The 56124-nt window shown below is 62.3% G+C and carries 55 protein-coding genes and 3 tRNA genes (1 of these 58 only partly in view); 26 read left to right on the plus strand and 32 right to left on the minus strand.

Features of this window, described 5'->3' with window-relative positions; all coding sequences use genetic code 11:
• Positions 1-100 precede the first annotated feature (100 nt).
• The 7 genes from GRI97_RS04300 to GRI97_RS04330 all read left to right on the plus strand — a co-directional run bounded on the left by GRI97_RS04300 (position 101) and on the right by GRI97_RS04330 (position 6423).
• Entirely contained in the window at positions 101-979 is an 879-nt protein-coding gene (locus GRI97_RS04300; RefSeq protein WP_161389869.1) for a hypothetical protein, read from the plus strand.
• 177 nt (positions 980-1156) lie between these two features.
• Positions 1157-1232 (plus strand) — tRNA-Ala (locus tag GRI97_RS04305).
• 75 nt (positions 1233-1307) lie between these two features.
• Positions 1308-2366 carry a GTPase ObgE gene (gene obgE, locus GRI97_RS04310; protein WP_161389870.1) on the plus strand — a complete coding sequence of 353 codons (1059 nt, stop codon included), beginning with the start codon at positions 1308-1310 and terminating at the stop codon, positions 2364-2366.
• 76 nt (positions 2367-2442) lie between these two features.
• A complete protein-coding gene (gene proB, locus GRI97_RS04315) occupies positions 2443-3576 on the plus strand; it encodes a glutamate 5-kinase (RefSeq protein WP_161389871.1) in 1134 nt (377 codons plus the stop codon).
• Entirely contained in the window at positions 3573-4493 is a 921-nt protein-coding gene (locus tag GRI97_RS04320) for an NAD-dependent epimerase/dehydratase family protein (protein WP_161389872.1), read from the plus strand. Before proB ends, GRI97_RS04320 begins: the two co-directional genes overlap by 4 nt.
• A gap of 470 nt (positions 4494-4963) precedes the next feature.
• The gene (locus GRI97_RS04325) at positions 4964-5167 is read left to right on the plus strand and encodes a helix-turn-helix transcriptional regulator (RefSeq protein WP_161389873.1); all 204 of its coding nucleotides are present in this window, start codon (positions 4964-4966) and stop codon (positions 5165-5167) included.
• Positions 5164-6423, plus strand: a complete 1260-nt coding sequence (locus GRI97_RS04330) for a type II toxin-antitoxin system HipA family toxin (protein WP_161389874.1) — start codon at positions 5164-5166, stop codon at positions 6421-6423. Before GRI97_RS04325 ends, GRI97_RS04330 begins: the two co-directional genes overlap by 4 nt.
• A gap of 23 nt (positions 6424-6446) precedes the next feature.
• Here the strand turns inward: GRI97_RS04330 and GRI97_RS04335 are convergent, their stop codons facing one another.
• From GRI97_RS04335 to GRI97_RS04395, 13 genes are all read right to left on the minus strand, one after another.
• On the minus strand, positions 6447-7493 hold the full coding sequence (locus GRI97_RS04335) for a bestrophin family protein (protein ID WP_161389875.1): 1047 nt from the start codon (positions 7491-7493) through the stop codon (positions 6447-6449).
• Between the two features lie 172 nt (positions 7494-7665).
• On the minus strand, positions 7666-8448 hold the full coding sequence (locus GRI97_RS04340; protein WP_161389876.1) for a phosphoadenylyl-sulfate reductase: 783 nt from the start codon (positions 8446-8448) through the stop codon (positions 7666-7668).
• Entirely contained in the window at positions 8441-8905 is a 465-nt protein-coding gene (locus GRI97_RS04345) for a DUF934 domain-containing protein (RefSeq protein ID WP_202392572.1), read from the minus strand. The genes GRI97_RS04340 and GRI97_RS04345 overlap by 8 nt, the downstream gene beginning before the upstream one ends.
• Positions 8898-10532 (minus strand): nitrite/sulfite reductase, encoded by a 1635-nt coding sequence (locus GRI97_RS04350; protein ID WP_161389877.1) that lies wholly within the window; start codon positions 10530-10532, stop codon positions 8898-8900. Before GRI97_RS04350 ends, GRI97_RS04345 begins: the two co-directional genes overlap by 8 nt.
• Entirely contained in the window at positions 10532-10831 is a 300-nt protein-coding gene (locus GRI97_RS04355; protein WP_161389878.1) for a DUF2849 domain-containing protein, read from the minus strand. Before GRI97_RS04355 ends, GRI97_RS04350 begins: the two co-directional genes overlap by 1 nt.
• Entirely contained in the window at positions 10828-11583 is a 756-nt protein-coding gene (gene cobA / locus GRI97_RS04360; protein WP_161389879.1) for a uroporphyrinogen-III C-methyltransferase, read from the minus strand. Before cobA ends, GRI97_RS04355 begins: the two co-directional genes overlap by 4 nt.
• A 716-nt stretch (positions 11584-12299) precedes the next feature.
• The gene (locus GRI97_RS04365; RefSeq protein WP_161389880.1) at positions 12300-12731 is read right to left on the minus strand and encodes a hypothetical protein; all 432 of its coding nucleotides are present in this window, start codon (positions 12729-12731) and stop codon (positions 12300-12302) included.
• Positions 12732-13189: 458 nt separating this feature from the next.
• Entirely contained in the window at positions 13190-13630 is a 441-nt protein-coding gene (locus GRI97_RS04370; RefSeq protein ID WP_161389881.1) for a hypothetical protein, read from the minus strand.
• A gap of 181 nt (positions 13631-13811) precedes the next feature.
• Positions 13812-14207 (minus strand): hypothetical protein, encoded by a 396-nt coding sequence (locus tag GRI97_RS04375; protein ID WP_161389882.1) that lies wholly within the window; start codon positions 14205-14207, stop codon positions 13812-13814.
• Between the two features lie 39 nt (positions 14208-14246).
• Positions 14247-15299 carry a mechanosensitive ion channel family protein gene (locus tag GRI97_RS04380; protein ID WP_161389883.1) on the minus strand — a complete coding sequence of 351 codons (1053 nt, stop codon included), beginning with the start codon at positions 15297-15299 and terminating at the stop codon, positions 14247-14249.
• Between the two features lie 7 nt (positions 15300-15306).
• Complete coding sequence (gene metC, locus GRI97_RS04385) at positions 15307-16566, minus strand: cystathionine beta-lyase (protein ID WP_161389884.1); 1260 nt, start codon at positions 16564-16566, stop codon at positions 15307-15309.
• Positions 16503-17372 (minus strand): sulfurtransferase, encoded by an 870-nt coding sequence (locus GRI97_RS04390; RefSeq protein WP_161389885.1) that lies wholly within the window; start codon positions 17370-17372, stop codon positions 16503-16505. Before GRI97_RS04390 ends, metC begins: the two co-directional genes overlap by 64 nt.
• 44 nt (positions 17373-17416) lie before the next feature.
• Positions 17417-18607, minus strand: a complete 1191-nt coding sequence (locus tag GRI97_RS04395; RefSeq protein ID WP_161389886.1) for a hypothetical protein — start codon at positions 18605-18607, stop codon at positions 17417-17419.
• Between the two features lie 101 nt (positions 18608-18708).
• Here GRI97_RS04395 and queF point away from each other — a divergent pair, with 101 nt between their 5' ends.
• Both queF and pobA read left to right on the plus strand, forming a co-directional pair.
• A complete protein-coding gene (gene queF, locus GRI97_RS04400) occupies positions 18709-19176 on the plus strand; it encodes a preQ(1) synthase (protein ID WP_161389887.1) in 468 nt (155 codons plus the stop codon).
• Between the two features lie 23 nt (positions 19177-19199).
• Positions 19200-20369, plus strand: a complete 1170-nt coding sequence (gene pobA, locus GRI97_RS04405; RefSeq protein ID WP_161389888.1) for a 4-hydroxybenzoate 3-monooxygenase — start codon at positions 19200-19202, stop codon at positions 20367-20369.
• Positions 20370-20383: 14 nt separating this feature from the next.
• Here the strand turns inward: pobA and GRI97_RS18770 are convergent, their stop codons facing one another.
• The 4 genes from GRI97_RS18770 to GRI97_RS04420 form a co-directional block, all read right to left on the minus strand.
• Positions 20384-20512 carry a hypothetical protein gene (locus GRI97_RS18770; protein ID WP_268891150.1) on the minus strand — a complete coding sequence of 43 codons (129 nt, stop codon included), beginning with the start codon at positions 20510-20512 and terminating at the stop codon, positions 20384-20386.
• 171 nt (positions 20513-20683) lie between these two features.
• A complete protein-coding gene (locus tag GRI97_RS04410) occupies positions 20684-21655 on the minus strand; it encodes an AraC family transcriptional regulator (RefSeq protein WP_161389889.1) in 972 nt (323 codons plus the stop codon).
• A 64-nt stretch (positions 21656-21719) separates the two neighbouring features.
• Positions 21720-23105 carry an MFS transporter gene (locus GRI97_RS04415; protein WP_161389890.1) on the minus strand — a complete coding sequence of 462 codons (1386 nt, stop codon included), beginning with the start codon at positions 23103-23105 and terminating at the stop codon, positions 21720-21722.
• A gap of 12 nt (positions 23106-23117) precedes the next feature.
• Positions 23118-25460, minus strand: a complete 2343-nt coding sequence (locus tag GRI97_RS04420; RefSeq protein WP_161389891.1) for a TonB-dependent receptor — start codon at positions 25458-25460, stop codon at positions 23118-23120.
• 249 nt (positions 25461-25709) lie between these two features.
• On the opposite strand from GRI97_RS04420, the gene GRI97_RS04425 reads away from it, so the two are divergent.
• Together GRI97_RS04425 and GRI97_RS04430 are read left to right on the plus strand one after the other, a co-directional pair.
• A complete protein-coding gene (locus GRI97_RS04425; RefSeq protein ID WP_161389892.1) occupies positions 25710-27083 on the plus strand; it encodes an aminomethyl transferase family protein in 1374 nt (457 codons plus the stop codon).
• 178 nt (positions 27084-27261) lie between these two features.
• Positions 27262-27684, plus strand: coding sequence for a GFA family protein (locus GRI97_RS04430; RefSeq protein WP_161389893.1), 423 nt, complete (start codon positions 27262-27264; stop codon positions 27682-27684).
• 97 nt (positions 27685-27781) lie between these two features.
• On the opposite strand, the gene GRI97_RS04435 is transcribed toward GRI97_RS04430, so the two are convergent.
• Positions 27782-28327, minus strand: coding sequence for a hemerythrin domain-containing protein (locus GRI97_RS04435; RefSeq protein WP_161389894.1), 546 nt, complete (start codon positions 28325-28327; stop codon positions 27782-27784).
• A gap of 363 nt (positions 28328-28690) precedes the next feature.
• On the opposite strand from GRI97_RS04435, the gene katE reads away from it, so the two are divergent.
• The 3 genes from katE to GRI97_RS04450 all read left to right on the plus strand — a co-directional run bounded on the left by katE (position 28691) and on the right by GRI97_RS04450 (position 31904).
• Positions 28691-30919, plus strand: a complete 2229-nt coding sequence (gene katE, locus GRI97_RS04440; RefSeq protein ID WP_161389895.1) for a catalase — start codon at positions 28691-28693, stop codon at positions 30917-30919.
• 97 nt (positions 30920-31016) lie between these two features.
• A complete protein-coding gene (locus tag GRI97_RS04445) occupies positions 31017-31238 on the plus strand; it encodes a hypothetical protein (protein ID WP_235917602.1) in 222 nt (73 codons plus the stop codon).
• Positions 31239-31319: 81 nt separating this feature from the next.
• Positions 31320-31904, plus strand: coding sequence for a DUF4142 domain-containing protein (locus tag GRI97_RS04450; protein ID WP_161389897.1), 585 nt, complete (start codon positions 31320-31322; stop codon positions 31902-31904).
• A 106-nt stretch (positions 31905-32010) separates the two neighbouring features.
• Here the strand turns inward: GRI97_RS04450 and GRI97_RS04455 are convergent, their stop codons facing one another.
• The gene (locus tag GRI97_RS04455; protein WP_161389898.1) at positions 32011-32187 is read right to left on the minus strand and encodes a DUF3606 domain-containing protein; all 177 of its coding nucleotides are present in this window, start codon (positions 32185-32187) and stop codon (positions 32011-32013) included.
• 136 nt (positions 32188-32323) lie between these two features.
• Here GRI97_RS04455 and ku point away from each other — a divergent pair, with 136 nt between their 5' ends.
• Entirely contained in the window at positions 32324-33226 is a 903-nt protein-coding gene (gene ku, locus GRI97_RS04460; RefSeq protein ID WP_161389899.1) for a non-homologous end joining protein Ku, read from the plus strand.
• A 37-nt stretch (positions 33227-33263) separates the two neighbouring features.
• Here the strand turns inward: ku and GRI97_RS04465 are convergent, their stop codons facing one another.
• Positions 33264-33506, minus strand: coding sequence for a KTSC domain-containing protein (locus GRI97_RS04465; protein ID WP_328598525.1), 243 nt, complete (start codon positions 33504-33506; stop codon positions 33264-33266).
• A gap of 95 nt (positions 33507-33601) precedes the next feature.
• Between GRI97_RS04465 and GRI97_RS04470 the strand changes: the two genes are divergently transcribed.
• Complete coding sequence (locus GRI97_RS04470; RefSeq protein ID WP_161389901.1) at positions 33602-34435, plus strand: GNAT family N-acetyltransferase; 834 nt, start codon at positions 33602-33604, stop codon at positions 34433-34435.
• A gap of 40 nt (positions 34436-34475) precedes the next feature.
• On the opposite strand, the gene GRI97_RS04475 is transcribed toward GRI97_RS04470, so the two are convergent.
• Positions 34476-34551 (minus strand) — tRNA-Thr (locus tag GRI97_RS04475).
• Positions 34552-34639: 88 nt separating this feature from the next.
• Entirely contained in the window at positions 34640-35965 is a 1326-nt protein-coding gene (locus tag GRI97_RS04480) for a replication-associated recombination protein A (protein ID WP_161389902.1), read from the minus strand.
• A gap of 160 nt (positions 35966-36125) precedes the next feature.
• On the opposite strand from GRI97_RS04480, the gene GRI97_RS04485 reads away from it, so the two are divergent.
• Complete coding sequence (locus GRI97_RS04485; RefSeq protein WP_235917603.1) at positions 36126-36695, plus strand: PadR family transcriptional regulator; 570 nt, start codon at positions 36126-36128, stop codon at positions 36693-36695.
• Positions 36692-37021, plus strand: a complete 330-nt coding sequence (locus GRI97_RS04490) for a DUF2218 domain-containing protein (protein WP_161389904.1) — start codon at positions 36692-36694, stop codon at positions 37019-37021. The genes GRI97_RS04485 and GRI97_RS04490 overlap by 4 nt, the downstream gene beginning before the upstream one ends.
• 16 nt (positions 37022-37037) lie before the next feature.
• On the opposite strand, the gene GRI97_RS04495 is transcribed toward GRI97_RS04490, so the two are convergent.
• Positions 37038-38198 carry a glycosyltransferase family 4 protein gene (locus tag GRI97_RS04495; RefSeq protein ID WP_161389905.1) on the minus strand — a complete coding sequence of 387 codons (1161 nt, stop codon included), beginning with the start codon at positions 38196-38198 and terminating at the stop codon, positions 37038-37040.
• A 201-nt stretch (positions 38199-38399) separates the two neighbouring features.
• Here GRI97_RS04495 and GRI97_RS04500 point away from each other — a divergent pair, with 201 nt between their 5' ends.
• The 3 genes from GRI97_RS04500 (at position 38400) to GRI97_RS04510 (ending at position 42202) form a co-directional block, all read left to right on the plus strand.
• Positions 38400-41090 (plus strand): TonB-dependent receptor, encoded by a 2691-nt coding sequence (locus GRI97_RS04500; protein ID WP_161389906.1) that lies wholly within the window; start codon positions 38400-38402, stop codon positions 41088-41090.
• A gap of 123 nt (positions 41091-41213) precedes the next feature.
• On the plus strand, positions 41214-41660 hold the full coding sequence (locus GRI97_RS04505; protein WP_161389907.1) for a DUF805 domain-containing protein: 447 nt from the start codon (positions 41214-41216) through the stop codon (positions 41658-41660).
• Positions 41661-41737: 77 nt separating this feature from the next.
• On the plus strand, positions 41738-42202 hold the full coding sequence (locus GRI97_RS04510) for a DUF805 domain-containing protein (protein ID WP_328598494.1): 465 nt from the start codon (positions 41738-41740) through the stop codon (positions 42200-42202).
• A gap of 42 nt (positions 42203-42244) precedes the next feature.
• Here the strand turns inward: GRI97_RS04510 and GRI97_RS04515 are convergent, their stop codons facing one another.
• Positions 42245-44788 carry an ABC transporter permease gene (locus GRI97_RS04515; RefSeq protein WP_202392574.1) on the minus strand — a complete coding sequence of 848 codons (2544 nt, stop codon included), beginning with the start codon at positions 44786-44788 and terminating at the stop codon, positions 42245-42247.
• Positions 44785-45549: an ABC transporter ATP-binding protein gene (locus tag GRI97_RS04520; RefSeq protein WP_161389908.1), complete on the minus strand. Its 765-nt coding sequence runs from the start codon at positions 45547-45549 to the stop codon at positions 44785-44787. Before GRI97_RS04520 ends, GRI97_RS04515 begins: the two co-directional genes overlap by 4 nt.
• A 20-nt stretch (positions 45550-45569) precedes the next feature.
• On the opposite strand from GRI97_RS04520, the gene GRI97_RS04525 reads away from it, so the two are divergent.
• Positions 45570-46286, plus strand: a complete 717-nt coding sequence (locus GRI97_RS04525; protein WP_235917604.1) for an arylesterase — start codon at positions 45570-45572, stop codon at positions 46284-46286.
• 4 nt (positions 46287-46290) lie between these two features.
• On the opposite strand, the gene recF is transcribed toward GRI97_RS04525, so the two are convergent.
• A complete protein-coding gene (gene recF, locus GRI97_RS04530; RefSeq protein ID WP_161389910.1) occupies positions 46291-47376 on the minus strand; it encodes a DNA replication/repair protein RecF in 1086 nt (361 codons plus the stop codon).
• A gap of 221 nt (positions 47377-47597) precedes the next feature.
• Here recF and GRI97_RS18775 point away from each other — a divergent pair, with 221 nt between their 5' ends.
• Both GRI97_RS18775 and GRI97_RS04535 read left to right on the plus strand, forming a co-directional pair.
• Positions 47598-47729 (plus strand): hypothetical protein, encoded by a 132-nt coding sequence (locus tag GRI97_RS18775; protein ID WP_268891151.1) that lies wholly within the window; start codon positions 47598-47600, stop codon positions 47727-47729.
• Complete coding sequence (locus GRI97_RS04535) at positions 47726-47929, plus strand: PspC domain-containing protein (RefSeq protein WP_161389911.1); 204 nt, start codon at positions 47726-47728, stop codon at positions 47927-47929. The genes GRI97_RS18775 and GRI97_RS04535 overlap by 4 nt, the downstream gene beginning before the upstream one ends.
• 18 nt (positions 47930-47947) lie before the next feature.
• On the opposite strand, the gene GRI97_RS04540 is transcribed toward GRI97_RS04535, so the two are convergent.
• Positions 47948-48676: a queuosine precursor transporter gene (locus GRI97_RS04540; protein WP_161389912.1), complete on the minus strand. Its 729-nt coding sequence runs from the start codon at positions 48674-48676 to the stop codon at positions 47948-47950.
• Positions 48677-48801: 125 nt separating this feature from the next.
• Here GRI97_RS04540 and GRI97_RS04545 point away from each other — a divergent pair.
• A tRNA-Arg gene (locus tag GRI97_RS04545) sits at positions 48802-48878 on the plus strand.
• A 15-nt stretch (positions 48879-48893) separates the two neighbouring features.
• Here the strand turns inward: GRI97_RS04545 and GRI97_RS04550 are convergent.
• Positions 48894-49592, minus strand: a complete 699-nt coding sequence (locus GRI97_RS04550) for a hypothetical protein (protein ID WP_161389913.1) — start codon at positions 49590-49592, stop codon at positions 48894-48896.
• 4 nt (positions 49593-49596) lie between these two features.
• Positions 49597-51387 carry a transferrin-binding protein-like solute binding protein gene (locus GRI97_RS18365; protein ID WP_202392575.1) on the minus strand — a complete coding sequence of 597 codons (1791 nt, stop codon included), beginning with the start codon at positions 51385-51387 and terminating at the stop codon, positions 49597-49599.
• A 423-nt stretch (positions 51388-51810) separates the two neighbouring features.
• On the opposite strand from GRI97_RS18365, the gene GRI97_RS04560 reads away from it, so the two are divergent.
• A complete protein-coding gene (locus tag GRI97_RS04560; RefSeq protein ID WP_161389914.1) occupies positions 51811-52530 on the plus strand; it encodes a DUF6683 family protein in 720 nt (239 codons plus the stop codon).
• On the opposite strand, the gene GRI97_RS04565 is transcribed toward GRI97_RS04560, so the two are convergent.
• From GRI97_RS04565 to GRI97_RS04575, 3 genes are all read right to left on the minus strand, one after another.
• A complete protein-coding gene (locus GRI97_RS04565; RefSeq protein ID WP_161389915.1) occupies positions 52520-53218 on the minus strand; it encodes a class I SAM-dependent methyltransferase in 699 nt (232 codons plus the stop codon). The two genes, GRI97_RS04560 and GRI97_RS04565, sit on opposite strands and share 11 nt — an antisense overlap.
• Positions 53219-53386: 168 nt before the next feature.
• Positions 53387-54784, minus strand: a complete 1398-nt coding sequence (locus tag GRI97_RS04570; RefSeq protein WP_161389916.1) for an alpha,alpha-trehalose-phosphate synthase (UDP-forming) — start codon at positions 54782-54784, stop codon at positions 53387-53389.
• Positions 54781-56124, minus strand: the 3' portion of a protein-coding gene (locus tag GRI97_RS04575) for a glycoside hydrolase family 15 protein (protein WP_161389917.1). It continues 438 nt past the right edge of the window; only the last 1344 of its 1782 coding nucleotides appear in the window; the start codon falls outside the window, past its right edge; the stop codon is at positions 54781-54783. Before GRI97_RS04575 ends, GRI97_RS04570 begins: the two co-directional genes overlap by 4 nt.

Consider the following 56124-nt stretch of genomic DNA (forward strand, 5'->3'; position numbering starts at 1 on the left):
TTAAGCATAGAGTGACTAAGCCGCTCCGGTTTTGTACGTATGCCGTTTATGGGAAAGTCTGCCGCGTGCCTTTTGCCCGCGGAGAGGGGATGCCGCAGCAATGAATATCAATGATCGCAAGCCAGCTTTTGCCCGCAAACTGCTGGTCGCCATGAGTGTCGCGGCACTCGCCGCCTGCGCCAAGGCTCCGCCGCCGCCCCCGCCGCCGCCCCCGCCGCCCCCGCCGCCGCCCGTGGCCGAGGTTATCCCCTATCGCCCCCTCCCGCCGCTCGGCGCGCCCTATGCCATGCCGCTGCCGGCGGCGCTCCCCGATGGCACCCACGTCACGATCAACAGCAATCTTGATGAACATGAAGCGGTCTGGCATTTCCGTTCTGGCTGGAACGTCGCCGCGCTCAATTGCGTGGATCCGCAATATCAGCCGATCGTCGATGCCTATGGCGCCTTCCTGAAGAAGTATGATCGCCGTTTCGATCAGGCCAATGCCGCCATCGATCAGGTCTATCGCCGTGAACACGGATCGCGCAACGCGGGTGTGAAGGCGCGTGAAGAGTTCATGACCCAGGTCTACAACTATTTCACCCTGCCGGCGGTGCGGACCAATTTCTGCAATGTCGCCCTGCAGATTTCCAATGAATCGCTCGCCACCCCGCCGGCCGATCCCACCGCCTTCGCGGTGCAGTCGCTGGGCCGGTATGAGGCGGTCTTTAACGCCTTCTTCGGTGAGTATGAAAAATACGTCGCCGATTCCGCAGCGTGGGACGCGCGCTATGGTGCCCAGTATGGTGCGTCGCAGCCCGGCTATGTCGCCGTGCATGGCACCCAGGTCGCCGCGCTCGAACCCAGCCTGCTGGACAGCAGTCAGTTGACCGGCACCGTGGTCGATCCGGCCACCGGCGCCACCATTCCGGTCGTCCAGGTCAACAATGATGCGCTGGCTACGCCGGTGGTGCAGCCGGTACCTTCCGGCTCTCGCTGATCGCAGCATCGCGTGGCGGGCTCGTTCCCGCCACCAGATCCATCGCTGATCCATCCGCGCAGCCCGGCGGCGGCGCGTGATGGCTCGCGCCTTGCAAGATTCCCCCTTCCAGCAAATGGCGTTTTTTGCTATTGGGCCCGGCCTAAGCGGGGGTATCTTCGCGCGCTGATACCGAACGGGGCCGTAGCTCAGCTGGGAGAGCGCGTCGTTCGCAATGACGAGGTCAGGGGTTCGATCCCCCTCGGCTCCACCAGGTATCCTCAACTACGCAATTTGCGTTTTTCACGCGCGGTTCGACGGCAGGCCGTCCCTGCGTTAGGGTCTGGTTATGCATTTTCTTGATCAAGCAAAAATCTATCTCAAATCCGGTGGCGGCGGCCCCGGTGCGGTGAGTTTTCGGCGCGAAAAATACCTCCAGTATGGTGGTCCCGATGGCGGCAATGGCGGGCATGGCGGCAATGTCGTCATGGTTGCGGTCGCCGGCCTCAACACGCTGATTGATTTCCGTTACACCCAGCATTTCAAGGCGCCGCGCGGCGGCCACGGCATGGGCAAGGATCGCACCGGCAAAAGCGCGGAAGATCTGGTGATCGAAGTGCCCGTGGGCACCCAGGTGCTGGATGAGGAACGCGAAGAGGTGCTCGCCGATTTCACCGAAGTCGGTCAGCGCGTCGTGCTGATCGAAGGCGGAATGGGCGGACGCGGCAACGCCAGTTACAAGACCAGCACCAACCGTGCCCCGCGTCAGCATCAGCCCGGCCTGCCGGGGGAAGAGCTGTGGGTCTGGCTGCGGCTGAAGCTGATGGCGGACGTGGGCCTGGTCGGCCTGCCCAATGCGGGCAAGAGCACCTTCATCAACCAGGTCAGCAACGCACAGGCCAAGGTAGGCGATTACGCCTTCACCACGCTGGTGCCCAAGCTGGGCGTCGTCAGCCACCACGATCGCGAATTCGTGATCGCCGACATCCCCGGCCTGATTGCGGGTGCTGCCGAAGGCGTCGGCATCGGCGATCGCTTCCTCGGCCATATCGAACGCTGCCGCGTGCTGATCCACCTTGTGGATATCTCTGTGCAAGACCCTGTGGAAGCCATGCATGTGGTGGAACGGGAACTCGAAGCCTATGGCGGCGGCCTGGAAGACAAGCCGATGCTTTATGTGCTGAACAAGGTCGATCTGGCCGATGCGGCGCTGGCGGCGGACTATGCGGCGGAACTGGAAAAGGCCGGCGCATCGAAGGTGTTCCCGATTTCCGGCGCCACCGGCGAAGGGGTCAAGGCGCTGCTTGATGCCGTGCTCGAATATCTGCCCGCCCGCACCGCCACCGAAACCACCGGCGCGGCGGAAGAAAACGAAGAGGATGCAGCGGGCTGGTCTCCGCTCGACTGACATCGCCTGGGCTGAATTCGCATGCCGATGCGGGCGGGATATTCCTATCCTGCCCGCACTGGTCTAACGGGCGCGCATGCCCATCGAACGCCTTGCCGATCTGGCAAACCCCGCCACGACCCCCCGCATCGTTTTCAAGGTCGGTTCGGCATTGCTGTTCGGCGCCGGCGGCGTGCCGGATCGCGAATGGCTCGCCTCGCTGGTGGCGGAAATCGCCGCCGCCCATGCGCGTGGACAACAGGTCATCATCGTCAGCTCGGGCGCCATCGCGCTCGGCTCTGCGCGGCTCGGCTTTGCCAAGGGCGGGCGCGGATCGCTGGCCGATGCGCAGGCTTCGGCGGCTGTGGGGCAGATCGCTTTGGCCGGCCTGTGGAGCGATCTGCTCGCCACCCATGGCATCGTCGCCGCGCAATTGCTGCTGACGCTCGAAGATCTCGAAGACCGGCGCCGCTATCTCAACGCCTCGGCCACGCTCGGCCGCCTGCTGCAGGCCGGCGCCGTGCCGGTCATCAATGAAAATGATTCGGTCGCCACGCAGGAAATCCGCTTCGGCGACAACGACCGGCTCGCCGCCCGCGTGGCCCAGGCTGCCTCGGCCCAGGCCGTGGTGCTGCTGTCCGATGTCGACGGGCTCTATGATCGTCACCCCTCGGAACCGGGCGCCAGCCTGCTTGAGCAGGTGAAGGGCGTCACCGCCGATGTCCACGCCATGGCCAGCGGCACCTCCGGCTCCGGCATGGGCTCGGGCGGCATGACCTCGAAGCTGCAGGCCGCCGAAATCGCCACCCGCGCCGGCATTACCCTCGCCATCGCCAATGGCACCCACGCCAGCCCGCTTGCCCGCGCTCTGGGGGAGGAGATCGGCACGCTGTTCACCCCTGTGCGGCGAGATGGCGCGCGCAAGGCCTGGCTGGGCGGTCGCCTGCGGATGAAGGGCCTGCTGGTGGTGGACGATGGCTGCGCCCGCGCGCTGGCCCGTGGCGGCAGCCTGCTCGCCAGCGGCATTGTGGAGGTGGAGGGGGATTTCCGCCGGGGCGATCCGGTGATCGTGCGCGATCAGGCCGGCGGCCAGCTGGCCCAGGGCCTCAGCGAATATGACGCGGCCGAGATCGATCGCATTCGCGGCGCCCGCAGCAACCAGCAGGAAGAACTGCTCGGCTACGCCCCGCGTTCGGCGGTGATCCACCGCGATCAGCTGGTCCTGCTGTGACGCCAACCGCGCCTATCGCCATCACGGGAGCCACCGGCTTCGTCGGCCAGGCGGTGGTGGAGGCGGCGGCGCGGCAGAACATCCCGCTCCGCGCGCTGACCCGCCGCGATCAGCCCGCCACGCCCGGCGTCACCTGGGTGCCCGGTGATCTGACCGATCACACCGCCCTGGCCGAACTGGTGCGCGGCTGCGAAGCCGTGCTGCACATCGCCGGCGTCGTCAGCGCGCCCGATGCCGCCGGTTTCCACGCCGGCAATGTCGCCGGCACGCAAGCGGTGCTGCGGGCCACGCAGGACGCCGGCATCGCCCGCCTGATCTGCGTCTCCTCGCTCTCCGCGCGCGAACCGCAACTCTCGCTCTATGGGCAGAGCAAGCAGCAGGCCGAACAACTGGTCATGGCAACCGGACTGGACTGGACGATCGTGCGCCCCCCGGCGGTCTATGGCCCGCGTGACAGGGAAATCCTCGAACTGTTCCGCGCCGCCCGCTGGGGCCTGGTGCCGATGCCGCCCAGGGGGCGCACCTCGGTCATCCATGTCGATGATCTGGCCCGGTTGCTGCTGGCGCTGGTCCCGGCGGGCCCGCTGATCAGCGGCAAGATCTTCGAACCCGATGATGGCCTGGCCGGATGCTGGGACCATCAGCACCTCGCCCGCGCCATCGGCCACGCCGTCGGCCGCCGCGTCTGGGCGCCCAATCTGCCCGCCTGGCTGCTGCACGCCGCAGCCCGCGCCGATGGCCTGCTGCGCGGCAAGGGCGCCAAGCTCACCCGCGACCGGGTCGGCTACATGATTCACCCGGATTGGGGCTGCGGCACCGCCTTCGCCGTGCCGCCCTCGATCTGGCAACCCCAGGTCGAAACCACAGCCGGCCTGCGCGCCACGGCCGATTGGTACCGAGCGCAAGGCTGGCTGTAACGGCGCCAGCGCAGAAAAATGAAAAAATGTGGGATCGCCGGGATCGAAATCCGCATCCGACCGTACCCACCCCAGAAAAAAGGCCCGCACCGTTGCCGGGCGGGCCTGAAAGTCTTGGGAGAGGATGCCTGAAAGGCACCCTCTCTATCGGCCTGTTCCCGATTCGCCTCAAACGCAAAAACCGCACGCCATGTTGCAAAAAACGCAACATAGTCGGCGTTTCTCTGCATTCCTGTTCACATCGCTGTCAGGAAATCCGACGGTGGCGATATCGTGTCATTGTGCTGGGCTGGGAATGATTTCAACCTTCTCCAGAACAAGACGAGACCCATGCTCATGGTCTCCATTTCCCGATCGGGAAATTTTTGAGTATCACCTATTCATCAATCCATGATATTCCCGATCGGTAATATTCAGTACTATCCATTGTGAGCATGCTCTAACATTCCCGTTCGGGAAAGGATTGCCCGTTGGACCCACAGCAAATCGGCAAAGCAGTGCGTGAAGCGCGGCGCTCCATGGGGCTGCGCCAGGATCAGTTGGCTGGCGCTGCCGGCGTCGGCCTGCGTTTCATCGTCGATCTGGAAGCGGGCAAGCCGACAATTCAACTGGGCAAGGCGATCCAGGTGCTCGATGCATTGGGGTGCACGCTCACCATGGACCGTCGTGCATGAGCCGCGCGCTGAAAGTCCTGTGGTCCGGAGCCCGCGTGGGGACGCTTCGCCTGGATGAACATGGCGACATGGTGTTCAGCTATGAACCGGCTTGGCTGCAGGACACCGGCAAGCCGCCGATCTCGGCTTCTCTGCCCAAGCAGGACGCCCCCTTCGGCCGCCGCGCCTCCCGCCCTTTCTTCGCCGGGCTGCTGCCGGAAGACAGGCAGCGGGCGGGGGCTGCCCGGGCGCTCGGCGTTTCGATCGGCAATGATTTTGCGCTGCTGGATGCGCTGGGCGGCGATGTTGCGGGCGCCCTGGTGCTGTGGCCGGAAGATCATGACCTGCGTGCGCCATCTCATGCCGATCCGCAGATGCTGGATAATGTGCAACTGATCGCCTTGCTCGACAGGCTGCCGCTGCGGCCGATGCTGGCGGGAGAAGGCGGACTTCGCCTGTCTCTGGCCGGCGCGCAGCCGAAGCTGCCCATCGTTCTGATCGACCAGCGCATTGCCTTGCCAGCACCGGGGCAGCCGACCACGCATATCCTGAAGCCTGCGCTGCCACACTATCCCGGCACCACCGAGAATGAAGCATTCTGCCTGCGGCTTGCGACCGCAGTTGGGCTCTCTGCCGCTTCGGTGGAACCACGTCGCCTGGGCGACCGCAGTTTTATGCTGGTCGAACGCTATGATCGCATCGAAATGCCCGGTGGCATATGCGAACGGATTCACCAGGAAGATTTCTGCCAGGCCCTCGGCATCGCGCCGGAACGCAAATACGCATCCGAAGGCGGCCCCACTTTCAAGACCTCGTTTGAACTGATCCGTCGGATATGCGCCCGGCCGGCGATGGATGTGTTGAGGCTGCTCGATGCGGCGATTTTCAATGTCATCATCGGCAATGCCGATGCCCACGGGAAGAATTTCAGCCTGCTCTATCCCCCCTCCGGCCCGACCCTGACCCCGCTCTATGATCTGATGGCGACGATCATCTATCCGCAGGTCAGCACCCAACTGGCGATGAAGATCGGCAAAACATCGGCGATCGAGGACATGGACGGTCGGGTCTGGTCCAGATTTGCCGAAGACATCGGCATGTCGGCACCCTTCGTGCGGAAGCGCGTGCGCGAACTCTGCCGCAAGGTCGCTGCCTGTTGCCCACCCGTTTCCGAACGGCTTGCCGGCGAAGGCTTCGCCGGTGACATGCTGGATCTGCTCACGGCAAATGTGCAGAACCGTGCCTCCGAACTGGATGGCTTGCTCGGTTCGACATAGGTGCACCGCTTCCTGGGCGGCACTCAATACAAGATATGGTCCCGCGGCTGCAGCTTGTCCGGCAGATTCCCTTCATCCAGCATGTCGCGCAGATCGATCTCGATCGATCGGCACAGCGCAGACATGGAAACGTCATGCGGCCGCCCTTCGAACGGGTCTTCCGAACTGTCGCCGATCTTTTCCCAGGTCAGGAAAATCCAGGAAACCAGCACGGACAGCGGCACCATCGCGAACAGCATCGCATCGGTCGGGCGGATGTATGGCGTGTCGAAGGTCTGCGCGTAATTGAAGCTCGCCAGCAGTTCCTCTTCATAAACATCCAGCAGACCGAGCGGCAGCAGCAGGCAGAAGATGATCGTGAACACGTGGGAGAAGAAGGCATATTGGCGCGGGAAGGGGGTGTTCTTGATCCGCTCGCACATCCCCTGCAATTCGTAACAGCTCTCCAGCGATTGCTGCAGCATCATCTGGCCAAAGCCATCGATGGTGCCATCATGGCGCAGCGCGCGCACATCTTCCGCCTGCCGCAACACCAGCTGGCTGGCGACATTGCGTTTGCCCTGCAGCATCGCCCGCTCGTCTGCCGAAACAAACGGCGCGATGACCTCGTCCACGGTGGTCGGGTCCCGATGCGCCGCAACGAAGCGCTCCATCAAAAAGTTTTCCCGCACGCCAAACCCGGATGACTGGCGCAATTGCACACGCAGCGCATTGATCCAGGCCAGATGGCGATAGACCAGCGCCTTTTGCGATGGGGCAGGGGCACCTGATGCGGTGCCGGTCGGCAGGCTCAGCACCTGAATGGTCCAGCTGCGCGACAGATTGACGATCGATCCCCAGATCTTGCGCCCTTCCCAGAAGCGTTCATAGGCTTGGTTGTTCTTGAACCCGATGAAGAACGACACCGCGATTCCGACCGCGCTTACCAACTGGAACGGCACATCGATCCATTTGATGTTGAACACGAAAAATGCCGTCAGCGTGGCCGCGGCCCACAGCGTGGACCACAGCAGCGCCGGCCAGGTCGAACGCAGGACGAAGGGGGCGGTCAGATTGCGCCTGATGTACATGCAGCAGCGGCTCCGAAAAGATTACCGGTGAACCCGGAATGTTGCAGTGCAGCAACGCCGGGGGAGCCATCGGGTTGCCGCAATTCCCATATTCATCTGCGATATGACGCCACGAAAAAGGGCCCGAAGCGCATCAGCGCCCGGGCCCCTCTTTCATTGCACAGCCTGCGTTTTAGAAGGCCGGTTCGAACCCCGGGGGCAGCTCTTCGCTGTCCCTGGTTTCGGGCACGGTCGAAGAGTGAATGCCGCACTCCGTCTTGTCCCAGCCGCGCCAGCGTCCGGCGCGCGGGTCTTCGCCCGGCTTGACCGTGCTGGTGCAGGGCTCGCACCCGACCGAGAGATATCCCAGCGCTTCCAGCGGATGGCGGGGCAGGTCATGCGCGGCGAAATAGGCGTCCAGATCCTGCTTGGTCCAATCGCCGAGCGGGTTGATCTTCAACCGGCCGTCCTCGATCTCGAACCGGGGCAGGTTCTGCCGCGTCACGGACTGGAACGCCTTGCGCCCCGAAATCCACGCATCCAGGCCATTCTTGGCGCGTTTGAGCGGTTCGACCTTGCGGATTTCGCAGCAGCCGTCGGGGTCGTAGGACCAGCGCAGCCCGCTGTCGTCCTTCTTCGCCAGAACATCCGCGTCAGGCTGTACGACGGAGCTGTTGTGCAGCCCCAGCCGATCCAGCAACAGCGTGCGATAATCCAGCGTTTCCTGGAACATCTTCAGCGTATCGACGAAGATCACCTCGGTCGTCGGATCGGCCTGCGCCACCAGATGCAGCAGCACGGCGCTCTCCGTCCCGAAAGACGATACCACCGCCACCCGGCCCAGATCATGGTCCGCAAACAGCTGCGTCAGCATGGTGCCCGGGTCCACCCCGGCAAAACGCGCATTCAGCGCATCGGCATCGGCCTGGGTGAAGCGCGCGGCGGTATCGATGCGGTCCTTGATGCGACTAGCCATGCCGTTTCGCCCAGATCGGCGCACGGCCATCGATCGCCGCCTGATAGACTTCGGGCCAGCGGTCGAATGCGGCGCGCGCATCAGCTTCATCCAGCGGCTTCTGCGGGGCGAAGCTGTCGAAACCGCAGCGGCGCATATGCGGCAGCTGATCGATCAGCACGTCACCGACCGCGCGCATTTCCCCAGCATAGCCGGCTTCGCGCAGAATCCGCGCCGCCGAATAGCCACGGCCATCGGTGAAGGAGGGGAAGTTGACTTCCACCAGCCGGATGCGGTCCAGCAGCGGCAGCAGGGCACGGGCGTCATCGCCCGGCTCGATCCGCACGGCCGAGGCATTGGACTGGTCGACGAAGGAATCCACCGTCACCGCCGGATGATCGACAGCCTCGTCATCGCGGAAACGGAACTGCACCTCATCCACGCCCGGCGCACCGGCGGTCACAGCTGCATCATCCATAAATCGCCTCCTTGAAGGGGTCCATGCCGATCCGGCGATAGGTATCGAGGAAGCGTTCATCGCCCTCGCGCTTGTCCAGATAGACATCGGTCACCTTGTCGATCGCATCGACAATGCCGTCTTCGGTGAAGCCTGGCCCGGTGATCTTGCCCAGCGAGGTATCGTCCGCCTCGCTGCCGCCCAGCAGCAGCTGGAAATTCTCCAGCCCCTTCTTGTCGACCCCCAGAATGCCGATGTGGCCGGCATGGTGGTGGCCGCAGGCATTGATGCAGCCGCTGATCTTCAGCTTCAGCTCGCCCAGCGTCGCGCCCTTGCCGCTGTCGGCAAAGCGCTGCGAAATCTTCTGCGCCACCGGAATCGATCGGGCATTGGCCAGGCTGCAATAATCCAGCCCGGGGCAGGCGATGATATCGCCGATCTGGTCCAGATTGGGCGTGCCCAGGCCGGCTGCGGCCAGCTGCTGCCATACGGCGAACAGATCGGCCTTGCGCACATGCGGCAGCACGATGTTCTGCGCATGGGTCACGCGGCATTCGTCGAAACTGTGTTCGCGCGCCAGATCCGCCATCAGATGGATCTGCGCCGCGGTCGCGTCGCCCGGAATGCCGCCCACCGGCTTCAGGCTGATGGTCACGGCGATATAGCCGGGCTGCTTGTGTGTGTGGCAATTGGCCGCAACCCATGCGGCGAAATCCGGGTTCGACAAATCCAGATCGTCGGATGCAGCGGCATCGAACGGCGGATCGGTGAAATACCCCTTGATCCGTTCAAGTTCGGCCAGCGGCGGTTCCAGCCCCTGGGTCTGCAGATGGGCGAATTCCTCCTCCACCTGGCGGACATATTCGTCGCGGCCCAGTTCGTGGATCAGGATCTTGATCCGCGCCTTGTACTTGTTGTCGCGCCGGCCATAGCGGTTGTAAACGCGCAGGCAGGCTTCCGAATAGGTGATCAGCTGGTCCAGCGGCACGAATTCGCGGATCATCGGGGCGATCATCGGGGTGCGGCCCATACCGCCACCGGCATAGAAGGTCGCGCCGATTTCGCCGGCATCGTTCTTCACGATGCGGATGCCGATATCATGCAGCTTCATCGCCGCGCGGTCGGTCTTGCTGGCGATCACCGCAATCTTGAACTTGCGCGGCAGGGTCAGGAATTCCGGGTGGAAACTGGACCACTGGCGCAGCAGTTCGGCATAGGGGCGCGGGTCGATCACCTCATCGGCGGCGGCCCCGGCGAAATGGTCCGAACTGATGTTGCGGATGCAATTGCCGCTGGTCTGGATGGCATGCATTTCCACCTTGGCCAGATCGGCCAGGATGTCGGGCGCATCTTCCAGCTTGATCCAGTTGTACTGGATGTTCTGCCTTGTGGTGAAATGACCATAACCGCGATCATATTTGTCGGCGATATCGGCCAGGATGTGCATCTGCGCCCCGCTCAGCGTGCCATAGGGCACCGCCACGCGCAGCATATAGGCGTGCAATTGCAGATAGAGCCCGTTCTGCAGCCGCAGCGGCTTGAACTGGTCTTCCGTCATCTTGCCTTCGATCCGGCGACGGGTCTGGTCGCGGAATTCCGCAACGCGGGTATCGACCATCGCCTGGTCGTATTGATCATATTTGTACATCAGATCACCCAGTTGCCGGCTTCGGGATCGGCCGGCTTGAGAGTAAGGTCAGGCCGCACGGTGGGGCCCAGCGCGCGAATGCGGTCCTTGATATGGGCCGGGCGAACCGCTCCAGCCTCATCCTTCGTGGCTTCGATCGCATAGGATGCGTTGATCCGCCGGGCGCCTTCCTCCCGCGCCAGGATCGCGGCGGCATCGTCGCCCACGTCGACCGCATCGTCGACATGGATCGACCAGCCGGAACCATCCCACCAGGTAACGGCCCCGGTCTTCAGATCATTGCCGGTCAATATCTTCACTCTGCATACTCCTGCGCGATCGGGGCCAGCGCGGCATCGGGCTGCGCGGTCACTTCGCCAATAATGATCAGGGCGGGGCTGCGCACCCGTTCCCGTTCGACAAGGTCGGGTAGCGCGGCCAGCGAACAGCGCAAGACACGCATGTTCGACCGGGCGCCATTTTCGATCACCGCCACCGGCACATCGGGGGTCAGCCCGTCGCCCATCAGCTTTTCGGCGATGCCGGGCGCGGTCTTCACGCCCATGTAGATAACCAGCGTGCGCCCTTCGCCGGCCAGCCCGGCCCAGTTCTGTTCGGTCAGCGCCTTGCACTGCCCGGCCACGAAGCTGACGATGCTGGCATGATCGCGATGGGTCAGCGGAATCTGCGCTGCCGCCGCCGCGCCATTGGCGGCGCTGACGCCCGGCACCACCTCAACGCGGATGCCAGCGGCCCGGCAGGCCTCGGCCTCTTCCCCGCCGCGTCCGAAGATGAATGGATCGCCGCCCTTCAGCCGCACGACATTGTGCCCGGCCGCAGCCTCACGCACGATCAGCGCATTGATCTCTTCCTGGGGCAGGGTGTGGCGCGCGCGCTGCTTGGCGACCGAAATCAGCCGGGCATGCGGGCCCGCCAGCGCCAGGATCGATGCATCGACCAGCCCGTCATGCACGATCAACGGCGCCGTCTGCAACAGCCGCGCCGCGCGCAGTGTCAGCAGATCCGCATCACCGGGACCTGCACCGACCAGATAGACCGTGCCTTTTTCCATGCCGGGCACATGGTACCACGTCCCGCCAATAACCAGCGAGAATGCATATCGCGCCGGTTAGATCAGCTTTAGCGGCTGGGGAGAAATCACTTGGCGGCAGGGGGTTTTGCAACCCCCAACCCCACCGTCATGCCGGACTTGATCCGGCATCCATCCCTCGTCCCACTCGGATCAGGCAGGCTGAGCGCCGCACCGCCCCCGAAACGCCAGCAAACCAAGCCTGCGCGAGACCTGAGGCGGTGGCCACACGGATGCCGGATCAAGTCCGGCATGACGAAAGAATGGGGGCAAGCATCCGTAAATCCGCAACTGTGGAGATTGTGTGGAGATGGCCGGCGCCCCTTTAAATCCGGGCGTCGCCCTGGTCAGCCAACCACCGTTGGCATAAGGGTCTGCCCGGTCACTGGCTGGGCGACATGAAACCGCGACAGTATCGCTTTGGGCCATCGCTGCGGCAGCGGGTTGGGCCAGCGCCACCCGTCGAAGCCCGCGAGGCAAACTCCTCCCACCGTCATGCCGGACTTGATCCGGCATCCATCCCTCGTCCCGCTCGGATCACGCAGGCTGAGTGCCACACCGCCCACGAAAACGCCACCCAAGCAAGCCCGTGCGAGACCTGAGGGTGCGATACAATGCCCAACTCACCTCGCAATCGCGCTTCGGTTCCCGCAACTTGATATCCGGTCAAGGGAACTCCTGCTGCGGCGTCCCTTGCATCACCGGCTGACAATCGTGCACCAATCGTCATCGACGAAAGATTCCTCAATCTCGACATATCTCGGGCCGAGCAAAAATGTTTCGATGAAAGGATCGCATGGTCCCAGATCGACAATCGTATCGTCTCGCATCAAGGCAAGACACCCCGTATTCTTGTCCAGAATGAGAGGAAGATACAGGATCTGCCCGATCACCAGCGCATCTGTTCTGCCCTGAAGATAGAATTGCTTGCCCGAAATTTCGCTGCTGGAAAAAAGATCGACCGAGCCGAACCGGGCCCCATCGGCCACCCTCAGAAAATCGTCCCAAAGCGGCGAACCCGTCTGTGGATTTACACTGCCGGCAGGGATGTCGCCAAACAATGGCGCAGCGGGTTCAGCGGCCAAACGTGCCCGCAATTCCACAATGCGGTTCAGCAAAGTCTCGTTCAAAGCAGTTCCATTTTTAGTTCAGGAAGTTCCAGGGACACCGGGTTCCGGGGGCATGATACCGACTCACCTCGCCATCGCACTTCGGCTTCCATAATTGATTATTCTGTTACCCAGCCTCCTGAGGCAAACTCTTCAACTCCCAACTGCACCGTCATGCCGGACTTGATCCGGCATCCATCCCTCGTCCCGCTCGAATCATGCAGGCAAAACGCCAAGCCGCCCCGGAAAACGCCGGCAAAGCAAGCCTGCGCGAGACCTGAGGCGGTGGCCACATGGATGCCGGATCAAGTCCGGCATGACGAAATGGAGAGGCACATGGTTTTGAGATCGTAATGCTCAACTCATCCCACCAGCGCGTCTCAGTTCCGAAATTAAGTATTACGTCCACGGAGCTCAGTTTTTCACGGATATCCCGTTTCCTTGCGTCAGGCGCATAATGTGCTTTTCAAGGGCTGTGACTATTTGTGCATAATATCTTCAAATATAAAATCGAAATCATTTTCACTTCCAGGCAAAAAATAATATTCATCGTTTCCAATCAGCAGAACGCCGTATAGATCATTAAAATTAGAGCTATTTATAACTGCAATACTGTCGTCTTGAAAGGAAAAGTAGTCTAAGCTCCAGCTGTTTCGCTCTTCTGGGGGGTAAAGTGAAGAAAATTCTTCGAACCTTTCAGGCTGAAGGTTGCTCGGTGAGCTTGTTACCCGCAGAAAGGCTTTCTGTTTTTCGCTAGGCCTGCGTTGAGCACGGCTGCGTCCTGGCTGGGTTTCAGAGGAAGCGTCGTAAACTATGCGCTTGCCTTCGCTCCACCTATTGCCATCGGCATCCCCTTGGCCAGAGCAAGCGCTAACACCTAACAAAGCAAAAAGGATCAGATAGATAAGTCGCCTTTTCAATCTTCTTACCCCACCATGGCGATTCGGTTTCGGCCCGGCTTTCCTGGTAACATCTGCCGGCCAAGTTCTCTGCGAAGACGGGTTTCAGTCGCTCCCGCACCTGCTTCTCCTGTATCCAGATCGGCCGCTCAAGTCCGGGCATTCATCATCGAGAAAATTTATCGCGTCGGTCAGGTCAGCCTCAGCGACCACCCCCAGCAGCCGCCGCGCCGCCCGTCACCACGCCCGTACCAACCTTGCGATTGCGTTCGAACGCGGTGAAGCTCTGTCCTTCGCGCACGGCCACCGGGCACACCAGCCGCATGGGGTTGGTCGTGCCGGGTCGGTGCCCGCCGTTGATATCGGTGAAGAATTCGCAGGTCACCGGCTCGGCATCGTCGAACACGATGCTGGGCCGGTAGGGGTCGAAAATCGGGGTGCTCCGCCCGCCTTCGGGTGATCGTTCCATCAGCGCCAGTTCGGCGGGGATCGGCTGGCCGGGCGAATATTGGGCCGGTCCGGCGGCATCCTGGGCAAGGGCGCCGGCCGCGATGAAGGGCGTGCTGGCGATGACGATCAAGGCAAGGATCCTGTTCATTCAGCCAGGCTAGCAAGCTGAACGGTTTTGTCGAATCGCTCAGGGCGCTTCGGGCGAATTTTCCGCCTCTGGCTGCCCGGGTCTGCTCTGCATCGCGCCCAGCACCTGCTCGATCCGTCCGGGCGGGTGCAGCGAAATATCGCGCCGGGGCACCGGCACGCAGATGCCGTGTTCCTGAAACAGCAGCCACAGCGTTTTCAGCACTTCGGACCGGACATTGCCGACGCCCATTTCCGGGTCGTCGATCCAGCAATGAATATTGTATTCAAAGCCATATTCGCCATAGGCATTGAGCCATACGGCCGGCGGCGGCAGTTGCAGCACCCGCTCGCACGATCGGGCGGCCTTCATCATCAGCTCTTCCGCCAGCGTGATGTCGCTGTCGAAACTCACCCGCACCGGCACCTGCACGCGCACCTGGCGGCTGGAATAGGACCAGTTTTCCACCTGATTGATCATCAGGTTTTCATTCGGGATCAGATATTCCTTCTCATCCCGCGTCACCACGGAAACCGCGCGGATGCCGATCTTGCGGATCTGGCCGAATGTGGTCAGCCCGGCCTGATCGGCCACCGAAATCACGTCGCCCGGCTTGATCGAACGGTCCATCAGCAGGATGATCCCGGCGATCAGATTGCCGAAGGTTTTCTGCAGGCCGAAACCGATCGCCAGGCCGAATGCGCCGGAAAACACCGTCAGCGCAGTCAGATCCACGCCCAGCACATCGATGCCCACCAGCACCGCAATCGCCCAGATGGTGATCGATACCAGCTTTTCGCTCAGCAACCTTTGCGTGGCGTCCAGTGCGGAAAGCCGCCGGATCAGCTTGCGCGACACCCAGGTGCCGACCCGCGCGAACAGATAGACGCCCACCAGCACCAGTACGATGACCAGCAGCGTCCAGACCGAAAACCGGCTGGATCCCAGCGTGAAACCCCAGGCGTCCAATTGTTCGACCAGCCGGGCAATGCCGCCGCCGTTTTCGACCACGACATCCTTCAGCACATCGGCGCCGGCCACGGCCTCTTCGCCCTTCGCGCCCGTCGGTGTCGGCGCCGGGGTGGATTTCGCTGCGGTCAGATAACGCGCCATGGGCCGGTCAGGCGCCTGCCATCGCCGCGAAGCCGCGTTCCAGATCGGCGATCAGATCGGCCGGATCTTCCAGCCCGATCGACAGCCGCACCACCAGCCGGTCCTGCGGATCGGTGCCGATGGACGGCCACACGGTTGCGCTGCGGGCGCGGGCCGGATCGACCGGGGTCACCAGGCTTTCGAACCCGCCCCAGCTGTATCCGATCCCGAACAGTTCCAGTGCATCGATCAGCCGGGCACGCGCCGCCACGCTGCTGCCCTTCAGCACGAAGCTGAACAGGCCGCAGCCGCCGGTAAAATCGCGCTGCCACAGATCATGTCCGGGCGCGCCGGGCAGCATCGGGCACAGCACCTGCGCCACCTCGGGTCGGGCGGCCAGCCAGCCGGCAATCTGCAGAGCGCTGGCCGTGGAATGCTGCAGCCGCAGCGCCATGGTGCGCAGCCCGCGCAGCGCCAGCGCGGCATCGTCGGGCGAAACCACATGGCCCAGCACCTGCGATTTGATCCGCAGCGCCGGGTACCATTCCGGCCCGGCGGAGACCGATCCCATCATCAGGTCCGAATGGCCGCCGACATGCTTGGTCAGCGCCATGATCGACATGTCGCAACCATGGCTCAGCGCGGCAAAGCCCAGCTGGCTGGCCCAGGTGTTGTCGATCATGGAGACTGCCCCGCGTTCCCGCGCGATGGCGGCCAGGGCGGGGATGTCGCACACTTCCATCGTCAGGCTGCCGGGGCTTTCCAGCAGCACCGCCCGCGTGTTGTCGCAGAACAGCGCCTGATAGGCCGGGATATCCAGCGGATCGAAGAAGCGGGTGGTGATGCCCAGCGGCGCCAGCAGCTGCGCCGCCATGGTGCGGCTGGGTTCATAGGCATTGTCGCTGATCAGCAGCACATCGCCCTGTTTCAACACGGTCAGCAGCGCCCCGGCGATCGCGGCAACCCCGCTGGGGTACAGCACCGTGCCGGCGGCACCGGGCTCCAGCTCGGTCAGCGCGGCAGACAGCGCCCATTGGGTCGGCGATCCGCGCCGGCCGTAATAGAACTGCCCGTCTTCATTGGGGCGACCCTTCGCCAGATCGGCGCAATCGGCATACAGATGCGTGCTCGCGCGCCAGACGGGCGGGCTCACCACCGCACCGCCGGTCCACTCGTCCCGCCGGCCTGCCTCGGTCACCCGCGTGGCGGGCCTGTGTTCGCGGCTCAAGCGCCGGCTCCGTCGATACCGGGGGACAATTCCTTGGGCGTGGCTGGATCGGTGCCCCATTCGCTCCAGCTGCCATCATACAGCGACACATCGCTTTTCCCCAGCAGCGCCAGCGCGAACAGCAGCACCGCCGCCGTCACGCCGCCACCGCAGGTGGTCGCCACCGGCGCATCGATATCCACCCCGGCCTCGGCAAAGGCGGCACGCAGGCCGGCCTCATCCTTGAACGTGCCATCGGCGTTGTAGAGTTTGCCGAACGGCAGATTGACCGAACCGGGAATATGCCCGCTGGCGACATTGGGCCGGAAATCGCCCTCCGCCCCGCTGAAGCGGGCGGCGCCCCTGGCATCGACCACCTGCTCGCGCTTGCTGGTCAGATTGTCGAGCATCTCGGCCTTGTTGCGCACCAGCCCTTCGCCGGCTTCGGCAGAATAGGATGTGGCGACATGGGCCGGGTCACCGCTTTCCAGCGGGCGGCCCTCGGCGCGCCATTTGCCCAATCCGCCATCCAGGATCGCGGCCCTGGCGCCATGCAGCCGGGCGATGAACCAAGCCCGCGCCGATGTCTTCACCGCGCTGTCGTCATAGATCACCAGCGTATCGCCCGGATGCACCCCCAGCTGGCCCATGCGGGCGGCGAACTGTTCGGCGGTGGGGATCGCGGCCGGCACCGCGCTGTCCGGATCGATCAGCGTCGCCAGATCCAGGAACCGAGCCCCGGGGATATGCTCTGCGGCGAACTCGGCGCGGGCGTCGCGCTTGGCATCGGGCAGATGGGCCGATGCGTCTAGGATAACGAAACCGGCGGAACCCGGCGCAGCGGCAAGATGGCCCGCGAGCCATTCGGTGGAAACGATCATGTCCATGCGCGATGGACTAGCCTGTGCCCATGGCGCCGTAAATGCGTGTTTCAGGCGAAGGCGCGCTGCGCCACCTGGGTGAAATTGCGCGGCCCCTGATCCAGCCGGAACGGCTGCAGCCCGGCACCCGCTTCGGCGCCCGCGCCGCTCTGGCCAACCACAAACACCTTGGTCGCCACTTCGCCCGCGTCGCTTTCCACCCGGAACCGCACCAGCGGCAGCATCAGCGTCACATTGCCCTGTCGGATCGGCACGATCTGGGGGAAGGGCAGCCGCAGCTCCCCCTTCAGCTCATGGCTGGCCCCCGCATCGATCTGTTCCACCCGATGCGCCGGCGCCGTGCCCGCCGCCGGGCCGGACAGCTGTTCTTCCCGCGACAGCGATGCATGGGCCGAAATCATGTCCACCGTCACCCGCAGGCCATGCATCGGCACGGCATCGCCATTGGACAGCGTCAGGCGATAGGGCAGCGTCGCATTCATCAGCGTCAGCCCGAACCGCAGCGGTTCCAGCTGCAGCGACAATCCGGCTGCCGGTGTCACCGGCACGGGTGCAGCCGGTTCCGGCGATGCCTCAACAACCGGCTCGGGAGTCGGCTCAGGAGTCGCAATGGGCTCCGGCGGCAATTGCGGCCGTTCAATCGGCGCGACCTTGCGGACCACGGGCATGCCCTGCCGGCTGTTGCGCCAGACCAACAACCCGGCACCCGCGATCAGCACCACGATCCCGGCCAGCCACAGCACCCATGCCGGCATGCCCTCATCGGCGACCGCAGCGGTCGGCTCTGCCGGGGCGGGCAGGGGCTGTATGATCGGGGCCGCTGCCGGTGCCTGGGTGGTCGGTGAAGTTGTGGGTGCAGATGCGGGCGCGGGCGTGTCGGTCGCTGCCGGTGTGGCGGGCCCGGATCCGTCCGATGCGGAGGCAGGGCGCGTTGCGGCGGGGGTGGGGCGTGGTTCGGCGCGCGGATTCTGCGTCGCGCGCGGCGCCGGTTGCACCACCGGGGCAGAGGTCGGGACGGTCACTACCGGGGCACGCGGGGCCGGTGTCGGGCTGGGCGTGGCGCGTTCGGCCTGCGGCTGCGATTCGGGCACATCCTGCGCCACCGGCCCCTGCCGTGTCGGATCAATCACCGGGGTTTCCGGCCCGGATGGCGGCAGGCGAAAATCGGAAACGCCCTGCGCCAGCGCGGCACCGGGGGCTATGATGGCAGCACTTGCCAGAAGGATGATGGACCGGATCATGGGCAGTTCGCTGGCTTCGGGAATGCGGCTGAATAAGCACTTAATTGGCCAGGTCAAAGCGTTCGCTTGTGTCGCCCCCACGATCGCGGCATGGAGGCGGCATGTCTGACACAACTGGTCCCGATGGCCTGAGACAGCTCGGCCGTCAGAGCGATATGCCCGCCTCGCCGCAGGAAGCGGTGCTCGATTATGTCGCCAATCCCCGCCCCGGCTCGCTCTATTGCATCCGCTTCACTGCACCGGAATTCACCTCGCTCTGCCCCGTCACCGGGCAGCCCGATTTCGCCCATATCGTGATCGATTATGCGCCCGGTGAAACGATCGTCGAATCCAAGAGCTTGAAGCTGTTCCTGGCATCCTTCCGGAATCATTGCGGTTTTCATGAAGATGTGACGGTCGGCATTGGGCAGCGGCTGGCGGAGGAAATGTCGCCGCAATGGCTGCGCATCGGCGGTTACTGGTATCCGCGCGGCGGCATCCCGATCGACGTCTTCTGGCAGAGCGGCCCGCCGCCAGCGCATATGTGGCTGCCCGATCAGGGCGTGCCCAGCTATCGCGGGCGTGGCTGAAAGCTTCCTGGGAGCATAAGGAAATGAAGACACAGGTCTGCATCATCGGCGCCGGTCCGGCCGGCCTGCTGCTCGGCCACCTGCTCCGCGCCGAAGGCGTGGATTGCGTGGTGCTGGAACGCAAATCGCCTGACTACGTGCTCGGCCGCATCCGCGCCGGCGTGCTGGAACAGATCACCGTATCGCTGATGGAACGGCTGGGGCTGGACGCCCGTCTGAAGGCCGAAGGCCTGCCGCATGACGGCTTCAACCTGGCCGATGGTGAGCGATTGATCCGCATCGATATTGCCGAACTGACCGGCAAGCATGTGGTCGTCTATGGCCAGACCGAACTGACCCGCGACCTGATGGACGCCCGCGAAGAACGCGGCCTGCAGGTGATCTATGACGCTGACGATGTCACCCTGCACGATGTCGCCGGCGATGCACCTTTTGTCACCTACACCAAAGACGGGACCGAGCATCGCGTCGATGCTCGTTTCATCGCCGGCTGCGACGGTTTCCACGGCCCGAGCCGCAAGGCGGTGCCGGCCAGCGTAGGGCAGGAATATGAACGCGAATATCCGTTCGGCTGGCTCGGCATTTTGGCCGATGTTCCGCCCTGCAATCATGAACTTATCTATGCCAATCACGAACGCGGCTTCGCCTTGGCGTCAATGCGCAGCGAAACACGCAGCCGCTATTACATCGATGTCCCGCTGACCGAAAAGGTCGAGAACTGGCCCGACGAACGTCTGTGGGATGAATTGGCAATCCGGCTTGGCCCACAAGCCGCTGCCCATATCACGCGCGGGCCGTCACTGGAAAAATCGATCGCCCCGCTGCGCAGCTATGTATTCGCGCCGATGCGGCATGGTTCGCTGCTGCTGTGCGGCGATGCGGCGCATATCGTGCCACCAACCGGAGCCAAGGGCCTCAATCTGGCGGCGTCGGATGTGTTTTACGCGGCCCGCGCCCTGACCGGGTTCTTCCGCGCCAATGACAATGATGCCATTGCCGCCTATTCGGATACGGCGCTGTCGCGGGTGTGGAAGGCGGAACGGTTCAGCTGGTCATTGACCCGGCTAATGCACCGTTTCCCGCAGGATGGTTCGTTCGAACGCGCCATGCAGGTGGCGGAACTCGATTACATTTCCACCAGCCGCGCGGCCCAGACCAGCATTGCCGAAAACTACGTCGGCCTGCCGGTCTGACCCGCAGCTTGAACTTACAGTTCCTGTTCGACTTCGCGCGACGCTGATTGCAGGTCTTCGCCGGCACCGGATACGGTGTTGCAGGCGGCGGTTGCCAGCGTGATCGTGGCAACTGCGGCGACGATGAGAAGCTTGCTTTTCATGGGATGACCCTCGTTTATGGCGCGATAGCGTTATCATGCCGTTGTAACGGCGAGGTAACGTGCGGCCATACTATCTGGTTCCGTGCCCTACATTTGGCTGCGCCAGGGTGGTGCCCGACGCGGACGGATGCGCCTGGATGTCCGCCCAATGTTCATAGGTCGCCGCCAGGATCACGAGCTGCGGCGGGAGCGATAAACGCGCGGGGAACAGCCGAATTTCTGGTTGAAAGATTTGGTGAAATGGCTTGCGTCGTTGAAGCCGACCGAGAACGCAATATCCAGGATGCGGGTGTCATCGCGCGAGACGCTCAGCAGCCGCGCCGCCTCTGCCAAGCGTTCTTCCAGAATGAACTGCCGCGGGGAAATGCCAGCGTCGAGGAAGGCGCGTTGCAGATGGCGCGGGGTCACGCCCAGCGTATCAGCCACAGCGCACACGGTCAGATCGGGATCGTGCAGGTGCCGCGCGATCAGCGCCGTTGCCGAACGGCGCAGCGAATTGGCGGTGCTGGAATGGGCCACGACGTCTTCACCGAAATCATCATGGCAGATCAGGCGGAACACGCCGGCCAGCACATCGCTGAGATGATCGGTCCAGGCCGCATCGGGAACCGCCTGCAGGGCATCCTTGCTGGCGCGGATGACGGTGGAGGCGAAGGCCACGCGCGGGTCCGAAGCGGGCAGGTGACGGCCGACCAGCCGTTCCGGATCGGCATGATATTTCGCCGCCAGGGAGAAGGGGATCTTGATCAGCACCAACCCCATATTGTTGCTGGTCATGCTTTCCCATGGTTTGGCCAGATCGCGGATGACGATGTCCCCGGCGTTGAGATCGGCTGACCAGCCGCTCTGAGCCAGAGTGGATTTGCCGTAATCGGCGACCGTCATCATCAGATAATCGCTGCCATTGGTGGCCCATGGGCCGGCTTCGACCGCGCGGCTGGAGGCGCGGGCGGGGGAGCTGTCGATCACGACAAAGCCGAGCGGGCCGAGATTGCAGCGGCGCATGCTGGCGCGAAACCCATCGCCGGCCAAAGGATCGACATGCATTTCGGACAGGGTTTCACTGCCATATTCAGACCAGCGCCTGGCCCTGAGGGAGGCGACGACGGTATCCGTCGAAAACTCCTGCCATGGTGTGCCCATGCTCTCTCTCCAATTTTGTTGCAGGCTAGCCCAAGACAGGCCGTTCCACAAAAACCCCTTTCCGCTATTGCCCGGCGGCTGGCGCAATGCTCTTTGCTTGCTGTGGGATATGCCGGTCGGAAAGGAAGGCGCAGCCAATGCCCATCGTGGCGGCCAGGGCCAACGCTGCCAGGAAGGGGATTGGATCGGATTGCCGAAGTTCCAGCAAATATCCCCCGACCAGGGAAGCGAGTATGCCACCAGCGCGGCCCAGGGTCATTCCAAAGCCGAGCCCGGCCGAGCGACAAGCGACATCATAGCCTGCCGCCATCATGGAATAGATCGTGGCCATGGCGGCCCCCGCAAAACCACCCGCACAGCCAGTCAGGATCTGGACCGCAAGGGCCGTTCCTGATTGAGCGCTGGCGTTCAGCTGCCATGCCAACAGGCCAATAACAAGGAGCAGCAGTGTCGAACTGCCGGCCAGCGTAGCGCGTGAACCAAGGGTACCGAGCACGAAGCCCGTCGCCACAGCGGCACCCACGGCAGCGAGGTTGAAGGCGAACACCGCAACCAGTGCCTGTGCCATGGAGAAGCCGAGAGAGGTCAGCATGATCGCCGTCCAGGCGACCAGCGCATAGGAGACATAGGCGATCACGAAGAAGGCCAGACCGGCGCCCAGGTTGAGGCGGAGGTAGGCGCGCGACAGGAACCCGCCGCGTCCGCCGCCGGGGGTATCGCCAACATTGTCAAACCGCAATTGTGCTGTCCCGATGTTACCCATGATCTGCTGCGCATTCTTCTGTGCCTGCCTTGCATTGCCCGTCGCGGCCAGAAAGGCGGGCGATTCCCGCACCAGCAGGATGATCCCGATGGTGACGGCCAGCGTCAGAATCCCGCAGGCATAGAAGCTGCCGCGCCAGCCCCAGACCGGCAGAACCGAAAGGGCCAGCGAGGCGCCGATCATGCCGCCTGCCGGGGTGCCGATGGACAGCAGGCTGGTGGCCCTAGCGCGCACGCCTTCGGGTAACCATTCATTGGCCAGCGCTACGGCGTTTGGCGCCGCCGCGCCAAAGCCGATGCCGCTGATGATCCTGAGCACGGCCATGCCCGCTACGCCTTGGGTTGTTCCCGCCAGCACGGTCGCAATGCCGAAGCCGACGACCGACAGGATCAGCACCCGCCGACGCCCGAAGCGATCGCCCAGCGCGCCGCCGATCAGCGAACCGGCGGACATGCCGATCAGGGCGCCGGCCAGGGCCGGGCCGAAATCGGCCTTGTCCACCGACCATTCGTCCAGAATGACCGGCGCCACCAGCGACAGCAGCTGAATATCGATGCCATCGATCACCAGCACCAGCAGCAGCAGGGCCACCAGGATCAGCTGGTGAAAGCCGATCGGCCGGCTGGCCAGCAGTTCTGCAAAGCTCAGCCGCTGATTGGGCTGACTATCCATCCGGGTCATGGCCATGGCTGTGACCGATCAATCGAAATTGCGGCGGATCGTGAACATGACCGTGCGCGGCGGCGCGACGATCCCGACCCCGGTGAAATAGGGCGCCGCCCGACGGACCCCGGTGGAGTTGAGATAGTATTTGTCGGTCAGATTGCTGACCGACAGCTGCGCCTGCCAATCCCCTTCGGCACTTTGCCATTTGATGCTGGCGCCCAGCACCCCACGCGGTGGCAGCGAGCTGATCGGCAGGTTGACGACATCGCCTTCGACCCGCGAGCGATAGTTGATGTCCACGCGCGGCGTCAGCGTGCCGGATCGGCCCAGATCGACAGCATATTGGATCCCGCCCGACGCGGTCCAGCGCGGGGTGTAGACATTGGTCATCCCCAGCGTGATGCTGGTGGCGGGATCAACATCCTTATATTTGAAATCGACATAGCCGAGCGAACCGTCGATGTTCATCCCGTCGATGGGCTCGGCGGTCAGTTCCAGCTCTGCGCCCTTGATTTCCGCATCGCCGACATTGGTCGATTGGGTGCAGGGGAAGCCGGGGAAGGGCGACAGGCTGTCGCAGCGCAGTAGTGTGGCCTGGAAATTGGCATAATCGGAATAGAACACCGCGCCGTTCAGGGTGATCCGGCGATCGGCGAAGCGGGTCTTGAAGCCGGCTTCGTAAGAGGTGAGCTCTTCCGGATCATAGGGCACGACCTGTGTATCGATGAAAGGGCGTGGGTTGACCCCGCCGCCCTTGTAGCCCGTGGCCACCTGGGCATAGGCCATGAAATCGCTCGATGCCTCGTAATTGATGCCCAGCCGGTAATCGAGCCTGTCACCGTTGAAGAGGCCGGTGAAATCCGTCAGCGATCCGAGTGTGGGATGAGGCGATCCATCCAGATCGTACCGGTTGAAGGTGAAGGATTTGCGATCATCGGTGTAGCGCAGCGCGGCCGTGACATTCACCCCGGAGAGCGGGTGCCAGACGGTATGGACAAAGGCGGATTTCGACGTCGTCTTGACCGGATCAAGGAACAGAATGTCGAGGTTGAGCCCGCCGCCGCCCTCGGCCAGCCCTCCGGACAGGGTGACGCGACCGCCAGAGGTGCCGCTGGCGTCATAATAATATCCACCGACCGTCCAGTCGAGCAGATCGCCGACCACGCCGCTGAGGCGCAGTTCCTGCGTGAACTGTTCGTGGTTCAGGTTCCACACCTGGTCCAGGATGGAGGCCGGCGAGCTTTCCAGCGTGGAATTGAACGTGCTGTCTGATGATCGGAAGGCGGTGATCGATGTCAGCGCGATGGAATCGGACAGATCGATATCCAGCTTGTTCGAAACGCCCCAGCTGTCGACCGGGGTCTTGTCCGACAGGGCATAGGGAATGCCGACCGAGCTGCCGCCGCGCGGCACACTGAGATAGTTTTCGTAATTGGTGTAGCTGCCCGGATCGGTCCGGTAATCGCGCCCGCCAGTCCAGGCGGGATTGGAGGTCAGCAATTGCGTGGCCGGGTTCTGTGATCGGTCGCGGGTAACATCGGCGACCAGCAGGTTTTCGACGACGCTGGATGGGTTCCACAGCAGCGAAACTCGCCCGCCGACGACTTCCTGCCCGCCCTGTTCGCCGATCTTGCAATCCACGCCGCCACGGCCGGTACCCAGGCTGTCATCTCCGGTCGCACAGCCATAATCGAGCCGGTCGACATAGCCGTCACTGCGTTTTGCGCCGATCGAAATACGGGCGAACAGGTTGTCGGCCAGCGTGACATTGGTGGCCGCGCGCCCGAGCATCGAATTGCGTGAACCATAGCCGATTTCGACGAAGGCTTCGGCATTGGGCCCGGGGCGGCGGGAAAACAGCTTCACCGAACCGCCGATGGAATTCTTGCCCGACAGTGTGCCCTGCGGCCCCCGCAGCACCTCTATCCGGTCGACATCCATCAGATCGAACACCGATCCGCTCAGCACGCCATAATAGACGTCATCGATATACATGCCGACGCCCGGTTCGACCGCGAAATGCGGATCCGACTGGCCGACCCCACGAATGAAGATCGCGGCCATGCCGCCGAAATTGCCCGCCCCGCTCGACAACTGAACATTGGGGGCAAGATTGGCGGCGCCGGCAATATCCTCGATGCGCTTGTCCTGCAGCAATTGCGAATCCAGCGCCGAAATCGCGATCGGAATGGATTGCACGCTCTGTTCGCGGAACTGTGCGGTTACGATGATGGTGTTGCCGCCGCCTTCGGGGGCGGGGCTGTCTGCCGTTTCGGCCTCTGCCGCCTGCTCAGCCTGCGCATTGGCCGGTGCAGCCATCAGGCCGACGGCGAGCGCGGCGGCGGAACTGCCCGCGATCCTCCAGGAATTGTTCATCCGATCCTCTCCCAAACCCGGGCGATTTTCGCCCTATCGTTGTCTGAGACTTAGATCGTCGCCTGCGCGCCATCTTGGGCAGGTGCGACCTGCACTAGAAGAAATGCGACCTGCACAATGTGCGCTGATGTCGCATTTCCCCCATTCAAGGTCGCGCCCGCCCAAGATTGGCGTCGGCCGCCACGGCACACAGGCCTGCAATCAGGGCGGGCAAGCGGATTTGCCTGCCGATCAATGGGAGAGATCAGAATGAGCCATTCTTCGCTGCAGGATCGGATCGACGGATTTGGCGATGCGCTGACCATGATGCGCAATTCGCAGACCGGACCTTATCAGTTTCCTATTCCTGCCGAATTTTCGAACTGGCGCAATGAGCAGCGCGCCTGGCGCGAAGGGGTGGCCCTGATGGACCAGTCGTTTCACATGACCGATCTCTATGTCGAAGGGCCGGATGTGATGGATTTCGTATCCAGCCTGGCGGTCAACAGCTTCAGCAATTTCGGCGATGGCAAGGCCAAGCAGTTCATCGCCTGCGCTCCCAACGGATATCTGATCGGCGACATGATCATTTTCGGACTGGGCGCCAATCTGGTCAATATCGTCGGACGCCCAACCGTTGCGAACTGGGTGGAATACAATGCATCGCTGGGGAGGTTCGATGTCACTTGCGACCGCGACGAGCGCACCCTGCAGAATGCCAGGCCGCGCAAAACCTTCCGCTTTGAAGTGCAGGGGCCGGATGCCTGGCAATTGCTGGAAAAGCTCAATGGTGGGCCGATCGACCAGCCGCGTTTCTTCCAGATGGGGCATCTTTCGGTCAATGGCACCAGCTATCGATCGCTGCGCCATGGCATGGGCGGGGCACCGGGCCTCGAATTCTGGGGGCCGGTCGATCACTATGACGATGTGAAAGCGGCAATTCTGGAAGCGGGCAGGGAGTTCAACCTGCAGCAGGTGGGGGCGCGCGCCTATTCCAGCGCGGCAGTGGATTCCGGGTGGCTGCCATGCCCGCTGCCGGCGATCTATTCCGGAGATGACACGCGCGGCTTCCGCGAATGGTTGCCCGCAGCGAGTTTCGACGGTGTCGCGGCGCTGGGCGGCAGCTTCACCTCCGATTCGATCGAGGATTATTATTTCACCCCGTGGGAGGTGGATTACGGCCGCTTGATCCGGTTCGACCATGATTTCATCGGGCGCGAGGCGCTGGAGCGGCGGCAGAACGACCTCCACCGCAAGAAGGTGTCGCTGGTCATCAATTCGCAAGATGCAGCGGCCGTCTATGCCAGCCAGATGACGCCGGGACAGAACGGCAAAGCGATGGAAGTGCCGACCGCGCATTATGCCGCCTATCCCTATGATACGGTGCTGGATGCGGCGGGTAATGTCGTTGGCGTGTCCACCTACACATCCTTCCTTGCGCCCGATGGCGCATGGGTGTCGCTGGCGGTGATCGATGAAAACATGGCTGCAGAGGGCAGCGAGCTGACCATCGTTTGGGGTGAACCCGATGGTGGATCGGGCCGGCCGACGGTGGAACCGCATCGGCAGATGAATTTGCGGGCTACGGTCAGCGGCTGGCCGTTTTCCAAGGTTGCCCAGGCCGGTTATCGCCCTGGGACCTGATGGCCTGCGTATTTGATGGGTGACGGGAAGGCATGCATGATCAAATCGGATCGCGGGCCTTCCCTGCCAATACGCTTGCGGGCATGATCGACAGCAAGGTCGATCTCGCGCGTGTCGGGCTGGCCGGTTATAGCAAAACCGCGATCCGCAAACGGACGCATGGAATGGGAGAGATAGGATGCTGGAAGGTGGCAATAGCTATGAGGGCGGATGCCTGTGTGGCGCGATCCGCTATCGCGTGACGGGGCCGAGCCTGTTCGAAAGTCAATGCTGCTGCCGCGATTGCCAGAAGGCGACCGGCACCGGCCACACCACCATCGTCGGAGTTATGCGCGATCAGTTGGAAATGGCAGCAGAGCCCAAGGTTTACACCAACACTGGCGAAAGCGGCGGCTGGGTATCGCGCCATTTCTGCGGCGATTGCGGCGGCCGGCTTTATACCTCGGGCAGTTTGCCAGGTGAGGTGATCATGATCCAGGCCGGATCGCTCGACAATCCTTCACAGGTGACGCCGCAGAATGTCATCTATGGCAAGGATGCCGTAAGCTGGGACCATTTCGATCCGGCGCTGACAGTGTATGACCTTTATGCGCCGCGTTGATTGGCAGCAGACGCAGGATCGATATGTCCTGCGTCTGCGCCCGTAATTTCGGACATTGGCTGGATGGCGACATTTCAAATCACGTGCGCAGCGGTTGTCACGTCAAAGCTTCCTGCCCCACATACCGGGTGTATTCTTCCGAATAGCGAAGGGTCAGCAAAGTTTCCTGCTCAGGGGTTGCCGCCTCTTTGAGATCGAGGAACCAGTTCCCTTCCTCTGCATACATGTGATGGGCAACAGCACCCTCTATATGTTCCAATCTGTCCAGGAAATCCTGGCTCAAAGGAGGCAATTGTTCGAGCAGTGCCATCTGCACTTTGACCATCGCCTGCTCATCATAGCCCATTGCGGCATGGGTCTTCTCCCCATCTTTTGCCAGCGCAGGGTAAATTACGGCTTCTTCCGCAATGGAATGACCGGTCAACAGCACGCCCAGATTCTTGAGTTCCTGACGTTGGATCTGCGCATCGGTAGCCGACTTCACGGCCAGGAAGGCGTCTTCGATATCCATATGGTGTTGCAATATCTGGTCGAGCCAATCCCCGGGTGAGGCAGCCTCGGTGGCTTTGCTCCGTGCTTCCAAACGCGCCTCGGCCGTTTCTGGCGGAGTTATGGCAGCAATGAATCGGTCAATAATCGACATTTCAATCTCCATTGGGATTCTGATGAGATTTATCGACCAACCATTCACTTAAATCGGGCGTTCCTTATTTAATTGCGAAATTAACATTCATCAATGCGATATAAATGGAGCCGTTTTGGATTTCATATCCTGGCATCAGGTCGGGAGGCAATGACATCCGCATTCCCATGACCGTTAGTAATTGAATCGGCCAAGCGGATATACCGCCAAGAATCGTATTGATGCATGTTAATACGTCGATTTTTCGGCAACCGGCGCGTCTATCGACAGTTGGTGCCGGAAGCTTGTTCTAACAAGTCCGCAGATGCTGCCTGCATGTCGGGCAACATTTACCTCGTCAGTTGAACCCGACAAGGATCCATCATGGCCAAAAAGCCCGCATCATCAAAGACATCCGCCAAATCGGCGGCCAAATTGACCCCACCTGTCCTGGCAGGCGCGGACATCGGTGGCGAAACGCCACACAAGGCGGACGCAATTCCCCCCGATGCCGATATATCCTTCTCTTACGCGGGGCCGCAGGGGCCAGCTGGCGAGACCCATCAGTCTGCAGAAGGCGACATCGCGACGCTGACTACCCAGAACGGGATCCCCGTTGCCGATGACCAGAACAGTCTGAAACAGGGCGCACGTGGGCCGACTTTGCTGGAAGACTTTCATTTTCGGGAAAAAATCTTCCACTTCGATCACGAACGCATTCCGGAGCGGGTCGTGCATGCGCGCGGTTACGGCGCCCATGGTTTCTTCGAACTGACGGATAGCCTGGCCGATGTGTCACGGGCCAATATTTTCCAGCGAGTTGGCGAACGCACGCCTGCCTTCGTCCGTTTTTCCACCGTCGCAGGGTCCAAGGGGTCATTCGACCTGGCGCGCGACGTACGCGGCTTCGCCGTCAAGCTTTATACCCAGGAAGGCAATTGGGATCTGGTTGGCAACAACATCCCAGTGTTCTTCATTCAGGATGCGATCAAATTCCCCGATGTGGTGCATGCTGCCAAGCCGGAGCCGGACCGGAATTTTCCACAGGCTCAGACCGCGCATGACAATTTCTGGGATTTCATCAGCCTGACCCCGGAAAGCCTGCACATGATCATGTGGACGATGTCCGACCGGGCAATTCCGCGGTCATACCGCACGATGGAAGGTTTTGGCGTTCATACCTTCCGCCTCATCAATGATGAGGGGAAATCGACCTTCGTCAAATTCCACTGGAAGCCAAAGCAGGGGCTTCAATCCGTTGTGTGGAACGAAGCGGTCAAGATCAACGGGGCTGACCCCGATTTCCATCGTCGGGATCTGTGGGATGCGATCAACGGCGGCGACTTTCCCGAATGGGAACTGGGCGTGCAGCTGTTCGACGATGCATTCGCCGACAGTTTCGATTTCGATGTGCTCGACGCCACCAAGATCATTCCCGAAGAGCTCGTGCCGATCCGGGTGGTTGGCCGGCTGGTGCTGGACCGGGTTGTCGATAACTTTTTCGCCGAAACGGAACAGGTTGCTTTCTGCACCCAGAATGTTCCGCCGGGCATCGATTTTTCCAATGATCCCCTGCTCCAGGGTCGCAATTTTTCGTATCTGGATACGCAGATCAAGCGGCTGGGCGGGCCTAATTTTACCCATATTCCGATCAACGCCCCCAAATGCCCGATGGCCCATTTCCAGCAGGATGGGCATATGGCTATGCACAATCCCAAGGGGCGTGCGAATTACGAACCCAACAGTTGGGGGCCGACACAAGGCGGGCCACGCGAAAATCCGGCGCGAGGTTTCAGGAGCTTTCCTGACGTTGCGGACGGAACCAAGGAGCGGGTCCGTTCCGAAAGCTTCGCCGATCATTACAGCCAGGCGCGTCAGTTCTTCGTCAGCCAGACGCCAATCGAGCAAAAGCACATCGTGGATGCTCTGGTCTTCGAATTGTCCAAGGTGGAAAGGCCGGATATTCGGTCGCGTACAGTATCGCACCTGGTCAATATAGATGCAGCGCTGGCCGCGAAAGTTGCCGATGGTTTGGGCCTTCCCCTGCCGGACGCCGCAGTGGCGGCGCGAAAACCCATTACCGATCTGCCACCTTCGGAAAAGCTCAGCATCGTCAAGAACGGCCCGGCCAGTTTCAAGGGGCGCAAGCTGGGCATTCTGGTCAGCGACGGTGCCGATGCCTCTATTCTGAAAGCCCTGCTGGCGGCAGTCGAAAGCGAAGGCGCGGTTTTTGAAATTGTTGCGCCCAAGATTGGCGGGGTGGTCCTTTCGGACGGAACCTCCGTTGCTGCCAAGCACAAGATTGATGGTGGCCCATCGGTCTTGTTCGACGCCGTGGCCGTTGTTGTTTCGGCAGAAGGGGCATCGCTGTTGGCATTGGATGCGGCGGCACGGGATTTTGTCACCGATGCCTTCGCCCATTGCAAGTTCATCGGCATCAGCGCCGAGGCAGAGCCGATTTTCAGCAAGGCCGGCATTGCCGATGATCTGGATGAGGCCTGCCTGCCGCTGATGCAGCCCAAGGATGCCGGTACTTTCCTGAAGGCCTGCAGGGCGCTGCGCCACTGGCCGCGGGAACTGACCGTGGATCTTGATGCAAGTCCGGTTGCCTGATGGGCAAGGGCGTGGGGCGACGGTCCTGACCAAAGCAGCGGTTTACCCCGTGGTGGCCTGGTGAAATTCGAGGAAGAAAATGCCGACATACAAACTGATGCTGCCCGATGATGGCATAGGTGTGGATTGCAACATTGTATTCGATGCCGAACATGCCGGTCGGGCGCTGTCTGTTGCGGAGAAATTCAAGTTCGGCAGGCGTGCACGACTTTATGAGGATGCGAAGGAATTGTGCAGGTTGGAACGCGTCAAAACGGGCGCCGCTTCATATATCTGGGCGATACTTCCTGCCGATCCGAAAGAGCGGGCTGGTCTGTAATATCCGTACACAGCATGCAGATTTCGGCCGGGATCTTGGTCACTTGGATGAGACTTAACGTATGATCGAAGGAGACTGACAATGAAGCTGTATTATGGTGCCGCGCTCGCGGCATGTCTGCTCGCCGGTTGCGGTGAGGCGGCAGCGCCTACCAATAACGACACTGGCAACAATTTGGAGGCTTCAAGTACTATGCCTGCCGAACAGCCGGCCTCTGTTGCGGCCGAAGCGTCAGCAGCGACCAACGCTTCCGGCTATCTCGCCATGGCAGGCGCGGGCGACTTGTTCGAAATTGAATCATCGCGCGCGATTCTGGCAAAGCAGCCGGATCAGGCGGTGGCAGATTTCGCCAGATCGATGGTCGATGCCCATCAACAGTCCACGGCAAAACTCAAGAAAGCCGCGACAGATGCTGGGCTGACTGCCCCGGCACCTGCTCTTGAGCCGGATCAGCAAGCGAAGCTGGACAGCATCAAATCTGCCGACGGCGAGGCTGCGACGACTGCCTATCTCACAGCCCAGCGGGAAGCCCATACAAAGGCTTTGGCTCTCCATCAAAATTATGCGGAGGGTGGGGATGCACCGGCGTTAAAAACGGCAGCGGGGGAAATAGCTTCTGTTGTTCAACATCACATTGACATGCTCGCCAAGCTGCCGGGCGCATAAATACAGGAACTGAGAGCGTCCTCCAATCCAGCCGGGAAACATCCATCGTAGTAACGAGGATGGTTTCCCTGCTGGGAGGCGCATCACCTGACGAGACGCCAGTTTATTATTTTTTGAGGTAATCCTCAACTGCGGCAGAGCTGTTGCCTACTGCGTCGACTGCTTCCTGCAATCTGTCCCTGCTGATGCCGAATTTATCTGTCCAATAGTATACTTCATAATCCTCATTCATAGATATGCGCGAACTATCTTGAGGACCCTTGATGGTTTTGTCGTCTGCCATGATCATCTCCTTGTTCAAAGACCAACGACCTTGTTGCAGTTCGGTTTCACCAGTTCCCATATCCAGTTCGTCTTGTCGCTTTCGGAACGAGGGCCGCTTTTGAGGATTGACGAAATATCATCGCAGGAGTCGATCAATGGCCGCTCGTCCCTATTGGAAAGGACAGATCCGTCTTGCGCTCGTTTCGATCCCCGTCGAAATCTACACCGCCACAAAAAGCGGTGCGAAGATAGCGCTCAACCAGATTCATGAACCTTCGGGCAAGCGGATCAAATACGAAAAGGTGGTGCCGGGCATCGGCCCGGTGGACGTTGATGAGATCGTCAAGGGTTTCGAATACTCCAAGGGAGAGTACGTTCTGCTGGATGATGACGAAATCGAGGGGGTGAAGCTGGAGAGCAAGAAGACGCTCGAACTTACCCAGTTTGTCGACGCTCATGAGATCGACATGATCTATTTCGAAAAGCCGTACTATGTCGTTCCGGCGGATGATCTGGCGGAAGAGGCTTTTATTGTCTTGCGGGAAGCGCTGCGGAGGACGCGCAAGATCGGGCTTGGGCAGTTGGCGATGCGAGGGCGGGAATATGTTGTCAGCATCAAGGCTTGCGGGCGGGGAATGGTGATGGAAACCTTGCGCTACGCAGAAGAGGTCAACAAGGCAGCCAGCTATTTCCGGGAAATAGGCGAAGGCGATCCTGATGACGAGTTGCTGGATCTCGCCACTACGCTGATCGACAAGAAGACTGGAAAATTCGACGCGACCGAATTCCACGATCGTTACGCCGATGCGCTCAAGGAACTGATCGAGCGAAAGAAAAAGGGGAAGACCCTGAATATCGATGATGAAAGCGGTGGGGCCGATCCGCGCGGGTCCAATGTGATCGATTTGATGGCTGCGCTCAAAAATTCGGTTGGTGGTTCTGACAAGACGGGCAAGCCCCCTGTAAAAAAGGCAGCTGCGAAAAAAAGCGGCAAAACCGCAGCCAAATCGAAATCCACCACCACCAAGGCTCCCGCGCGGAAGCGGGCGACCAAATGAGCGACAGGCGGTCGTGTATCGGAAAAGATCTTCCCAGCTAAGCGGCGGGCCCGAACCTCCGTCGGGCCGGGTCACGCTGGCACCGGAACTGTCCTTTCACTTTCTGATTGAAGAAAACCCCGGCCGACTTGGCTGCGCACATCCCTTCGAAAATCTGCGCCGGCACGTCGTAATAGTAATATCGCCCTGTTCCGGTGAAGGATACGCAGAGGGTCTGGGTATCTGCGTCAAATTCGACGCGTTCGATCATCGTCGATTTTCGGGTCTTGCAGGCTCGCATGACGGGGCAGCGTTCATTTTTTCGCCTGGTTCCGCCGCCTGCGGCGGGTGGAATCACTGGCAGGCTCAGCCGAATCTCTGGAAGGTGCTGGTTTCATGAATGGTAATCTGTCCCACGCCCGGCTCAAGGAAATGGCGAAACATCGCGGGTTGAAGGTGCTTAAATCGCGCAGGCGGACCCCGGGCGTGGGCGATTACGGGATGTATGGCCTAACGGATATGTCCGGCAGAGCGCTGATTGGCATAGGAGACGATGGGCTGACCGCATCGGCCGCAGACATCGCGGCATTCATGAAATCAAGTTCCGAACAGAACTGGAAAAAATCGGCGGCTGAAACGCGCGGGAAAGCTGCATCTCCACCCAAGAGACCCCACCACACGCCGTCACCCGATAAAAGCAGGAACGAAACGCCACCTCGGCGGAAGCCGGCGTTGGCGATCGTATCAAGCAACAAGCCAGACGTTGTCGCCAGCAAGAAACTATCCCGAAAACCCGCCAGGGAGGCCCGATTGGCTGTTCGGTCTGCCCGAGCATCCGATGCAAAGGGGCTGGCGCAATTGTTCAACCAGTTGCCTGGTGCTGCGCCAAAACCTGCTGAAATTGCCAGACGGCTCGCTTTGGTTAGCGGTACGGGCGGCGGAGCAGTGGTCGCAGTGCAAGCCAGGGAGATCGTTGGATGTGGAGGCTGGGCGGTAGTGCCGACATTGCATCGGGGTCTGATTGGCCGGATCACCTTGCTGCTTATCGCGCAAAACAAGCGCCGCCGGGGGACAGGCCGACTGTTGCTTGATGCTATTGCAGATGAACTGCGCGGTTCAGATTGTCAGCAGATGGAAGTGCTGAGCGACATCGCCATCGACAACAGCCACTCCTTTTTCCGGTCCCTCGGTTTCGAGCAGACCAGCTATCGTTTTCTGAGGCCGCTTTAGGAAGCAGGGGTAGTGCGATTGTTGCGGTAATCGGCCGAAATGGTGCCGGCTACAGGATTCGAACCCGTGGCCCCCTGATTACAAATCAGGTGCTCTACCAACTGAGCTAAGCCGGCGATGACGGAAGGCTGCGGCTCGTGCCCTGGCCTTCCGACGGTTTGCGGCCCTTGCGGACCACGGCGCCCGTTACGCCAATTGCCGGTATCAGCGCAAGCCGTTGCGTTCGCGGCGTTTGCGATCCCACCAATCCATGCGTTCGCGGATCTGCCGTTCGAAGCCGCGTTCGACCGGGGCGTAGAAATCCTGCGGCTGCATGTCTTCGGGCCAGTAATTGTCGCCGGAAAACCCGTCTTCGGCGTCATGGTCATAGCTGTAGCCTTTGCCATAGCCGATGTCTTTCATCAGCTTGGTCGGGGCGTTGAGAATGTTTTGCGGCGGCATCAGGCTGCCGGTTTCCTTGGCGCTGCGCCACGCGGCCTTCTGCGCGGTGTAGACGGCGTTGGATTTGGGCGCGGTGGCGCAATAGAGGCAGGCCTGCGCAATCGCCACCTCGCCTTCCGGACTGCCGAGAAACTGATAGGCGTCCCGGGCGGCCAGGCACTGGGTCAGCGCCTGGGGATCGGCCAGGCCGATATCTTCGCTGGCAAAGCGGGTCAGGCGACGCAGCACATAGAGCGGTTCTTCCCCGGCGGTCAGCATGCGCGCCATGTAATAGAGCGCGGCCTGCGGATCCGATCCGCGCAAAGATTTGTGTAGGGCGGAAATCAGATTGTAATGGCCTTCGCGATCCTTGTCATAGACGGCGACGCGGCGTTGCAGGAACTGGCCCAGTTGCGCCGGATCAAGCGGATCGGCGATATTGGCGGCATAGAGCGTTTCTGCCTGGTTGAGCAGGAAGCGCCCGTCGCCATCGGCGCTGGCGATCAGCGCCTCCTTCGCGTCGGGCGTCAGGGGCAGCGGCCCTTCGAGTTCTTCCGCGCGGTCGATCAATTGGCCCAGTGCGGCGGCATCGAGCCGGTGCAGGATCAGCACCTGCGCGCGGCTGAGCAAAGCGGCATTGAGTTCGAAGCTGGGATTTTCGGTGGTGGCGCCGACCAGCGTGACCGTGCCGCGTTCCACGAAGGGAAGAAAACCATCCTGCTGGGCGCGGTTGAAGCGGTGAATCTCGTCCACGAACAGCAGCGTGCGCTGCCCGGCGCGGCGCGCGACCTCCGCCTCTGCAAAGGCTTTCTTCAGATCGGCAACGCCGGAAAACACCGCGCTGACGGAAATGTAGCGCATGCCAACAGCCGCCGCGAGCAGGCGGGCGATGCTGGTCTTGCCGGTGCCCGGCGGGCCCCAGAGGATCATGCTCGACAATCGACCGGCAGCGACCATGCGCCCGATCGCGCCGGTCGGCCCGGTCAAATGATCCTGCCCAATGACATCGGTCAGTCCGCGCGGCCGCAGCCGATCGGCCAACGGGGCATCGGGGCGTTCGTCTTCCTCACGCGGGGCAGGGGGCGGATCATCCGCAAACAGGTCAGCCATGGCGGCAAGATAATGCGCTGGAAAAAAATTGCAGCCGTTCACTTGTCAAAGATGCATCAAGATATATCTTAGAGCTATCGAATTTGAGGATAGGAGAATTTCGATGATGGGCATGCACAGGCATGGACACAAATGCAGGCCGGAACGCGGCTTTCGCGCCATGGGGCGTGGGGATCGTGGAGGTTTCGGCGGTGGCTTCGGTGGATTTGGCGGCTTCGGCGGTGGTCGGGGCGATCAGGATGACAATGGCGACGGGCGGCAGCGGCGCGGACGGGTGTTCGCCGGCGGCGAATTGCGGCTGGTGCTGTTGCGCCTGATCGCCGACGAACCGCGCCACGGATATCAGCTGATCAAGGCGATCGAGGAACTGACCCAGGGCCATTACGCGCCGAGCCCGGGTGTGGTGTACCCCACCTTGTCGCTGCTGGCCGATGAAGGCTTGATCAGCGAAAGCGAAAATGGCGACGGCGGGCGCAAGCTGTTTGCCGTTACCGATGCGGGTCAGGCCGAGCTGTCGGACAAGGCCGACGATGTCGCGGCGCTGCTGGCGAAGCTGGCACGGATCGGCGAACGCGAAGGGCGGGGCCGGGCACCGGAACTGTTCCGCGCGATGGGCAATCTGGGCAGCGTGCTGCGCCACAAGGTCCGCCAGGGCGCGTTCGACAAGGCCGGGCTGGAAGCGATCGTCGATATCATCGATGACGCGGCCAAGCGGATCGAACGGCTGTGAGCCTGTCATCCGTGGCGCAGGTGCCGACCGGCAGCGGATCACGCTATCTGCAGCAATTGTGCAAACACTGGTCGCACAATCTGGCGGTGGAATTCACCGCCGAACGCGGCACGGTCGTCTTCCCCCGGGATGCGCGCGGCGCATCCTGGCAGGGGGACGGGCTGGTGACGATGGAGGCAAGGGTAGACACGCTCGATTGCCGCATCGATGCCAGTGAACCGGGCCAATTGGAGGCGCTGAAGGGGGCGCTGGCCCGTCATCTGGATCGCTTCGCCTTTCGCGAAGCGTTGCTGACGTTCGAATGGGTTGATCAGCCTGGCGCGTGAGCCAGGCTGATCAGGATCAGCGGGGGCGCGTCCCCCGCCGCTCGTTGATCAGCCGCAGATAGGTGTCCGCGACGCCCAGATTGATCCGTTCCCAATCATAGGGCGCGGCGCGTTCCAGTGCGGCAGCGCCATGGGCGGCGAGCAGGGTGGGGTCATTGGCATAGGCTTGCAGCGCGTCAGCAAAGGCCGGGATATCGCCCGGGGTTACCAGTCGGCCGCTGACGCCGTCTTCCACCAGTCCGCTGCTGCCGGTGGCGCGCGCTGCCACTGTGGGGACGCCGGCGGCCATGGCTTCCAGCGTGACATTGCCGAAGGTTTCGGTGATCGACGGGTTGAACAGCACATCCATGGATGCCACCGCGCGGCCCAGATCCTTGCCCGCCTGGAAACCGGCGAAGACTGCGCCGGGGGTGCGTTCGGCGAACCAGTCCCGCGCGGGGCCGTCGCCGATCACCATCACCTGATGCGGTACGCCGCGCTCACGCAGTTCGGCCAGGGTGGCGGCGAAGACGTCCAGCCCCTTTTCCAGTACCAGCCGGCCCAGGAAGCCGATCACCAGCGGCTGATCGGCAAGGCCGATCGACTGCCGCCAGGCGTAATCGCGCGCGCCGGGATGGAACACGGTCTTCTCGACGCCGCGCGACCACACTTCGACTGCGGTATTCATGCGTTGCTGGCGCAGCACATCGACCATGGTCGGTGATGGCACCAGCAGCATGTCGCACCGGTGATAGAGCCGCCGCAGCCAGGCTTCGACCAAGGGCTCGATGAAGCCGAGCCCGTAATAGCGCGGATAGGTTTCAAACCGTGTGTGCACGGTTGCGACAACGGGCACTCCCCGTTCGCGTCCCCATGCGGCCGCCTGCCGGGCGGCACGATCGGGGCTGGAGATATGCACGATATGCGGATTGAGCCGTTCCAGATCTTCGCGCACCGCGCGGTTGATCCCGGTCGGGATGCGATATTCCCCGCGTCCGGGTACTGGCACCGACGGAATGGAGATCAACGGGCCGGTGGGCGGGAAGGGCGGATCGGCAATCGTTGGAGCATAGACCCGCACATTGGCGCCGTGCGCCAGCAGCGTGCCGACAAGATTGTTCTGCGCCTTGTTCGCCCCGTCACGAACGTAATTGTAGTTGCCGCTGAAGAAGGCGATCCGCAGGTCCGCGATGGTCATGGCGCCCCCATATGCGATGCACGGGCTGATGGCGAGGGCCATGCGCAGGCGAATTCGCCCTGCACGGCATGACCGCGATCACCGTGGCCGGACAACCACAACCAAATTGTAACCCATTATGTAAAAGCTTATTAATCCATCGCCGTTAAGCATGGAAACTCAATGTTATCCGGGCTTGATGCCGAGGGAGAGTCGAATACCATGATGCAGATTGCTGGTGCTGCGCGGGTTGCTGCCACGCGTGGATTGTTCCTGTGTGGGGCCGCCCTTACAGCATTCGGTCTGCCTTCAGTCGCCCAGGCTCAGGACGCTGCAGTGCAGGCGGTGGATAACGATGCCACCGAGAACACCGGCAACGCCATTGTGGTGACCGCGACCAAGCGCGAAAAGACGCTGCAGGATGTGCCCGTCGCCGTGACGGTGACCACGGCCGAAACGCTGGAGCGGGCGCAGATCCGCGATCTGCGCGATCTCCAGACGGTGGTGCCGTCGCTGACCGTGGGCCAGCGGGCCAATGTCGGATCGACCAATTTCTTCATCCGCGGTTTCGGCAATGGCGCCAACAACGCGGGTATCGAGCCTTCGGTCGGCGTGTTCGTCGACAATGTCTATCGTTCGCGCACGCTGGCGCAGATCACCGATCTGCCCGATGTGTCACGCATCGAAGTGCTGCGCGGGCCGCAGTCCACCCTGTTCGGCAAGAATGCCTCTGCCGGGATCGTGTCGATCACCACGAAGGAGCCGCAGTTCAAGCTCGGCGGGTCGGCCGAATTGACCTATGGCGCGTTCAATCAGGTGATCGCACGCGGTTATCTGACCGGGCCGATCGAAGATAATCTGGCTGCCAGCATCACTGCCGGGATCAACAAACGCGACGGTTTCTTCGAGGATCGCGGCACGGGTGGACGCACCAATGAACGCGATCGCTGGTTCGTGCGCGGACAATTGCTTGGCGAAATGGGCGATGTCCGGGTGCGGGTAATCGCGGATTATGATGCGATCGATGAAAACTGCTGCGCGGTCCTGAACCTGCGCAATGGCATTGCGACGCCTGCCGTTCTGGCTGTGGGCGGCATGGTCAATGATCCGGCCAACTGGGATCAGGACGTCGTCTACAACAATTTCAATTCCACCAATGAGGTGAAGAACTACGGCATTTCGGCGCAACTGGATTGGGACATCGGCGACTTCAAGCTGACCTCGATCAGCGCCTTCCGCAACACGCGGGCGGTTACCTATCAGGATTCCGACTTCACCAGCGCGGATCTGCTGTATCCCAATTTCCAGGATCTGCACATCGGCACGCTGACGCAGGAGCTGCGGCTGTCCGGTTCCATCGGTGATCGCGTCGATGTGCTGCTGGGCGCATTCTATATCGATGAGGACATCGATCAGCGCAACAATCTGAATTTTGCGACCGATTTCCGATCCTACGCCAATCTGCTGGTGCAGGGATTGTCGAGCGGGGCGCTGAGCCTGCCGATGCTGGAAAGCGTGTTCGGCGCGGCCGACCAGACCAACTACACGGGGCAGTTCCTGGCCAATGGGCAGGGCTTCAGCGAATTCTATACACTCGATAGCCAGGCATTGTCGGTCTATGGCCAGTTCGATGTGACGCTGTTCGACGGTGTGGTGTTGACGCTGGGCGGTAACTACACCGATGACCGCAAGACCTATAGCGCGCGGCTGAATTCGACGGACGTCTTTTCCTCGATCAATCTCGATGCGCCGCAATATGCCGGCTTCCGGGGGCAATTGCTGACCCAGGGCGCCGTGGCGCAGGGTGTCGGCACCGCGCTGAATCTGGGGCGCGCGGCGACCGCCGCCGAAGTGCAGGCCTTCGCCGGCAGCAATGCGACGGCGTTTCAGACCATCTTCGCTGGGGCGCGGGCCTATGCCACGGCCAATGCCAACAATCCGCTGGCCAACCCACTGGCGCAGTTGCGGCAATTGCAGTTGATGCCGCCCTTCCTGGATGTTCCCAATGCGGTGGAAGACGGGCACCGGAACGACAGCAAATTCACCTACACCGCCCGACTGGCGGCGGATGTGAGCGAATGGCTGAATGTTTACGCCAGCTATGCCACGGGTTTCAAAGCCAGTTCGATCAATCTGTCGCGCGACAGCCGCCCTTCGCCCAGCGACCGGGCCGCGATCGAGGCGGCCGGATTGTCGAGCAACAATCTGGTCTATGGCAGCCGCTTGGCAGCGCCGGAAGAAGCGACCGTGATCGAACTGGGAGCCAAGGCAAACTGGCGCTGGATTTCCGCCAATCTGGCCATATTCCAGCAGGATATCGACGGGTTCCAGTCGAATGTCTTCACCGGTTCGGGGTTTGCCCTGCGCAATGCCGGCAAGCTGCGGACGCGCGGCGTGGAATTCGAAAGCCAGGCCAGGCTTGGGGGGTTGCAGCTTAACCTGGGCGCGACCTATCTCGACCCGGTCTACAAGAGCTTCCCGCAATCCGCCGTGGGTGATCTTTCCGGTCGGCGCCCCGCCGATATTCCCGAATGGTCGTTGATCGTCGGCGCGCAATATGAACTGGCCGTCGGCAATGGCAATCTGGTGCCGCGCGTTTCCTATCTGTGGCAGTCCGATGTTCAGATCGTGGAGGGCATGCCCGGCTATCTGGTCAAGAATCCCGATGGCACGATTGCCGATGCGAGCCTGGCGCTGGCGGCAGCGCTGCCGTTCCGGCGCGAAGTCAATGATCTGACGGCCTCGATCGCCTATGAATTCGACAATGGGCTGGCGCTGTCGATCTGGGGGCGCAATCTGCTCAATGATCGCAATTTCTCGACCGTGTTCGATGCGCCGGCACAGCCCCGCGGGATTTCCGGTTATCTGAACGATCCGCGAACTTATGGCGCTTCTGTGCGTTACCGCTTCTAGAGGCGGTTGCGTGTGAACGCAGGCTGGCGGAAAAGGCGGGGAAAAACGCCATTTCTGCCAGTCCATCCTGCGCATCGGCCTCCACCCATGCTCTGCACGGAGCGATAGAGATCGGGGGATTGTATGCTTAAATGGATGATGATGCCGCTGCGCCGCTATGCCGAATTCAGCGGTCGTTCGCGGCGAATGGAATATTGGTCCTTCTCGCTGGGCGTGGCGCTGGTCGTGCTGCTGCTGATGGTGCCGGTGTTCGTGGTGGGCGGTCTGGATACTTTTGTGACCAATCCCTCCGCCGGGATGGGCATGGGCGCCATGCTGCCGCTGTCATTGGTCGGCATTCTGATGCTGGCGATCCTGATCCCGTCGATCGCCGTCACCGTGCGGCGCTTGCATGATCTCAACCTGACAGGCTGGATCTATCTGGGTGTGATCATCCTGTCTTACATCCCGTTCCTGGGGATCGTGATCAGCATCGGCTTCATCGTTGCCATGTTCTGGCCGGGCACGGTTGGAGCCAACAAATATGGCCCTGATCCCAAGAGCAGCCACGACGCGGACGTATTTATTTGAGCTTTGCGATTTGATGGGGCGGCAGTTGCCGCCCCATGATCTTTGTGCTCCATTCCGCGCGAACTGGATTGGGGGCAATGAATATGTTGCATTGGGCAATCTTGCCGTTGAAGCGCTACACCGATTTTTCCGGCCGTTCACGGCGGATGGAATATTGGTCGTTCACCCTGTTTACGGTGATCGCCACCTTCGTTCTGATGATCCCTGCCCTGACGAGTTTCAGCGGCCTGGATTGGGAAAATCCCGATTCCTGGTTCGCGGACGGCAATTTCCCGATCGGAATGATTATCTCAGGGATCTTGTTCGCGGTGTTCTGGCTGGGAATTCTGATCCCCTCCATCGCGCTGACCATTCGCCGGCTGCATGATCGCAACATGTCGGGCTGGTTCTATCTGGGCTTCGTCGTTCTTTCGAATATCCCGGCCGTTGGCTTTGTGATCAGCATCGCCTTCCTGGTGATCATGTTCCTGCCCGGAACATCCGGCCCGAACACCTACGGACTGGATCCGAAGAACCCCTATCAGGACGATGTCTTCGCCTGATGGTTGATGGGGCGGCCGCGATCATGCCGGCCGCCCATTCCCTTACAGCGCGCGCAGGCTGCTTGCCGGTTTCGCCCGCAGCAGCGGCAGCGATGCCGCCAAGGCGAAGGCGAGCACCAGAGCCACCCCGGCGGCCAGCACGGCCAGCACGCGCGGCCAGTCGGGCAGCCAGTCGAATTCGAACAATTGCACGATCACCAGCCATGCGGTGACACTGCCCAGGCCCAGCGCCACAACTGACAGCAGCAGCGCCAGCAGGCCGAATTCGGCCAGTTGCAGGGCCAGCAATTGCCGGGTGCTGGCACCCAGCACGCGCAGCACGACGGTATCGTACAGTCGCGCGGCGCGGGCGGCGGCAATCGCCCCCAGCAGCACCGCGATGCCCGCCAGCACAGCCACGCTGGCAGCGGCCAGAATGGCGAGTGACACCTGTTCCAGAATGGCGCGGGCTTCGGTCAGCAATGGCCCGACCTCGATCACCGAACTCGACGGGAAGCTGACGATCAGCGCGCGCAGCAGGCCAGCGGCGCTGCTGCCCTGCGGCAGGCTGATGGTCGCGGCCAGATTGTGCGGCGCATCGCTCAGCGCATTGGCGGAAAAGACCATGGCATTGTTGAAGCCCAGGCTTTCCCAGTCGATCCGCCGCAGATTGGCGATCCGCGCGGTGCGTTCGACACCCAGAACGCCCACGGTCAGATAATCGCCGACCTTCAGATCGGCGGCTTCGGCCAGTTCTTCATCCACCGAAACCAGCGGTTCGCCGTCGTAATTTTCCGGCCACCATTCGCCTTCGACCAGCACATTGCCTTCGGGCAGGGTGTCGGCATAGGTGAGCCCGCGTTCGCCGCGCAGGGCCCAGGCATTTTCCGGCAGCTCTTCCATATCGGCGACCACGGTGGGGTTGTCGCGCGAACCGAAGGACAGGACGGCGCCGCGCAAGGTCGGCACGGCACGGATCGTGGCCCCGGTGGCCTGACCCTCCACCACGGCTTCGAATTCCACCAACCGGTCTTTGGGGATATCGAGCACGAAATAGTCCGGCGCGCGAGCTGGAACGCTGCGAGCGATATTGTTGTCGAGCGCGGTCTGGACTGCAGCCAGCAGCACGAAGGCGGCTAGTCCGAACCCGAGCGCGGTGACGAGCGATCCGGTCGCCGATCCCGGCCGGTGCAGATTGGCGAGGGCGATCCGGGCGATCGGGCTGGTTGGCCGCGGCGCACGGGCTGCGAGCCGACGGATGCCGATCCCGAGCAAGGCCAACAGGCCCAGCAATCCGGCGGCTCCGCCCAGGAACAGCGCCGTCAGCCACATTTGCGTCGATCCCAGCAGCGCCAGCACGACGATACCCAGCAGGCTGAAGCCAACGGGCAGCACGGCGCCACGCCAGGCCTGCGTCAAGGGGGATACCCGGGCCCGCATCAGCGCCAGCGCGGGAAAAGCGCGGGCACGCACCAGCGGGGGCGCGGCAAAGGCCACCGCCACCAGCATGCCGAAACCCGCCGCGCGCAACAGTGCGAAGGGATCGATCACCAGCCCGGTGTTGACCGGCAACAGATCCCCCATGGCGCTGGCCAGCAGAGGGGTGATCACCACCCCGGTGATCATGCCGGCAATAGCGCCGACGAGTGCGGCTGCGCCGATCTGCAGTGCGTAAATGCGGGAGATATCACTGCTGGATGCGCCCAAAATCTTGAGCGTGGCGATGCTGTTGCGCCGGGCATCGAGATAGGAGGAGACGCCACCGCCGATGCCGATCCCGGCAATGACCAGCGCTGCCAGCCCCACCAGTGTCAGGAACTCGCCCAGACGGGAGACGAAGCGCTCCGCGCCGGGAGAGGCACGATCGCGCGTGCGCAGATCCAGCCCGGCCTCCGGAAAACTTTGCTTTATCTGTTCTTCGACCGCTTCGGGATCCTGATCACCGGAAAAACGCAGCCGGGTCTTGGTTTCATACATGGCACCGGGTGCGGTGAGGCCAGCCTGGCCGGGCACGTCAAAGGGCACGATCACCGTCTGCCCCAGGGCGAAGCCTTCGCTCAGCCGGTCCGGCTCTATGTCGATGATCCCACCGACCTGAAGCTGCACAGTGCCCAATGTGAAGCGGTCGCCGGTCTTGATGTTCAGCCGTTCCGCCGCGCCCTTGGCCAGCCAGGCCTGCCCTGCGGGCGGGGCGCCCACGGTGCGGCCATCGGCCAGCGTCAACACGCCATAAAGCGGCCAGCGATCATCGACTGCTTTCAGTTCCACCGGGGTGGCGGAATCGGGCGTGCTGGCCATGGCCTGCATTCGCATGCCGTGGGACAGCGTGCCGTGGCTTTCCAGCAACGCCACTTCCGGCTCTGCCAGGGGGCGCTGCCACACTTCCACTTCCAGATCGCCACCGAGCATTTCCTGCCCGCGCCCGCTCAATTCGCCCTGGATTGCCGCCGTCAGCGTGCCGATGGCGGACAGCGCGCCGACGCCCAGGAAAAGGCAGATCAGCAGTAGCCGCAGGCCGCGAAACCGCCCGTTGAGATCGCGCCGGGCAATGCGCCAGGCGGTAGCCAGCGGCAGAGACGGGGGCAGCGACTGGAACTGGGTGGTCATGCCGGAGCGTTTGTTTCGACGGTTGAGTGCGCTGCGACCAGACCGGTATCGCTGACGATCCGTCCATCGGAAAGGGTGACGACCCGGTCGCAATGTTCGGCCAGCGCGTTGTCATGCGTAATGATCACGAGTGTTGCGCCGGTTTCGGCGCGTCGGGCAAACAGCAGTTCGACAATGCTTTCGCCGGTGGCGGCGTCCAGATTGCCGGTGGGCTCGTCAGCAAACACCAGCGGCGGGCGCGGGGCCAGCGCGCGGGCAATGGCCACGCGCTGCTGCTCACCGCCGGACAGTTGCGCTGGATAATGCGTCAGCCGATGGCCCAGGCCCACGGCGCGCAATTCGGCCTCCGCCCGTTCCCAGGCGTCAGGCTCTCCTGCCAATTCCAGCGGAGTGGCGACATTTTCCTGCGCGGTCATGGTGGGCAAAAGGTGGAACGCCTGCAGCACGATGCCGATGCGGCCGCGCCGGGCATAGGCCAGCGCATCTTCATCCAGCGCGGCGAAATCGGCTCCGGCCACGGTCAGCGCGCCCGATGTCGCGCGCTCCAACCCGGTCAGCAGCGCCATCAGCGAGCTCTTGCCCGAACCCGATGGGCCGAGCAGCGCCAGCGTCTGCCCGGATGGCACGATAAGATCGATGCCACGCAGGATTTCGACTGCTGCCTCACCATCGCCTAACGATAGCCGCAGCCCTTGCGCATGAATAGCGGGGGGACTTGTCACGCCAGAGAGATGGCATAGGGTTCGACCATGGGCAAGCATGCCCGATGGAGCCTGTGTCGATGTCTTTACGCCTTTGGTCGATCTTTGCCCCAGCTGCGACGGCCCTGATGCTGGCAGGGTGTGGCGATACGCCACCTGATCCGGAAGGTGAGGCCAGGGATAATCCGGTTGCGGCGCAGGCAGGGGCGGCCGCTGGCGAAGTCGTGGGTCCCGAACGGCGGATCCTGGCCTTCGGCGACAGTCTGTTCGCCGGCTATGGGTTGAAGAAGGGGGAGGGGTACCCGGCCCAGCTGGAAGCGGCGCTGCGGGCGCGCGGCACCAATGCCCGGATCAGCGATGCCGGGGTTTCGGGTGATACCACGGCGGCCGGGCTGCAGCGGATCGCGTTCGTGCTCGACAATGAGGCCGCGCCGCCGGAACTGGCGATTGTGGAACTGGGCGGCAATGATCTGCTGCGGTCCATTCCGCCAGCGGAAACCCGCAAAAATCTCAAGGCTATTCTGGATATTCTGCGGGAACGGAAGATTCCCGTGCTGCTGATGGGCATGCGCGCGCCGCCGAACCTCGGGGCCGCTTTTGTCGCTGAATTCGATGGAATTTACCCGGCGCTGGCCAAGGAATATGATGCGCAGCTGGTGCCGTTCTTTCAGGAAGCGGTTTATGATCAGCCGCAGTTGATCCAGCAGGATCGCATTCACCCGACGGCAGAAGGAATTGCTGCCATGGTCGCCGCCACGGTGGGCAATGTGGAGCAGGCTTTGCCGCCGGTGGAATAGGCGATCAGCAGCGCTCTGCGTGGCCCTTGGCGATGTGCCAGACGGCCGCCTCGGCGGCGATATCGGCGAAGGGGGGCAGCTCCGTGCCAGTCAGCCACACCTGAGCGCGGCCCTGGCGCAGGCGATCGAACAGGGCGGCGCGGCGGATCGGGTCGAGATGGGCGGCGACTTCATCCAGCAGCAGCATGCCAGGGCGATCGCCGGCGGCGAGTGCGGCATGGGCCAAGGTTATGGCGATCAGCATGGCCTTCTGTTCGCCGGTGGAACAGGCGGCGGCAGGCTGGCCATTGCCGAGCATGGTCACGGCCAGCTCATCCCGATGCGGTCCGGTCAGGCTGCGCTGGGCGGACCGATCGCGCGCGCGCTGCCTGCGCATTTCACGCCCCAACCCCGCCGCATCGCGCGGGCCACCCGGTTGGTAGGTGAGCACGGGGCGGGCAAAGGGCGCGTCGGGCAGTTGAGCGAGTTCGCCATTAAGCCGATCGATCAGCATGGCCCGACCCAGCGCCAGGGCTGCACCGGCCTCCGCCATTTGCGCCTCGATCGAATCCATCCATTGCGGATCGGGATCCTGATCACCGGACAGCAGGCGATTTCTTTCGCGCAGGGCATTCTCATACCGAGCGGCATGGCGGGCATGGGCCGGATCGAGCGCCAGCGCCAGCCGATCCATATAGCGTCGCCGGGCGCCAGCGCTGTCGGCAAACAGCCGGTCCATCGCCGGGGTCAGCCAGCTGATCGCCAGCCATTCCCCCAGCCGGATCGCCGGGCAGGCCGCGCCATTGACCTGCGCCTGCCGCCGGGCCGGGGCATCCGGGGTGGCGCCGGTGCCCAATTGCACGGGATCATTGCCATCGGCGCGATCCAGCCGGGCGCTGACGGCAAATCCGCCCCCGGTGTCCTGCCCCGCCATTTCCACCAGCGTCGCCCGGCGCAGCCCGCGCCCGGGGGCGAACAGCGACAGCGCTTCGAGGATGTTGGTCTTGCCGGCACCATTTTCGCCCACCAGCAGGTTGAACTGCGCAGTGTCGTCCAGCCGCGTATCGGCGTGGTTGCGGAACCGGGTCAGGGTGATGCGATCGAGCGCCATGGTGTGACAGCGCCCTAAAGCCATTTCCCGCCGGGTGGGAGAAAAAGCTGATGCCGCAAAATGGGAAATTTCACCATTTCGAGGCGAAAGGTTTCGGGCGACCTGATGGCTGGAAAAATCATGTAATTGAAAAATAGGTAAAATGGTAAACTGGCACGCCTCCTGCAATGTTGTGTTCATCAGGCAGAACAATCCGCCTGGACCAATTTTTGGAGGGAATGATGAACCAGACGACCAATTCTCGGCAGCGTATTGTCGCTGCCTTCGGTGCCATGGCGATGACCATGGGCCTGATGCTGGCCAGCTTCGCCTATACGCCGCAGGCGCCAATCATCGCACAGGTGCAGGCATGAACGACCAGACCATTCGCCATTCGGCTGACAGCTTCCGCCTGGACAAGGCCAATGGCAAACTCATGGGCGTCTGCTCCGGCCTCGCCAACCGGTTCGGCATGGATCCGCTCGCCTGGCGGCTGATCTTCGCGCTGGGCGCGTTGCTGGGTTTCGGCAGCGTGATCATTCTTTATCTCGCCATCGGCCTGCTGGCGGATTGATGGCTGCCCCGCCGCATCTCACCGGCTTTTCGCGAAGGGCGAAAAGTCGGTGTCGGTGTCGAAGATGTCCACTTTTTCCCGCCGCTTGAGGAAGCCGACGACCAGATAGGTCAGCGGCGTCAGCAACACTTCCCATCCGGTTTTCAGCGCCCATTGCGTCAGCGCCACCGTGATCACCAGATCGGTGGTCCAGCCAGCGGCCCCCGCGAAGGCGAGAGGGTAGAACAGGGCGGAATCGACCGCCTGGCCGACGATGGTGGAACCGATCGTGCGGGTCCACAGCATGCGCCCCTGGGTCCAGATCTTCATCCGGGCCAGCACATAGGAATTGACGAATTCCCCGGCCCAGAAGGCGATGATCGAGGCAAAGACGATGCGCGGCACCTGGCCGAACACGCGTTCATAGGCTTCCTGATTGGTCCAGTCCACCGCCGGGGGCAGGGCCACCACCACCCAGGCCATGCCGGCCATGAAGATCAGCGCGGCAAAGCCGGCCCAGATCGCGCGGCGGGCATGGGCATAGCCATAGACCTCCGTCAGAACATCGCCGATGACATAGGAAACGGGGAAGAACAGGATGCCCGCACCGAAGGGCCAGAGCCCGAGCAGCGGCAGATCGACCACCGCCACCTTGCCCGCGCCCAGCACATTGGACAGCAGCAGGATGGTGACGAAGGCCGCCAGCACCAGATCGAAATAGCGGAAATTCCGGTGGCCGGATGTGCCCCCGTCGATGCCTGACCCCATTGCCGCCCCCGTGTTTCGTCCGTCTGCTGCGGGTGACAGCCTAACCACGATCCGGGGGATTGGCAAAGCCGGGCACCACAGCCGGGCTTGCCGCGCCCGTTCCGTCCGCTATGGACAGCCGATGCGCGCCCTTAGCTCAGCTGGATAGAGCACGGGACTTCTAATCCTGAGGCCGCAGGTTCGACTCCTGCAGGGCGCGCCATCTTGTCACATCCATCTAACCAGGGTTCGATTGTTCCGGTTCGGGAATGCGGGTCAGAATCCCCGCGTGGGGCAGCAGTGCCATTTCCCGAGCGAGCGATACGAGATCTTCCTGGCTGTTGATGGCGCAGTAGGCAGTGCGCCAGACATCCATATTTTTTGCTTCGAGAATTTTGTCCTGAGGGCAGATTTGCTGAAGTATCTGGAAGCTGTCGATCCGCTCCTCAGAAGCCTTGCGGGTCATCAGCGTGTAATCGCTGCCCGTACGAGTTCCTTCCTGTATGACCCAAAGTTCCCAATCAGCATCGTCGATGGTGATCGTGTCGATGACTGCAAAGAACCCATATTCGAAGTCATTTTGCGGATCGTCCAGCTCCCCCCGCTCCCCGGCGTAGGATATGATCCCAGCGCAATGAAACACCCCGTAGTTTCTGAACCGGAGCCAAGATGGCTGAGCCATGTTTTTGTTGGTCGGGGTAAATTGCCAGTCGCCAAAGTTCACCCGTGATCTGCAGCCAAATCTGTTTTGTTCGTGGAAACTGCGCGGCCAGAATTTTTCCCAGTCGAATGTATAAAGGGGCAGGGCCGAATGGATCTCGCTCACGACCCGCGGGCCTTCCTCTCCATCATCTTCCTGTGCCTGGGCTGCCAAGGGGATCAGCAGGGCGCATGACAGGGTGGCGATCCATCGCGCGATTTGCCTGACCGACATCATGCCCTTATTGCTTCGCCCCGACGGCGACCCCGACGATGTGATCCCAGCTATCGAATTCTCCCCGCGATGGGCGGTTGAGCATGAAGGTGTAGCCGGCCTCGGCGGCGTTCGGGCCGAAGAAGCCGCCCTTGAAATCGCCCTTGAACTGGCTGTTGGATGACGTCAGGGTGCCTTCGAAGAAGGGGCCGGTTCCCGTTATCGCGCCGGTTCCCTCGATATTGGCCAGCGGCATCTCATAGGCGCCCAGCATGGGGGCATAGAGCGACAGCAGGGTTGCAATCTGGCCCGATCCGAAATCGGCGGTCAGCGAACCTCTTCCCGCAATGCCGCCGCCGCCGCCGGTGCGATAGCCGCTAGCCGTCAGCGCATAGCTGGCGGTGCCGGTGCGCGGCATGTCGGTGTTCGGGGTCGGGCTGCCGAACAGGAAATAGGTCACGCTGCGCTGGTTCGGTTGATCGGTTCCACGGTGCCAGAACCCATAGCTGAGGTAATGCAGCTGCAGTTCCGGGTCGTTTGTGCCGATTTCGGGAACCAGATTGTTGAACATCACCAGCGATGTCTGCTGGTTGACATCCTCGCCGATGATGATGTGGGCGTTTTCCTTCACCCCGGAATCGTGCCGGCGGGTCAGGTGCTCTGCCCCATAGACACCCTCAGCGGCGCCCAATCTTACCGTATAGGTCGTCCCCTCTGCCGAAGGGGCGATGCTGATCGTCAATTGGTCGGACATGCGTGCCGTCCGTTGGCGATCGATCACGACGCTGCGGTCGTTCTGCGATCCGCTGGTCGTCAGATCCGCGGTAATCGTGCTGAAGGTGGCGCCGGCTGCCAGGGGGAAGGTGCTGCCCGCAGGCGGTGGCGGCGGTGGCGGGGGCGGCGGCGGCGGGGGAGGCGGTGGCGGCGGAGGCGGAACCCTGCCCGGAACCGATCCCACCACCACGCCGCCGCCCAGCGCCGTGCGATCCTTCGCGTTGATGCCGAAGCTGTAGCCGAATTCTTCTGCATTGGGGCCGAAGAAGGCGCCCAGGATGGAGCCTTCGTAATCCAGTTGGGAGCCGGTCCAGCTGCCCTGGAAATCATTCATTCCGGCGGTGATGCTGCCTTCGCCATCGAACCACCCGAGATCGACGGAGCCGCCCAGACGCAGATTTTCCCCGGCCAGCAGCATGCGGGTGGTGAAGGAGCCATTGGCGAAGTCGGCATCAAGCGTGGCGGTGCCATTCAACAGGAAATCATCCACCTGAGTGAACAGCTTCCCCCGGGCGATGCCGGCAAAGGATGCCTGGCCCGTTCGCGGGATGTCCCCCGGCGCGGTAGGGATGCCGAAATAGAAATAGGTGTCGCTGAGATAGGGGCTGAAGCCGTAGGCGGCATCGAAGGATTCGAAATGCCAGGTGCCGGTGCTGACATAGGACAGCCACAGATCGGGATTGTTCGGATCGCGAAATTCGGGTTCGCGATAGGACAAGGCGCGCCCGCCACCTTCACTGTTCCTGCTCCATCCGCGTGATTCGCTCATAAGCAGGTTCAGGTCGTAGGAATGTCCGCCGCCCGGCGCATTGTAGGCGGTGTAGGTTCCTTCGCCATTGGGCGAAGTGACAAACCGAAGCCCGGTATCGTAACCGTAGAACCGGTTCGCCGTCATCAGCGTGCCTTCCACCCGATCCCATGCGACCTGGATGGAACCGGTGCGGAAATCCTGCGGCGATTGCAGCGCCTCTGCCAGGGTGCCGGTGGTTGTGGGGGCCAAGGTTACGGGCGGGGCGGGATATTCCACCGGCGGCGGCGTGTACACGGGTGCCGGCGTTGGAGTGGGCTCCGGCGTGGGCGTGGGGGCGGTCGGGGTCGGAGTGGGCGCCGTTGGCGTTGGGCTGGTTGGTGCGGGGCCGATCGGCCCCGGGGTGCTGACCGTTCCACCACCGCCGCCGCCACATGCGGCCAGCGTTATACAGGCCGATCCCAGCAAAAACATATGAACAGGACGCATCCGATTTCCCCCAAAACCCCTTTTGCCGTCATAGGATGGTATCGGGCGGCGCAGGTCAACCGGATTATGTATCAAAATGCTTTCACCGGGCCCGTCGCCCGGTAATGGCAACCGCCTTGAAGAAAGGGCGCTCCACCGCTGATCACGGGCGCTGCCATTCTCTCCGTCATAATCCCGTCAACCGGCCGGGTTTGGTTCCGGCAAGGACAGGTTCTCGAGCCGGGGTTTTGCATGACCATCAAGCATATGATTCTCGCCGCCGCCCTGATGGCGGCAATTCCGGTGCCCGCAGCGGCGCAGGTGGAGATGGGGTCGATTCCGATGTGGAACACCATCGGCATGCTCAATCAGATGACCCTGGATGACTCGCTGGGAACCTATGATTCGGAAGATGAGGACGAGGATGGCGAGGCCGAACGCACGCCGTCGCGTCGGGCTTCGCGGGCGGCGGTTTCCACGCAGATCCGGCTGGGGGCGCCGCGCATGCCGGCCAAGATGGCGCAGAATTATGCGGCGGCGGATCGCGATCAGGCGCAGCGCGTGTTCGGCAATATGCTGACCGGCTATGGCCAGGTGGCGCGGCAGTTGGGCGTGCCGGACAATGATGTCGCCGGGGCGGTGGCGGCCTTCATTGCCGGATCATGGATGGCTTACCATGATCGCGATGTCGCCGATGCGGATTTTCCCGTGCTGGTGGCGCAGATGCGTGAGGTGTTGCAAGCCACGCCTGACTTCGTCGATGCGCCGCTGGCCGAAAAGCAGGATCTGCATGAACAACTGGCGATCCTGGGCACCACAATGGCGCTGACCCGGGCGCAATTGCAGCAGCAGCCCAATCCCGCGCTGTCGGCGCATATGAAGGCCGCCGCGCGCAGCTATCTGACCGGGTTCCTCAAGGCCGATCCAGACCGGATGGTGATCGACGGCAAGGGCCTGTCCTTCACATCGTGACGGCGGCGTCGCCTGCTGCATAGGCGACCCAGCCGCGAAAGCTGAAGCCGGCGTAGAACAGCGCCACATCGGCAAAGCCGGCTTCGCGCAGCAGCGCTTCTTCCTCTGCCATAGATAGCAGCGGGAGGCGGGCGACCATGGTTTCCGCCGAGGCGGCGGCGGCGGGAAAGTCGATCGTCGGTATGGCGAAGGCGGCGGAAAACGTCATCCAGCGGTGCGGATCGGCGCCCGGCGGCTGGCTGTGATGGGCCACCACCAGCGGAGCGCCGGGCTTCAGCCGCAGCCGAAGCTGCTGCAGCACGCGCAGCCGTTCTGCGGGTTCGAGGAAATGCAGCGTCAGCAGACAGGTCGCGCCGTCGAAGGCGGTTTGCGGGGCATCTTCGATATAGCCCTGCTGCAGATCGATTCGATCGGGCAGCGGCGCCAGCACCTGACGGGCGATATCGAGCATGGCGGCGGAGGGATCGACGCCGTGAAGGTGCCAATGCGGCTGCGCATCGGCGAAAGCCTTGAGTTCCAGTCCGCCGCCGGCACCCAGCACCAGTACATGGGCGTTGGGCCTGGCGCATTCGGCGAGCAGCAGTATTGCCATGCGGTGCAGATCGGCGAGGCCGGGCACTTTGCGTGGCGCGTCTTGCGCATAGCCGGCCACCATCGTCGGGTCGTGAAACAGCTGGGTGGCGGCCATCGGATATCCTTGCAAAAAATCGGCGATATCACGAAACATTGTATGTTGCGTGATATCACCGATCAAGGTGCGATGGAGCGCTGAGAGCGGATTGGGTCGCCGCTCAATTTTCTTTCGTTTGCCGCGATTTCCGAGTCAGCAGGTGATGCCACCCGCCTGGAAATTGCTTCAATGTTCGACGAAGGTGGTCGGCGGTGTCGGCACGGATTTCAGAGCCAGCGCCGAGGTGAAGCATTTGAGCCACCACATGACGTCATGCTTCTGCACCCCTGCCATCAAATTGCGCCACCGGTGAATCCGTTCTTCGCGCGGCATGATCAGTGCCTGTCGCAATGCGTCGGACATTTCTTCCGCGCTATGCGGATTGACCAGCAGGGCATCGGGCATCTGTTCGGCGGCACCGGCGAAGCGGGACAGGATCAGCACGCCGGGATCCTCCGGATTTTGCGCGGCGACATATTCCTTGGCGACCAGATTCATCCCGTCGCGCAAGGGGGTGACCAGGCCGATGCGGCTGGCGCGATAGACCCCGGCCAGGGCATCGCGCGAATAGCCCTGATTGACATAGCGGATAGGCACCCAGTCCAGCCCGGCATGGGCGCCATTGATGCGCCCGGCCAAACCTTCCAGCGTGCTGCGGATGCGCTGATAGCTTTCGACCGATCCGCGTGAAGGCGGTGCGATCTGCAGCAATGTCACTTCCTTGCGTTCTTCCGGATGATCGGAAAGGAAGCGTTCGTAACCGAGGAAGCGTTCTTCCAGCCCTTTCGAATAATCGAGCCGGTCAACGCCGACGATCAGCGAACGCCCGGCCACGCTGGCGCGCACGCGTTCGAACGTGGCGCGGGCGGTGTCGCTGTTGGCCAGCGTGCTGAATTCTTCGGCGTCGATGCCGATCGGGCAGGCGATCAGCCGGACCTTGCGCCCGCCGACATGGAGCACGCCGTCATCGTCCAGCGTGCCACCCATTTCATCGCGGGCATAATCGTAGAAGGATTCCAGCCATTCCTGCGTCTGGAAGCCGATGACATCATATTCCAGCAGCGATGCCACCAGCTCGGCCGCTTCCGGCAGGGTTGCCAGCAGACGGCGCGGGGGCCAGGGGATGTGCAGGAAGAAGCCGATGCGGTTGCTGATGCCCCGGTCCCGCAGTTGCCTGCCCAGGGGGAACAGGTGATAATCCTGCACCCAGAGCAGATCATCCTTGTCGATCAGCGAGACGATGGTGTTGGCGAAGCGTTCGTTGACGCGCTGATAGCCATCGGCAAAGCTGCGCTCATATTCGGCCAGATCGATGCGATAGTGGAACAGCGGCCACAGCGTGCGATTGGCATAGCCGTTGTAATATTCATCGATATCGCGCTGTTCGAGATCGATCGTCGCGGTGACGACCCCGTCGGTGCGTTCGAAATTGATCTTCCCGTTGAACTGGTCGGTCTGTTCGCCGGACCAGCCGAACCACAGCCCGCCCTTTTCGCGCAGAGCCGCCGACAGGGCGACCGCCAGGCCCCCCTGGGCGCCGCCACCGGCGCTGACGCGGTTGGAGATGATGATCAGCCGGCTCATCGCGCGCTCGTCCAGGGTTTGCTGAGCAGACCCGCGCAATTGATCAGTCCGACGAGCGAATAGGTCTGTGGGTAGTTGCCCCATAATTCACCTGTGACAGGATCGATATCTTCCGACAGCAAGCCGGCGGCGGTGCGACGGCTGAGCATTTCTTCATACAGGGCGCGCGCCTCTTCGCTGCGGCCGGTCATATGCAGCGCCTCGATCAGCCAGAAGGTGCAGACGTTGAAGGCGGTTTCGGGCAGGCCGAAATCATCCTCCGTCGCGTAGCGCAGCATATGCGATCCGCGCCGCAACCCTTCCTCGATGGCGGCGAGCGTTCCGACGAAGCGGGTGTCCTCTGGCGAGAGGAAACGCAGATCGAGCAATTGCAGCACGCTGGCGTCCAGATCATCCCCGCCGAAGGTGGAAGACATACGCTGCGTGTCTGGGCGCCAGGCGGCCTGTTCGATGCGGGCGCGCATATGGTCGGCGCGATCGGTCCAGAAAGTGGCACGGTCTGTCAGTTCAAGCGCCTGGGCCGCCGTCGCCAGCCGGTCGCATGCAGCCCAGCACATGGCGGCGGAATAGGTGTGCACCGATTGTCGCGTGCGCAGTTCCCACAGGCCGGCGTCGGGCTGATCGTAAAGCTGCCAGGCGCGTTCGCCGACTTTTTCCAGCGCCTCGAAATCGGCAATACCCGACATGCGGAACAGCCGCTGATCGATGAAGCCCTGGGTATTGGACAGCACGATCTGGCCATAGGCATCATGCTGTATCTGGCTGTAGGCGGCGTTGCCCACGCGAACCGGGCCCATGCCACGATAACCGGGCAATTGGTCGGCAAAGCCTTCTTCCAATCTGGCTTCCCCCAGCACGCCATAGAGCGGCTGGATATGGCCGCCCTTCGCTTCATCCACGATATTGCGCAGATAGGCGAGATAGCGTTCGAGCACGTCGAGCGCGCCCAGCCGATTGAGCGCCTGCACCGTGTAATAGGCGTCGCGGATCCAGCAGTAGCGGTAATCCCAATTGCGCTGCGATCCGGCATGTTCGGGAATGGAAGTGGTCAGCGCGGCGACGATCGCGCCGGTTTCTTCATGCTGGCACAGCTTGAGCGTGATGGCGGAGCGGATGACGACATCCTGCCATTCAAGCGGGATTGCCAGGCCACGCACCCATTCCCGCCATTCGGCAATGGTTTCGGTCAGCATGGTATCGATAGTGACGGCGATGTCCCCGGCGAAGCTTTCATCCGGGCCAAGGAAGAAATGCAGCGGCTGTTCCAGCCGGAAGCTCCGCTCTGCCACAACCAGCCCGACCGGCGCGTCGGTGGTCAGGCGCAGGGTGATGGTGTTGGT

The sequence above is a fragment of the Croceibacterium xixiisoli genome (assembly GCF_009827305.1).
Taxonomy (GTDB): domain Bacteria; phylum Pseudomonadota; class Alphaproteobacteria; order Sphingomonadales; family Sphingomonadaceae; genus Croceibacterium_C; species Croceibacterium_C xixiisoli.

Excerpts from the sequence above, each read along its gene's own strand:
- GRI97_RS04300 (WP_161389869.1), top strand. The coding sequence starts at position 101 with ATGAATATCAATGATCGCAAGCCAGCTTTTGCCCGCAAACTGCTGGTC.
- obgE (WP_161389870.1), top strand. The coding sequence starts at position 1,308 with ATGCATTTTCTTGATCAAGCAAAAATCTATCTCAAATCCGGTGGCGGC.
- proB (WP_161389871.1), top strand. The coding sequence starts at position 2,443 with ATGCCCATCGAACGCCTTGCCGATCTGGCAAACCCCGCCACGACCCCC.
- GRI97_RS04330 (WP_161389874.1), top strand. The coding sequence starts at position 5,164 with ATGAGCCGCGCGCTGAAAGTCCTGTGGTCCGGAGCCCGCGTGGGGACG.
- GRI97_RS04335 (WP_161389875.1), bottom strand. The coding sequence starts at position 7,493 with ATGTACATCAGGCGCAATCTGACCGCCCCCTTCGTCCTGCGTTCGACC.
- GRI97_RS04340 (WP_161389876.1), bottom strand. The coding sequence starts at position 8,448 with ATGGCTAGTCGCATCAAGGACCGCATCGATACCGCCGCGCGCTTCACC.
- GRI97_RS04345 (WP_202392572.1), bottom strand. The coding sequence starts at position 8,905 with ATGGATGATGCAGCTGTGACCGCCGGTGCGCCGGGCGTGGATGAGGTG.
- GRI97_RS04350 (WP_161389877.1), bottom strand. The coding sequence starts at position 10,532 with ATGTACAAATATGATCAATACGACCAGGCGATGGTCGATACCCGCGTT.
- cobA (WP_161389879.1), bottom strand. The coding sequence starts at position 11,583 with ATGGAAAAAGGCACGGTCTATCTGGTCGGTGCAGGTCCCGGTGATGCG.
- GRI97_RS04375 (WP_161389882.1), bottom strand. The coding sequence starts at position 14,207 with ATGAACAGGATCCTTGCCTTGATCGTCATCGCCAGCACGCCCTTCATC.
- GRI97_RS04380 (WP_161389883.1), bottom strand. The coding sequence starts at position 15,299 with ATGGCGCGTTATCTGACCGCAGCGAAATCCACCCCGGCGCCGACACCG.
- metC (WP_161389884.1), bottom strand. The coding sequence starts at position 16,566 with ATGGGGCACCGATCCAGCCACGCCCAAGGAATTGTCCCCCGGTATCGA.
- GRI97_RS04390 (WP_161389885.1), bottom strand. The coding sequence starts at position 17,372 with ATGGACATGATCGTTTCCACCGAATGGCTCGCGGGCCATCTTGCCGCT.
- GRI97_RS04395 (WP_161389886.1), bottom strand. The coding sequence starts at position 18,607 with ATGATCCGGTCCATCATCCTTCTGGCAAGTGCTGCCATCATAGCCCCC.
- queF (WP_161389887.1), top strand. The coding sequence starts at position 18,709 with ATGTCTGACACAACTGGTCCCGATGGCCTGAGACAGCTCGGCCGTCAG.
- pobA (WP_161389888.1), top strand. The coding sequence starts at position 19,200 with ATGAAGACACAGGTCTGCATCATCGGCGCCGGTCCGGCCGGCCTGCTG.
- GRI97_RS18770 (WP_268891150.1), bottom strand. The coding sequence starts at position 20,512 with ATGAAAAGCAAGCTTCTCATCGTCGCCGCAGTTGCCACGATCACGCTG.
- GRI97_RS04410 (WP_161389889.1), bottom strand. The coding sequence starts at position 21,655 with ATGGGCACACCATGGCAGGAGTTTTCGACGGATACCGTCGTCGCCTCC.
- GRI97_RS04415 (WP_161389890.1), bottom strand. The coding sequence starts at position 23,105 with ATGGCCATGACCCGGATGGATAGTCAGCCCAATCAGCGGCTGAGCTTT.
- GRI97_RS04420 (WP_161389891.1), bottom strand. The coding sequence starts at position 25,460 with ATGAACAATTCCTGGAGGATCGCGGGCAGTTCCGCCGCCGCGCTCGCC.
- GRI97_RS04425 (WP_161389892.1), top strand. The coding sequence starts at position 25,710 with ATGAGCCATTCTTCGCTGCAGGATCGGATCGACGGATTTGGCGATGCG.
- GRI97_RS04430 (WP_161389893.1), top strand. The coding sequence starts at position 27,262 with ATGCTGGAAGGTGGCAATAGCTATGAGGGCGGATGCCTGTGTGGCGCG.
- GRI97_RS04435 (WP_161389894.1), bottom strand. The coding sequence starts at position 28,327 with ATGTCGATTATTGACCGATTCATTGCTGCCATAACTCCGCCAGAAACG.
- katE (WP_161389895.1), top strand. The coding sequence starts at position 28,691 with ATGGCCAAAAAGCCCGCATCATCAAAGACATCCGCCAAATCGGCGGCC.
- GRI97_RS04445 (WP_235917602.1), top strand. The coding sequence starts at position 31,017 with ATGCTGCCCGATGATGGCATAGGTGTGGATTGCAACATTGTATTCGAT.
- GRI97_RS04450 (WP_161389897.1), top strand. The coding sequence starts at position 31,320 with ATGAAGCTGTATTATGGTGCCGCGCTCGCGGCATGTCTGCTCGCCGGT.
- GRI97_RS04455 (WP_161389898.1), bottom strand. The coding sequence starts at position 32,187 with ATGGCAGACGACAAAACCATCAAGGGTCCTCAAGATAGTTCGCGCATA.
- ku (WP_161389899.1), top strand. The coding sequence starts at position 32,324 with ATGGCCGCTCGTCCCTATTGGAAAGGACAGATCCGTCTTGCGCTCGTT.
- GRI97_RS04465 (WP_328598525.1), bottom strand. The coding sequence starts at position 33,506 with ATGCGAGCCTGCAAGACCCGAAAATCGACGATGATCGAACGCGTCGAA.
- GRI97_RS04470 (WP_161389901.1), top strand. The coding sequence starts at position 33,602 with ATGAATGGTAATCTGTCCCACGCCCGGCTCAAGGAAATGGCGAAACAT.
- GRI97_RS04480 (WP_161389902.1), bottom strand. The coding sequence starts at position 35,965 with ATGGCTGACCTGTTTGCGGATGATCCGCCCCCTGCCCCGCGTGAGGAA.
- GRI97_RS04485 (WP_235917603.1), top strand. The coding sequence starts at position 36,126 with ATGGGGCGTGGGGATCGTGGAGGTTTCGGCGGTGGCTTCGGTGGATTT.
- GRI97_RS04495 (WP_161389905.1), bottom strand. The coding sequence starts at position 38,198 with ATGACCATCGCGGACCTGCGGATCGCCTTCTTCAGCGGCAACTACAAT.
- GRI97_RS04500 (WP_161389906.1), top strand. The coding sequence starts at position 38,400 with ATGATGCAGATTGCTGGTGCTGCGCGGGTTGCTGCCACGCGTGGATTG.
- GRI97_RS04505 (WP_161389907.1), top strand. The coding sequence starts at position 41,214 with ATGCTTAAATGGATGATGATGCCGCTGCGCCGCTATGCCGAATTCAGC.
- GRI97_RS04510 (WP_328598494.1), top strand. The coding sequence starts at position 41,738 with ATGAATATGTTGCATTGGGCAATCTTGCCGTTGAAGCGCTACACCGAT.
- GRI97_RS04515 (WP_202392574.1), bottom strand. The coding sequence starts at position 44,788 with ATGACCACCCAGTTCCAGTCGCTGCCCCCGTCTCTGCCGCTGGCTACC.
- GRI97_RS04520 (WP_161389908.1), bottom strand. The coding sequence starts at position 45,549 with ATGCTTGCCCATGGTCGAACCCTATGCCATCTCTCTGGCGTGACAAGT.
- GRI97_RS04525 (WP_235917604.1), top strand. The coding sequence starts at position 45,570 with ATGTCTTTACGCCTTTGGTCGATCTTTGCCCCAGCTGCGACGGCCCTG.
- recF (WP_161389910.1), bottom strand. The coding sequence starts at position 47,376 with ATGGCGCTCGATCGCATCACCCTGACCCGGTTCCGCAACCACGCCGAT.
- GRI97_RS18775 (WP_268891151.1), top strand. The coding sequence starts at position 47,598 with ATGAACCAGACGACCAATTCTCGGCAGCGTATTGTCGCTGCCTTCGGT.
- GRI97_RS04535 (WP_161389911.1), top strand. The coding sequence starts at position 47,726 with ATGAACGACCAGACCATTCGCCATTCGGCTGACAGCTTCCGCCTGGAC.
- GRI97_RS04540 (WP_161389912.1), bottom strand. The coding sequence starts at position 48,676 with ATGGGGTCAGGCATCGACGGGGGCACATCCGGCCACCGGAATTTCCGC.
- GRI97_RS04550 (WP_161389913.1), bottom strand. The coding sequence starts at position 49,592 with ATGATGTCGGTCAGGCAAATCGCGCGATGGATCGCCACCCTGTCATGC.
- GRI97_RS04560 (WP_161389914.1), top strand. The coding sequence starts at position 51,811 with ATGACCATCAAGCATATGATTCTCGCCGCCGCCCTGATGGCGGCAATT.
- GRI97_RS04565 (WP_161389915.1), bottom strand. The coding sequence starts at position 53,218 with ATGGCCGCCACCCAGCTGTTTCACGACCCGACGATGGTGGCCGGCTAT.
- GRI97_RS04570 (WP_161389916.1), bottom strand. The coding sequence starts at position 54,784 with ATGAGCCGGCTGATCATCATCTCCAACCGCGTCAGCGCCGGTGGCGGC.